General features: G+C 66.6%; 55 protein-coding genes (2 of these 55 running past the window's edge). 35 read left to right on the top strand and 20 right to left on the bottom strand.

The features are described from left to right. The 4 genes from JHL17_RS07860 to JHL17_RS07875 form a co-directional block, all read left to right on the top strand. Nucleotides 1-848, top strand: partial view of a sensor histidine kinase gene (locus JHL17_RS07860; protein ID WP_200191769.1) — the 3' portion only. The gene continues 508 nt to the left of window position 1, outside the view; the window shows 848 of its 1,356 coding nt (coding positions 509-1,356); its start codon lies beyond the left edge, outside the window; its stop codon occupies nucleotides 846-848. Next, entirely contained in the window at nucleotides 845-1,855 is a 1,011-nt protein-coding gene (locus JHL17_RS07865) for an NADH-quinone oxidoreductase subunit B family protein (RefSeq protein ID WP_200191771.1), read from the top strand. Before JHL17_RS07860 ends, JHL17_RS07865 begins: the two co-directional genes overlap by 4 nt. Nucleotides 1,856-1,859: 4 nt before the next feature. Further along, nucleotides 1,860-3,323 carry a nickel-dependent hydrogenase large subunit gene (locus JHL17_RS07870; protein WP_200191772.1) on the top strand — a complete coding sequence of 488 codons (1,464 nt, stop codon included), beginning with the start codon at nucleotides 1,860-1,862 and terminating at the stop codon, nucleotides 3,321-3,323. Between the two features lie 353 nt (nucleotides 3,324-3,676). After that, nucleotides 3,677-4,168, top strand: coding sequence for a hypothetical protein (locus tag JHL17_RS07875; RefSeq protein WP_200191774.1), 492 nt, complete (start codon nucleotides 3,677-3,679; stop codon nucleotides 4,166-4,168). A 140-nt stretch (nucleotides 4,169-4,308) separates the two neighbouring features. Here the strand turns inward: JHL17_RS07875 and JHL17_RS07880 are convergent, their stop codons facing one another. From JHL17_RS07880 to JHL17_RS07890, 3 genes are all read right to left on the bottom strand, one after another. Beyond that, nucleotides 4,309-4,779 carry a hypothetical protein gene (locus JHL17_RS07880; RefSeq protein ID WP_200191776.1) on the bottom strand — a complete coding sequence of 157 codons (471 nt, stop codon included), beginning with the start codon at nucleotides 4,777-4,779 and terminating at the stop codon, nucleotides 4,309-4,311. Nucleotides 4,780-4,784: 5 nt separating this feature from the next. Beyond that, nucleotides 4,785-5,402, bottom strand: a complete 618-nt coding sequence (locus tag JHL17_RS07885) for a BRO-N domain-containing protein (RefSeq protein ID WP_200192007.1) — start codon at nucleotides 5,400-5,402, stop codon at nucleotides 4,785-4,787. Nucleotides 5,403-5,499: 97 nt separating this feature from the next. Further along, nucleotides 5,500-5,682: a hypothetical protein gene (locus JHL17_RS07890; RefSeq protein ID WP_200191777.1), complete on the bottom strand. Its 183-nt coding sequence runs from the start codon at nucleotides 5,680-5,682 to the stop codon at nucleotides 5,500-5,502. Between the two features lie 126 nt (nucleotides 5,683-5,808). Between JHL17_RS07890 and JHL17_RS07895 the strand changes: the two genes are divergently transcribed. From JHL17_RS07895 to JHL17_RS07960, 14 genes are all read left to right on the top strand, one after another. Continuing rightward, a complete protein-coding gene (locus JHL17_RS07895; RefSeq protein ID WP_200191779.1) occupies nucleotides 5,809-6,267 on the top strand; it encodes a hypothetical protein in 459 nt (152 codons plus the stop codon). A 294-nt stretch (nucleotides 6,268-6,561) separates the two neighbouring features. Then, nucleotides 6,562-7,017, top strand: coding sequence for a DUF4145 domain-containing protein (locus JHL17_RS07900; RefSeq protein ID WP_247893405.1), 456 nt, complete (start codon nucleotides 6,562-6,564; stop codon nucleotides 7,015-7,017). 980 nt (nucleotides 7,018-7,997) lie between these two features. Further along, nucleotides 7,998-8,648 (top strand): HyaD/HybD family hydrogenase maturation endopeptidase, encoded by a 651-nt coding sequence (locus tag JHL17_RS07905; protein WP_200191783.1) that lies wholly within the window; start codon nucleotides 7,998-8,000, stop codon nucleotides 8,646-8,648. Between the two features lie 16 nt (nucleotides 8,649-8,664). Further along, nucleotides 8,665-8,976, top strand: a complete 312-nt coding sequence (gene hypC / locus JHL17_RS07910) for a HypC/HybG/HupF family hydrogenase formation chaperone (protein ID WP_200191785.1) — start codon at nucleotides 8,665-8,667, stop codon at nucleotides 8,974-8,976. A gap of 4 nt (nucleotides 8,977-8,980) precedes the next feature. Further along, on the top strand, nucleotides 8,981-9,433 hold the full coding sequence (locus JHL17_RS07915) for a thioredoxin domain-containing protein (RefSeq protein WP_200191787.1): 453 nt from the start codon (nucleotides 8,981-8,983) through the stop codon (nucleotides 9,431-9,433). Beyond that, complete coding sequence (locus JHL17_RS07920; RefSeq protein WP_200191789.1) at nucleotides 9,430-10,308, top strand: hydrogenase expression/formation protein; 879 nt, start codon at nucleotides 9,430-9,432, stop codon at nucleotides 10,306-10,308. Before JHL17_RS07915 ends, JHL17_RS07920 begins: the two co-directional genes overlap by 4 nt. Then, complete coding sequence (locus JHL17_RS07925) at nucleotides 10,305-11,153, top strand: [NiFe]-hydrogenase assembly chaperone HybE (RefSeq protein ID WP_200191791.1); 849 nt, start codon at nucleotides 10,305-10,307, stop codon at nucleotides 11,151-11,153. The genes JHL17_RS07920 and JHL17_RS07925 overlap by 4 nt, the downstream gene beginning before the upstream one ends. Then, complete coding sequence (gene hypA, locus JHL17_RS07930) at nucleotides 11,146-11,487, top strand: hydrogenase maturation nickel metallochaperone HypA (protein ID WP_200191793.1); 342 nt, start codon at nucleotides 11,146-11,148, stop codon at nucleotides 11,485-11,487. The genes JHL17_RS07925 and hypA overlap by 8 nt, the downstream gene beginning before the upstream one ends. Nucleotides 11,488-11,531: 44 nt before the next feature. After that, nucleotides 11,532-13,019: a sigma-54-dependent transcriptional regulator gene (locus JHL17_RS07935; RefSeq protein WP_200191795.1), complete on the top strand. Its 1,488-nt coding sequence runs from the start codon at nucleotides 11,532-11,534 to the stop codon at nucleotides 13,017-13,019. A 203-nt stretch (nucleotides 13,020-13,222) separates the two neighbouring features. Next, nucleotides 13,223-13,771: a HupE/UreJ family protein gene (locus tag JHL17_RS07940; protein ID WP_200191797.1), complete on the top strand. Its 549-nt coding sequence runs from the start codon at nucleotides 13,223-13,225 to the stop codon at nucleotides 13,769-13,771. A 192-nt stretch (nucleotides 13,772-13,963) separates the two neighbouring features. Further along, on the top strand, nucleotides 13,964-15,037 hold the full coding sequence (locus JHL17_RS07945; RefSeq protein WP_200191799.1) for a hydrogenase small subunit: 1,074 nt from the start codon (nucleotides 13,964-13,966) through the stop codon (nucleotides 15,035-15,037). 2 nt (nucleotides 15,038-15,039) lie between these two features. Next, nucleotides 15,040-16,854 carry a nickel-dependent hydrogenase large subunit gene (locus tag JHL17_RS07950; protein WP_200191801.1) on the top strand — a complete coding sequence of 605 codons (1,815 nt, stop codon included), beginning with the start codon at nucleotides 15,040-15,042 and terminating at the stop codon, nucleotides 16,852-16,854. A 25-nt stretch (nucleotides 16,855-16,879) separates the two neighbouring features. Next, a complete protein-coding gene (gene cybH, locus JHL17_RS07955; protein ID WP_200191803.1) occupies nucleotides 16,880-17,674 on the top strand; it encodes a Ni/Fe-hydrogenase, b-type cytochrome subunit in 795 nt (264 codons plus the stop codon). A gap of 201 nt (nucleotides 17,675-17,875) precedes the next feature. Next, nucleotides 17,876-18,238 (top strand): hypothetical protein, encoded by a 363-nt coding sequence (locus JHL17_RS07960; protein WP_200191805.1) that lies wholly within the window; start codon nucleotides 17,876-17,878, stop codon nucleotides 18,236-18,238. Here JHL17_RS07960 and hypF read toward each other — a convergent pair. Then, complete coding sequence (hypF, locus tag JHL17_RS07965) at nucleotides 18,208-20,460, bottom strand: carbamoyltransferase HypF (protein WP_200191807.1); 2,253 nt, start codon at nucleotides 20,458-20,460, stop codon at nucleotides 18,208-18,210. The two genes, JHL17_RS07960 and hypF, sit on opposite strands and share 31 nt — an antisense overlap. A 138-nt stretch (nucleotides 20,461-20,598) precedes the next feature. Between hypF and JHL17_RS07970 the strand changes: the two genes are divergently transcribed. The 6 genes from JHL17_RS07970 to JHL17_RS07995 all read left to right on the top strand — a co-directional run bounded on the left by JHL17_RS07970 (nucleotide 20,599) and on the right by JHL17_RS07995 (nucleotide 26,304). Continuing rightward, nucleotides 20,599-20,832: a hypothetical protein gene (locus JHL17_RS07970; protein WP_200191808.1), complete on the top strand. Its 234-nt coding sequence runs from the start codon at nucleotides 20,599-20,601 to the stop codon at nucleotides 20,830-20,832. Between the two features lie 315 nt (nucleotides 20,833-21,147). Beyond that, complete coding sequence (locus JHL17_RS07975; RefSeq protein ID WP_200191810.1) at nucleotides 21,148-22,635, top strand: SulP family inorganic anion transporter; 1,488 nt, start codon at nucleotides 21,148-21,150, stop codon at nucleotides 22,633-22,635. Nucleotides 22,636-22,828: 193 nt separating this feature from the next. Continuing rightward, complete coding sequence (locus JHL17_RS07980) at nucleotides 22,829-23,887, top strand: type III polyketide synthase (protein ID WP_200191812.1); 1,059 nt, start codon at nucleotides 22,829-22,831, stop codon at nucleotides 23,885-23,887. Nucleotides 23,888-23,889: 2 nt separating this feature from the next. Then, nucleotides 23,890-24,471, top strand: a complete 582-nt coding sequence (locus tag JHL17_RS07985) for an isoprenylcysteine carboxyl methyltransferase family protein (RefSeq protein ID WP_200191814.1) — start codon at nucleotides 23,890-23,892, stop codon at nucleotides 24,469-24,471. Between the two features lie 38 nt (nucleotides 24,472-24,509). Beyond that, complete coding sequence (locus tag JHL17_RS07990; RefSeq protein ID WP_200191816.1) at nucleotides 24,510-25,529, top strand: SDR family oxidoreductase; 1,020 nt, start codon at nucleotides 24,510-24,512, stop codon at nucleotides 25,527-25,529. A 436-nt stretch (nucleotides 25,530-25,965) separates the two neighbouring features. Beyond that, the gene (locus tag JHL17_RS07995) at nucleotides 25,966-26,304 is read left to right on the top strand and encodes an endonuclease domain-containing protein (RefSeq protein ID WP_200191818.1); all 339 of its coding nucleotides are present in this window, start codon (nucleotides 25,966-25,968) and stop codon (nucleotides 26,302-26,304) included. A 52-nt stretch (nucleotides 26,305-26,356) separates the two neighbouring features. Here the strand turns inward: JHL17_RS07995 and nirK are convergent, their stop codons facing one another. From nirK to JHL17_RS08025, 6 genes are all read right to left on the bottom strand, one after another. Continuing rightward, entirely contained in the window at nucleotides 26,357-27,424 is a 1,068-nt protein-coding gene (gene nirK / locus JHL17_RS08000) for a copper-containing nitrite reductase (RefSeq protein WP_200191820.1), read from the bottom strand. A 146-nt stretch (nucleotides 27,425-27,570) separates the two neighbouring features. Beyond that, nucleotides 27,571-28,125 (bottom strand): molybdopterin adenylyltransferase, encoded by a 555-nt coding sequence (gene mog / locus JHL17_RS08005; RefSeq protein WP_200191822.1) that lies wholly within the window; start codon nucleotides 28,123-28,125, stop codon nucleotides 27,571-27,573. Between the two features lie 19 nt (nucleotides 28,126-28,144). After that, nucleotides 28,145-30,061, bottom strand: coding sequence for a nitric oxide reductase activation protein NorD (locus tag JHL17_RS08010; protein ID WP_200191824.1), 1,917 nt, complete (start codon nucleotides 30,059-30,061; stop codon nucleotides 28,145-28,147). 363 nt (nucleotides 30,062-30,424) lie between these two features. After that, complete coding sequence (locus tag JHL17_RS08015) at nucleotides 30,425-31,228, bottom strand: AAA family ATPase (RefSeq protein WP_200191826.1); 804 nt, start codon at nucleotides 31,226-31,228, stop codon at nucleotides 30,425-30,427. A gap of 76 nt (nucleotides 31,229-31,304) precedes the next feature. After that, entirely contained in the window at nucleotides 31,305-32,654 is a 1,350-nt protein-coding gene (locus tag JHL17_RS08020; RefSeq protein WP_200191828.1) for a cbb3-type cytochrome c oxidase subunit I, read from the bottom strand. 13 nt (nucleotides 32,655-32,667) lie between these two features. Continuing rightward, nucleotides 32,668-33,120 carry a c-type cytochrome gene (locus JHL17_RS08025; protein ID WP_200191830.1) on the bottom strand — a complete coding sequence of 151 codons (453 nt, stop codon included), beginning with the start codon at nucleotides 33,118-33,120 and terminating at the stop codon, nucleotides 32,668-32,670. 295 nt (nucleotides 33,121-33,415) lie between these two features. On the opposite strand from JHL17_RS08025, the gene JHL17_RS08030 reads away from it, so the two are divergent. The 4 genes from JHL17_RS08030 (at nucleotide 33,416) to JHL17_RS08045 (ending at nucleotide 35,094) form a co-directional block, all read left to right on the top strand. Then, nucleotides 33,416-33,985, top strand: a complete 570-nt coding sequence (locus JHL17_RS08030) for a cytochrome c oxidase subunit 3 (protein ID WP_247893384.1) — start codon at nucleotides 33,416-33,418, stop codon at nucleotides 33,983-33,985. An 11-nt stretch (nucleotides 33,986-33,996) separates the two neighbouring features. Beyond that, nucleotides 33,997-34,299 (top strand): cytochrome C oxidase subunit IV family protein, encoded by a 303-nt coding sequence (locus tag JHL17_RS08035; RefSeq protein ID WP_345773770.1) that lies wholly within the window; start codon nucleotides 33,997-33,999, stop codon nucleotides 34,297-34,299. 21 nt (nucleotides 34,300-34,320) lie between these two features. Next, nucleotides 34,321-34,476, top strand: coding sequence for a hypothetical protein (locus JHL17_RS08040; protein ID WP_200191834.1), 156 nt, complete (start codon nucleotides 34,321-34,323; stop codon nucleotides 34,474-34,476). A 90-nt stretch (nucleotides 34,477-34,566) separates the two neighbouring features. Next, nucleotides 34,567-35,094, top strand: a complete 528-nt coding sequence (locus tag JHL17_RS08045; RefSeq protein WP_200191836.1) for a P-loop NTPase family protein — start codon at nucleotides 34,567-34,569, stop codon at nucleotides 35,092-35,094. A gap of 34 nt (nucleotides 35,095-35,128) precedes the next feature. Here the strand turns inward: JHL17_RS08045 and JHL17_RS08050 are convergent, their stop codons facing one another. Genes JHL17_RS08050 through kynU form a run of 3 tightly spaced genes read right to left on the bottom strand, consistent with a single transcriptional unit; the run spans nucleotide 35,129 to nucleotide 38,000 of the window. Continuing rightward, the gene (locus JHL17_RS08050; protein WP_200191838.1) at nucleotides 35,129-35,962 is read right to left on the bottom strand and encodes an alpha/beta hydrolase family protein; all 834 of its coding nucleotides are present in this window, start codon (nucleotides 35,960-35,962) and stop codon (nucleotides 35,129-35,131) included. Beyond that, a complete protein-coding gene (gene kynA / locus JHL17_RS08055; RefSeq protein WP_200191840.1) occupies nucleotides 35,959-36,810 on the bottom strand; it encodes a tryptophan 2,3-dioxygenase in 852 nt (283 codons plus the stop codon). The genes JHL17_RS08050 and kynA overlap by 4 nt, the downstream gene beginning before the upstream one ends. Further along, nucleotides 36,807-38,000, bottom strand: coding sequence for a kynureninase (gene kynU / locus JHL17_RS08060; protein WP_200191842.1), 1,194 nt, complete (start codon nucleotides 37,998-38,000; stop codon nucleotides 36,807-36,809). Before kynU ends, kynA begins: the two co-directional genes overlap by 4 nt. A 191-nt stretch (nucleotides 38,001-38,191) precedes the next feature. On the opposite strand from kynU, the gene JHL17_RS08065 reads away from it, so the two are divergent. Both JHL17_RS08065 and JHL17_RS08070 read left to right on the top strand, forming a co-directional pair. Continuing rightward, nucleotides 38,192-39,364 (top strand): amino acid aminotransferase, encoded by a 1,173-nt coding sequence (locus JHL17_RS08065; RefSeq protein WP_200191844.1) that lies wholly within the window; start codon nucleotides 38,192-38,194, stop codon nucleotides 39,362-39,364. Between the two features lie 30 nt (nucleotides 39,365-39,394). Beyond that, nucleotides 39,395-40,024 carry a YitT family protein gene (locus JHL17_RS08070; protein ID WP_200191846.1) on the top strand — a complete coding sequence of 210 codons (630 nt, stop codon included), beginning with the start codon at nucleotides 39,395-39,397 and terminating at the stop codon, nucleotides 40,022-40,024. Between the two features lie 23 nt (nucleotides 40,025-40,047). Here the strand turns inward: JHL17_RS08070 and JHL17_RS08075 are convergent, their stop codons facing one another. Together JHL17_RS08075 and JHL17_RS08080 are read right to left on the bottom strand one after the other, a co-directional pair. Beyond that, a complete protein-coding gene (locus JHL17_RS08075) occupies nucleotides 40,048-40,521 on the bottom strand; it encodes a YchJ family protein (protein WP_200191848.1) in 474 nt (157 codons plus the stop codon). Nucleotides 40,522-40,556: 35 nt separating this feature from the next. Beyond that, complete coding sequence (locus JHL17_RS08080) at nucleotides 40,557-41,198, bottom strand: TetR/AcrR family transcriptional regulator C-terminal domain-containing protein (protein WP_200191850.1); 642 nt, start codon at nucleotides 41,196-41,198, stop codon at nucleotides 40,557-40,559. Between the two features lie 144 nt (nucleotides 41,199-41,342). Between JHL17_RS08080 and JHL17_RS08085 the strand changes: the two genes are divergently transcribed. After that, a complete protein-coding gene (locus tag JHL17_RS08085; RefSeq protein WP_247893385.1) occupies nucleotides 41,343-42,407 on the top strand; it encodes an efflux RND transporter periplasmic adaptor subunit in 1,065 nt (354 codons plus the stop codon). Continuing rightward, a complete protein-coding gene (locus JHL17_RS08090; protein ID WP_200191854.1) occupies nucleotides 42,404-45,526 on the top strand; it encodes an efflux RND transporter permease subunit in 3,123 nt (1,040 codons plus the stop codon). Before JHL17_RS08085 ends, JHL17_RS08090 begins: the two co-directional genes overlap by 4 nt. A gap of 176 nt (nucleotides 45,527-45,702) precedes the next feature. On the opposite strand, the gene JHL17_RS08095 is transcribed toward JHL17_RS08090, so the two are convergent. From JHL17_RS08095 to JHL17_RS08115, 5 genes are all read right to left on the bottom strand, one after another. Then, the gene (locus JHL17_RS08095) at nucleotides 45,703-46,857 is read right to left on the bottom strand and encodes an acyltransferase family protein (protein ID WP_200191856.1); all 1,155 of its coding nucleotides are present in this window, start codon (nucleotides 46,855-46,857) and stop codon (nucleotides 45,703-45,705) included. Between the two features lie 233 nt (nucleotides 46,858-47,090). Next, on the bottom strand, nucleotides 47,091-48,581 hold the full coding sequence (locus JHL17_RS08100) for a sodium:proton antiporter (protein ID WP_200191858.1): 1,491 nt from the start codon (nucleotides 48,579-48,581) through the stop codon (nucleotides 47,091-47,093). 127 nt (nucleotides 48,582-48,708) lie between these two features. Beyond that, nucleotides 48,709-49,086, bottom strand: a complete 378-nt coding sequence (locus JHL17_RS08105) for a DUF1850 domain-containing protein (protein ID WP_200191860.1) — start codon at nucleotides 49,084-49,086, stop codon at nucleotides 48,709-48,711. A 12-nt stretch (nucleotides 49,087-49,098) separates the two neighbouring features. Continuing rightward, the gene (locus tag JHL17_RS08110) at nucleotides 49,099-51,189 is read right to left on the bottom strand and encodes a TRAP transporter fused permease subunit (protein WP_200191862.1); all 2,091 of its coding nucleotides are present in this window, start codon (nucleotides 51,187-51,189) and stop codon (nucleotides 49,099-49,101) included. Nucleotides 51,190-51,214: 25 nt separating this feature from the next. Beyond that, complete coding sequence (locus JHL17_RS08115; RefSeq protein ID WP_200191864.1) at nucleotides 51,215-52,174, bottom strand: TAXI family TRAP transporter solute-binding subunit; 960 nt, start codon at nucleotides 52,172-52,174, stop codon at nucleotides 51,215-51,217. A 361-nt stretch (nucleotides 52,175-52,535) separates the two neighbouring features. On the opposite strand from JHL17_RS08115, the gene JHL17_RS08120 reads away from it, so the two are divergent. The 3 genes from JHL17_RS08120 to JHL17_RS08130 all read left to right on the top strand — a co-directional run. After that, nucleotides 52,536-53,036: a (2Fe-2S)-binding protein gene (locus JHL17_RS08120; protein WP_200191865.1), complete on the top strand. Its 501-nt coding sequence runs from the start codon at nucleotides 52,536-52,538 to the stop codon at nucleotides 53,034-53,036. Between the two features lie 67 nt (nucleotides 53,037-53,103). Beyond that, on the top strand, nucleotides 53,104-55,494 hold the full coding sequence (locus JHL17_RS08125; RefSeq protein WP_200191867.1) for a xanthine dehydrogenase family protein molybdopterin-binding subunit: 2,391 nt from the start codon (nucleotides 53,104-53,106) through the stop codon (nucleotides 55,492-55,494). A gap of 28 nt (nucleotides 55,495-55,522) precedes the next feature. Beyond that, nucleotides 55,523-56,156, top strand: the 5' portion of a protein-coding gene (locus JHL17_RS08130; protein ID WP_200191869.1) for an FAD binding domain-containing protein. Its footprint extends 158 nt past the window's final position; the window shows 634 of its 792 coding nt (coding positions 1-634); its start codon is at nucleotides 55,523-55,525; its stop codon lies beyond the right edge, outside the window.

Consider the following 56,156-nt stretch of genomic DNA (forward strand, 5'->3'; position numbering starts at 1 on the left):
TGCGTCGTGCCTATCGCGACCTCGCCGCCGCCCATGAGGGGCTGAAGCAGACCCAGCAGCAGCTCGTCCATTCGGAGAAGATGGCCTCGCTCGGCCGGCTGGTCGCCGGCGTGGCGCATGAGCTGAACAACCCGATCTCCTTCGTCTACGGCAACGCCCATGCCATGCGCCGCTACGTCGACCGGCTGACCGCCTATCTCGACCGCGTGCATGACGGGGGCGAAGCGGACGAGCTGACCGCGCTGCGCAAGGAGTTGCGCATCGATCGCGCGCGTGCCGACGCGGCGGCGACGCTGGACGGCATGCTGGAGGGAACGGAGCGGGTGCGCGACATCGTGGCGGAGCTTCGCCGCTTCTCCTCGGAACAGAAGCACGCCTCGGAACGCTTTGATCTGACGGCGCTTCTGCGCTCCGCCATCACCTGGGTCGCCAAGGCGCAGATGCCGGACCTGACCGTCGTCTTCGACCTGCCCGACACGCTGGAGGTCGCCGGCCATTCCGGCCATCTGCATCAGGTCGCCATGAATCTGGTTCAGAACGCCATCGACGCCATGGCCGGTGCCGCGGTCAAGCGGCTGGAACTGCAGGGACGGGAGGCGGCGGGAACGGTGACCGTCACCATCCGCGACACCGGCCACGGCATTCCCGACGCGATCCTCGGCCGCGTCTTCGATCCCTTCTTCACCACCAAGCCGGTCGGCAAGGGCACCGGCCTCGGCCTGTCGATCAGCTACCAGCTGGCGCGCGACCATGGCGGCGAACTGGCCGTCGCGAACCATCCCGATGGCGGGGCGCTGTTCACCCTGACCTTGCCGGCCGCCGGACAGCGGGAAGGAACTGTGCCATGAGGGAGCGTCCGTTCTCGGTGCTCTGGCTGCAATCGGGCGGCTGCGGCGGCTGCACCATGTCGCTGCTCTGCGCCGAATCCCCGGACCTGATGACGCTGCTGGAGACCGCCGGCATCCGCCTGCTCTGGCACCCCAGCCTGTCGGAGGAGACGGGGGCGGAGGCGGTGGGCCTGTTCGAGCGCATCCTGGCGGGGGAGGAGCCGCTGGACGTCCTGTGCGTGGAGGGATCGCTCCTGCGCGGGCCGAACGGCACCGGGCGCTTCCATGTGCTGGCGGGGACCGGCCGGCCGACCATCGACTGGGTGCGCGATCTGGCCGCCGCCGCCGGCACCGTGGTGGCGGTCGGTACCTGCGCCGCCTATGGCGGCATCACCGCGGGCGGCGAGAACATCGCCGACGCCTGCGGCCTGCAATATGAGGGCACGCGGCGCGGCGGCGCGCTGGACGGAGCGTTCCGGGCGCGGGGCGGTCTGCCGGTGGTGAATGTCGCCGGCTGCCCGACCCATCCCAATTGGGTGACCGAGACGCTGATGCTGCTGGCCGAGAACGCCCTGGCGGCCGAGGATCTCGACGTCTACCAGCGCCCGCGCTTCTATGCCGACCATCTGGTCCATCATGGCTGCCCGCGCAACGAGTATTACGAATACAAGGCGAGCGCCGAGAAGCCGTCGGATCTCGGCTGCCTGATGGAGCATATGGGCTGTCTCGGCACACAGGCGCATGCCGACTGCAACACCCGCCTGTGGAACGGCGAGGGGTCGTGCACCCGCGGCGGCTATGCCTGCATCAACTGCACGGCACCGGACTTCGAAGAACCGGGACACGCCTTCCAGCAGACGCCGAAATTCGCCGGCATCCCGATCGGCCTGCCCACCGACATGCCGAAGGCCTGGTTCGTGGCCCTGGCCTCCCTCGCCAAGGCGGCGACGCCCGAGCGGGTGCGCCGCAACGCCGCCGCCGACCGCATCGTCGTCGCCCCCACCGTCCGCCCCACCCGGAAAGGCTGAGCCGGTGAGCGAAGAACCCAAACGCCGGCTGGTCGTCGGCCCCTTCAACCGCGTGGAAGGCGATCTCGAGGTCCGGCTCGAAATCTCCGGCACGAGCGTCTCGGCGGCCTATGTGAATTCGCCGCTGTTCCGTGGCTTCGAGCGCATCCTGGAGGGACGCGACCCGATGGATGCGCTGGTGGTGGCGCCGCGCATCTGCGGCATCTGTTCGGTCTCGCAGAGCCATGCGGCGGCGCTGGCGCTGGGCGGCGCGATGGGGGTGGAGGTGCCGCGCAACGGGCTGCTGGCGACCAACCTGATGACGGCGACCGAGAATGTCGCCGACCATCTGACCCATTTCCACCTGTTCTTCATGCCCGACTTCGCCCGCCCCGCCTATGAAGGGCGCCCCTGGTTCGATCGGGCGGCGGCCCGCTTCAAGGCGGCCCAAGGCAGCGCGGTGCGCGCCGCCACCGCGGCGCGGGCGGAGCTGTTCCATGTGCTGGGCATCCTGGGGGGGAAATGGCCGCACACGCTGACGCTCCAGCCCGGCGGCGTCACCCGCGCGGTGGATGCCCGCGACCGCGTGCGTCTGCTCGCCACGATCCGCAGCTTCCGCCGCTTCCTGGAGGACAGCCTGTTCGGCGCACCGCTGGACCGTGTGCTGGCGCTCGCCGCAGCGGAAGATCTGGAGCGTTGGCGTGTTTCCGGCCCCGCCGGGGATTTCCGCCTGTTCCTGGAGATCGCCGCGGATCTGGACCTCGCCCATCTCGGCCGCGCCCATGGCCGCTTCCTCAGCCACGGCGCCTATGCCGGGCCGGATGGGGGGCATCTCTATCGCCGCGGCGTGTTCGCCGATGGACGGGAGGTTCTCTTCGACCCCGATCAGGTGACGGAGCATCACCGCTTCAGTCGCATGGCCGGGCAGGACCGCCCCCACCCGCCCTTCGCCGGCTCCACGGTGCCGGACGGGCTGGACGAGACCGGTTACAGCTGGTGCAAGGCGCCGCGCTTGGCCGGATTGCCCTACGAGACCGGCGCCATCGCCCGGCAGTTGGTAGACGGCCATCCCTTGATCCGGGCGCTGGTGGCCCAGGATGGCGGATCGGTGCGCAGCCGCGTGGTGGCCCGTCTGTTGGAACTAGCCCGGACCACCGATGCGATGGAAGCCTGGCTGCGCGCCATCGACCCTGCCGCCCCCTGGTGCGTGGCGGCGGAGATGCCGGACACCGCCCAGGCGGTTGGATTGACGGAAGCGGCGCGCGGCGCGCTCGGCCATTGGCTGCGGGTGGAGCGTGGACGGATTGCCGGCTACCAGATCATCGCGCCGACGACCTGGAACTTCTCACCGCGGGACTTGGATGGAGTGCCGGGGCCGCTGGAACAGGCACTGGTCGGTGCCCCGGTGCAGGAGGGCGAGCGCACGCCGCTGTCGGTCCAGCATATCGTACGGTCTTTCGATCCCTGCATGGTCTGTACGGTGCATTGAAAATTTTTGACGTAATATCAATGGCTTATTTTCTGATTATCAAAATTCATCAAAATTCGCGCAACAGCACTTGATTGGATGTTCTCCTTCAGTGTTCTTCTAAATAGGAACGTATGGGGAACAAAATGGCCGACGCTCCCGATGTGCCGCCTTCCCCATGGTCGCGAGTGGGGGAACCGGTCCCGGATATGCACCTCCTCATCAGCATCGGGACGCGCTGATGAAGCACAGCGGCCTCCTCACCAACCGGTGGGCCTGGGCTTGACCGATCGCCTATCTTGGGGACTAATGCATCAACTCCCCGAAACATCTTGAGCAATCCTATTGATTCAACCCAATATAGAGGAAGCCACATGCCTGACAGTGAGATCGGCGATCTTGGCAATAAATCCAGCGTTCTAAATGACGAAAGCCCAGCAAAAGGTAAAGAATCTGATCTTCCCACTATAAATGACGAAGCATCAGAAATAAACAATTTTGCCAGAACTGCATTTTCAAGCTTAGTCCAATGGTATTGTTTCTTTTTTACTTTCAGCTTTGCTGCTCTCGGTTTCTACCTTCCGCTTATCGAGAAAGATTTTATCAAAAAAAGCTCGACTGGTTACGTAGTTCCTTTATCTTTCATTCTAATGAACTCAATATCTTTGGTAGCCTTGCGCATCCTTCATTTTTATATCCTAGATGTAAAAAATAGATCATTGAAAATTCAAGAATACGTTGGCGGAAATTATAGATCTCCATTTCCATATCGCGTATGGAACACAATACTAATTCTCATGAGTACATCATTCTTTGTTTCTATATTCTTGTGGTTTTACCTTATTTATCTAAGGTATATTCCTTAAGGTAAAACTTCTATTATCATAACTTGCAAGACAATTCGCCTCGACCTGGCTCCCCCATTTTGCCATGATACGCCTCTGCCCTGGTGGAGATTGGACAAAAAGAAAGCCCGCCAGTGAGGCAGGCCAGGGGAAAGGGATTCTCAGGCCGCAGAGGTCAGGATCGGGATCCTGCAGGCGTTCGTGGCCGTATCCGCCATCCTCCACAGCATCTCGTCGCGCCAATCGGTCTCCAATTCCTCGATCATCTCGGCATCCGCCGGCTCTCCATAAATGGCAGCCCGGAACGATGAGCGATATTCAACCCGCGCAGCGAAGAGGAACCGCAGTTGAACCGCGAATCCTTTGAGCGTGAGGGCTTGGAGCCGTCTGATCCGGGCGGCGTGACCGTCGATGACCTCCCAATACGGCTCGAAGTCTTCATCCGAGCCGTCCGGGTTGTCGGCGAAAGCCTGATCGTGCGCCCGGTGCGCGGAGACGTAGTCATTCCAGGCCGCCAGCAGCTCGGCGTCCGGGTGTGGGGTGGCGACAAGAAGCGCCAAGGCGGCCAGCTGGAGGCAAGCCGAGGCCGTCCCCGCCAGGATCGCCCGGCGGGTGGGATGAGAGGTTGGCATGGGCGTTACTCCTCGCCCTGCTCGTCCTTGTCGGACGGATCTGGATCGTTTTTCGGTTCGTCCTCCTGGCCGAGATCGAACTCCCCCTGGTCGAAGGCGCTGGACATATCGACGGGGATCCCGAGCTTGCCATAGAAGGCCGGGGCGTTCTTGGCGATCGCGCGCGGCCCACCTGCTCGGCCGACGAGTTGGAGCGCCTGATTGGCGGCCATCACTGACCGGGTCACGGCATTCCGCTCGTTCATCTTCACCCGACGGTCGGCGAGTCGGACCTTGCTCTCCTTCTCGTCGGTCTTGTAGCCGCCCGTCTTACGCAGGCTGGGCAACACCTCCTGCGTTACCCATTTCCGAAAGCGGATAGCGGCTGGTTTGCGAGAGCGGAAAACCAAGGCGTAGAGCTCGGACTCGGAGACGATCAACACCTCCTGATCACCCCCAAGGGTGTGCGTGATGTGCACCCCCTTTTCGTCTTCTTCGAGGTTCCGCACTGCGGATGCCGGCTGAGCAAGGCCCAGCACCCGACAGACGTCGGAGGCGACGAACCAAGGCGCGTCATCACGGATTATGACGCAAACGAGGATTTCCCCTTCGAACAGGAAAGGGGTAATATACATTCCGTTCATGATGTTCACCTCATGACACTGATCGGCCCCTGGCAGGGCCGGTTGAATTCCGCCAACGGCGACGATGGTCCTGGCAGACCGCGTCGCCGTTGGCATTTCAGGCGCCCGCATCGGCCGGCGCCTTCGTCGATACGGCGTCGAGTCCGGCGTTGACTAGCAAGCAAATGGCATCGCTCTCCGATTCGAACTCATTCCTGAACTGGTACTTCTTCACCTGGGCCACCAAGTCGTGCTCCAGCAGCACGACCTTGCGAGCCCATTTTTCCGTATCGATCGCCACATTCGCCTCCATAGCGGGGCTAGCGGTTAAAAGGTACACTGTACCATAAATGGCGTCAATGCTGGTTTGTGGTACACTGTTGTCTCTCCATCTGATATTGAGACATCCATGGCACGACCGCGCACCATGGCTGGACGCAAGATGGTCTCGCTCCCATCAGAGCTTTGGGAGCGAGTAGAGGACTATCGATTCAGTCAGCGCATCCGCAGTGAAGCCGAGGCGATTCGGAAGCTGATTGAGCACGGCCTTTCCGCTTCAGAAGCCTCCGATCTCGGCCCCTCACCCCGCGAGATAGAAGAGCAAGCCGAGATCGAACGCCGGGGCGGCGCTGGGTGGATAGCCCATGAGGGCATGCTGGCTGGTCTCAATGGCAGCGACCCAAACGGCTGCGCCTACACCACTCCGCTGGCGCGCGAGGTCTGGCTGAAGGGCTACATCAAGGGACAGGCGGACCGACTCAGACTCAGCACCAGCGAGCAGGAGGCCCAAGCCGTAGAGCTTCGGACGTGGATCGCAGGCGCCCTTCACGACGCCGGAAAGGGTGGCGCAGCCTTCCAAAACATGCTGAAGCCCACCAAGAAGTGACCCAAACGCAGAAAGGCCGCCCTGAGGCAGCCCGGAACATTTTGCACCTATAAATATTATAGAAAATGCTGAAAGGAAAAAATTGTGGCACATCTCTCCCTCAGTTGCCCTTTTTGCGATCGCAACAATACCGGCTTCCACTCTCTTTATGAAGTTCCTGACCCAGATTTGCTCCCGGGCCTTGGTTTCCAAACAATTCTTAGATGCAATGCCTGTCAAAGAATAGTGATTGGATTATTCGAGAGAAGCCCAGAGGAAAACCGAAAAAGCCCGACTGCCTCCCCTCACGGTGTCATGCACGATCCAACGCGAAGCGGATACTCTTTGACTCGTGTACTTCCCTGTGCCTCTTCTCCATCTTGCCCAAATCACGTTCCGGACAACATTCGCGTATTCTATATCGAGGCCGCCGAATGCCTTTCTAGACGAGCTTACAACGCCGCAGCCCCTCTCTTCCGAAAGGTTCTGGAGATCACCGTGAAGCGGATGGATCCAGAATGTCCGGCCGGAACCAATCTCAAGAACCGCATCGACAGGCTGCCAGCAGAAACTGGCGTCACGCCCTCCATGAAGAGTTGGGCGCATGAAATCCGACTGATCGGGAACGAAGCCGTTCACGAGGATGAGCCAGTACAGGAGAAGGATGCCAAGGATATCCAGGCGTTCACCGAGCTGTTCCTGACCTACGCTTTTACCCTGCCAGGAATGCTGGAGGAGCGGCGGAAGGCCACGGAAGGCGGGGGAGCGTAAACCCTTCCATTTCGCCAACATCGCGCCACCGTGGCGCGCTTTTGGTCGGATCGGAAAGAGATTGCCGGCAATCGGACAGAACTGTCCGACACAACCAGTTTTGAGAAGATGCGATCTCGGCTAGCTTCTCCGGGCGGTCGGGGCGATGGGCAGGCCACCGCCCGCGCCGCTCTACCGGAGGGCAAGAGGATGGAGAAAATCCTCACTCTCCTGATCCTGCTGTTGCAGGTGCTCAAGCTGCTGCTTGAACACCTGAACCGCTGATCGGGCGGGCGTGTCGGGGGTCGCATCCTCGGCACGCCTTCCCCGAAAATAGTCCTTCAGGGACTATTTATCAAAGCGATTCGCTGCATGCGGCGGAATCCCGCCCTCTTCTACCGCGCGCGACGGTGGTAGGGCGGATGGTCATTTTTCCGATTGCAGAACCGTTACAAGGCCCACCCTCTTCATGACCTGGCTGTTGAAGCTCTCGGTCGGCAGGTGCATAGCCTGTACGATGCATTTGGGGGAGCTTGTTTGGAAAAAAATACCAACCGATACCGTTGAAGCCCAGTCCTATACAGACGGTCAGGACGCGATGAACGCCGCATAGGACATGACGCCGACGAACATCATCAGGGAAACCATGCGTGCCATTTTAATCTCCAGGTGGGCGGGGGATGATCCGCCCCGTTGAGAGAGATCTAATCCCACCCGGAGCTGGGATAAACGCCCGGATCCTGATTTCACCGTTCGACCGTTGCGAACAATCCTCCCCATCCAACTTGCGGCAAGCTTCCAGCCATGGTGGCAAGTTGGTTGCCACTTACCCTGCATGCTGTAATGTTGATATCCACAATCGCTGCTATGTCGAGCGATGGGTGTGGAAATCTCCAGCCTGATCAAGGGCTTGCCTGAACCGCCGATCCTGGCATGGAACTTGTACGAACGATGGTCCGGCGGCAGGTCGCCGCACCACGGGATAATGCTGGGGTACGGGCATGGAGTTGGCGGGGGACGGAAGCGGTCGCGATGCGGCGCGGATCCTGGTGTTGGGCATCGGCAACATCCTGTGGGCCGACGAGGGGTTCGGCGTCCGCACGGTGGAGCGTCTGGCGGCCGATTGGCGGTTTCCCGAGCACGTCACCCTGATGGATGGCGGAACCCAGGGCCTCTACCTCCTGCCGCACCTGGAAAACGCCGACGCTCTGATCGTCGTCGACGCCATCGATTACGGCCTGCCACCCGGCACGCGCCGTGTCTTTCATGGCGATGACGTGCCGGCCTTCCTGGGCGCCAAGAAGATGAGCCTGCACCAGACCGGCTTCCAGGAGGTGCTGGCAAGCGCGATGTTGGTCGGCCGCTGCCCGCCGACGCTGATCCTGGTCGGCGTCCAGCCGGAATGCCTGGAGGATTACGGCGGCGGCCTGACCGACACCGTCGCTTCCCAGGTCACCCCCACCATCGACATCATTCTGGGTCTTCTGCGCGACAGGTTCGGCGTGGAGGGCACGCGCCGCGACGCCGCTGCCGACATCGCCGCGCCCGCCATCGCCCGCGACGCCTACGAAGGCGGGCGCCCCAGCGCCGAGGAGGCCTGCCGCATCGGCGATTCCCGCATCCTGGCGGCGTTGTCCGCCAGCGAAGTTTGAGCGGGAGCGACCAGGCATGTGCATCGGCATTCCCCTGCGCCTGACCGGCGTCGACGGCGTTGCGGGACGGGCCGGGGATGGGTCGCTCATCGACCTGTCCCTGGTGCCGGAGGCAACCGCCGGTGACTGGGTGCTCGGCTTCCTCGGCGCGGCACGCCGTCTGCTGGCCCCGGAGGAGGCGACCCAGATCCTGGACGCGCTGGCGGCGATGGCCGCGGCGCTGGACGGGGAGCAGCTCGACGGCGCCTTCGCCGACCTGACCGACCGTGAACCGACCCTTCCCCCCCATCTGGAGGCGGCCCTTGCGGCCGGCCTGACGGAGGCCTGACGCCATGACCGACCTTGCCGCCCCTCCCGCCAAACCGCGCCTGCCCCTGCCGCCGCTGGTCGATCTGCTGACCGAAATGCACAATTACCGGCGGCTCGACAAGGCCGACGACCGGCCCTGGCTGGACGATGCGGCGAAAAGCTGGGTGGTTTTCCTCCCTGGCCACGGCAAGGGCAATGCGGAGACCGCCGATGTCGCCGTCATCCTGCCGGAACTGGTCCGCGCGCTGCATCCGCGCCTGACCCCGGCGGTGGCGGGGGAGGCGGCGGAGCGCGCGATCCTGGCGCTGACCGGCATGATGAGCCTGCCGGCCCTGGTCTTCCTGCGCGGCGACCGGCTGCTGGGCAGCATCGCGCGCGTGCGCGACTGGGACGATTATCTGCAGCGGATCGGCGAGATCCTAGAATCGGGTGTGGAATCGGGTTTGGACTGCGGTTTGGAAGGCGGTGTGGCATGAGTTCCCTGTTCGGCATGACCCACCCGCCGGTCGACTTCGGCCCCGGCAGCCAGCCCGATGCCGGCGAGGAGGGGCTGGAGTATCTGCCGATGCCGTCGGGCATGCGCGTCTATGAGCCGCATCTGCCCGAGGTCGCCGATCCCGCCTGCGCGGCGGCGGCCCGTGCCGTCCTGGTCCGCGTCCACGAGGCGCTGGCCCACTGGTCTCCCGGCCCGGCCTCGGAGGAAATCCGCGTTCCGGTCGACGATCTCGACGCTCCGGTGCTGGCCCTGGTCGACGAGGCGCTTGGCGAGGGCGAGGTCGCCGTCAAGGTGGAGCGGGCCGGCGACCGGCTGGAGATTCAGGAGGCGTCGCTGGCCGGCGTCTGGCGCGTGCGTGCCATTGGAGAAAGCGCGACGCGCCAAAGCCTGCTGGTCGGCGGCTTCCCGCGGGTGGCGCTGAACCGTGCCTTCATTGCCACGGCGCCGATTGCCGCCGGACCGCCGCCGGCAGGCCTGATGAACGGGATGCCGATCCTGACCGAACTGCTGGACCGCAGCGCCGCATGGCGCCGCGGCGACGCGCCCCATGCGGTGAATTTCAGCCTGCTTCCCCACACGCCGGAGGATCTGGCCTTCATCGAACAGCGGCTGGGCGTCGGCGCCACCACGATCCTGTCGCGCGGCTATGGCAATTGCCGCGTCACCGCCACGGCGACGCCGAATGTCTGGTGGGTGCGCTACTACAATTCGGTCGACACGCTGATCCTCGACACGGTGGAGATCGTCGACGTGCCGGCGGTGGTCTGCGCCGCGGCGGAAGACATCGCCGACAGCGCCGAGCGGCTGGCCGAGATCCTCGACGCGCTGGCCACCGATCTGGAGCGGGTGCGATGAGCGCCGCCTCCTCCCGTTTCGAAGGCTCCTATCTCGGCGACGCCACGCGCATCGGTGCGGCGACGCGGATGGAATGCAAGATCTGCTGGCATGTCTACGATCCGGCCGAGGGCTGCGAGCAGTGGCAGGTCCCGCCCGGCACCGCCTTCGCCGCCCTGCCCGACCATTGGCGCTGCCCGGTCTGCGACGGCGCCCGCGACCAGTTCATGGCTCTGGATGGGGAACCGGTGATCACGGAGACCGCTGCCTCACCAACACCTGCCGGGCACGAGACCGGTCCCGCCCTGCCGAGCGAGGCCATCGGGCGTCTGGAAGCGGCCTTCCGCGAGATCCACACCGCGCAGATGCGCGGCATGCCCATCGTCAACGATGCGCTGGCGGTGAAGGCCGTCGGCTTCCGCCGTCACGACGAGCGCTGGCTGGGCGCCCTGGTCACCCCCTGGTTCCTGAACCTCGTGCTGTTGCCCGGCGGGGAGGACGACTGGTCGGGGCTGGTGCCGGGAGCGAAGGAATTGATCGAATTCCCCTCCGGCCGCTACGAATTCGTCCACGCCAACCGCAAGGGCGTCGGCGCCTACAAGGCGTGCTCGCTCTTTTCGCCGATGTTCGAGTTCGCCTCGATGCTCCAGGCGACGGAAACGGCGTCGGCGGCCCTGGTCTCCCTCTTCGATCCCTCCATCCGCGAAGACGGTGCCCAGACCGCCGAAATCCGCCGCCGGCGGGAGGCGGAACTCGCTCCGCCTCCCGATGCCGCTTCGCCCCCGGCCGAACCGGTGCGCCCGACGCGCCGCACGCTGTTGGGAATGGGAGCCGGAGATCGAACCGGAGATCCGGGCGATGCATGAGATGGCGCTCTGCGAGAGCCTGCTCCAGGCGATGGAAGAGGCCGGGCGGACCAACGGCTTCGGCCGGGTGAGCAGGGTCCGGCTGGAGATCGGCCGCTTCGCCGGGGTGGAAGTCGAGGCTTTGCGCTTCGGTTTCGACGTGGTGACGCGGGGGTCCCTGGCCGATGGGGCGGAGCTGGTGGTGCTGGAGGTGCCGGGCCGCGGCTGGTGCTTCGACTGCAACGACACGGTGGATCTGGACGACCGGCTGTCTCCCTGCCCACACTGCGGCGGCAATCGACTGCATCCCAACGGCGGCACCGAGATGACGATCAAGGATCTCGAAGTCGAATGAGGCCGGCCCGATGAAGAAGGCCCGATGAGCAAGGACACCGTGCGATGACCGATCCCGCCCGTCCCGGCATCCTGGTGGTGGACGACGAGCCGCGCTCCGTCGAGGTCATCGCCCGCCTGCTGGACGAGGAGTTCGAGGTCTTCACCGCGCTGTCGGCGGAGGAGGGCCTGCGCCTGCTGGAAACCGAATGGATCCAGGCGGTCTTCTCCGACCAGCGGATGCCCCAGGTCAGCGGCGTGGAGTTCCTGACCCAGGTGCGCGGACGCTGGCCGGACGTGGTGCGTATCGTCATCACCGGTTACATCGATCCCGAGGACATCATCGGCGCCATCAACACCGCCGGCATCCACCAGTTCATCACCAAACCCTGGCACCCCGACCACCTGCTGCTGACCGCCCGCAACGCCACGAAACTGTACCAGCTTCAGCGCGAACACGACCGGCTGACCAACGAGCTGAAGCTGCTGCCGCCGCTGGCCGAGACCCGCGTGGCGACCAAGCGGGAGCGGGTGCGGCAGTCCTACCGCTTCGACGGCCTGATCCGGGCGCAGGGCAGCCCGGTGGAGGAGGTCTGCCGACAGGCGGAGCGGGTGGCCGGCTTCAACGTCCCGGTCCTGGTGCTGGGCGAGACCGGCACCGGCAAGGAACTGCTGGCCCGCGCCATCCATTACGGCAGTCCGCGGTCCGACCAGCCCTTCTACTGCGAGAATTGCGGCGCCATCCCCGACGAGCTTCTGGAAAGCGAGCTGTTCGGCCACAAAAAGGGGGCCTTCACCGGCGCGCACAGCACCCGCGTCGGCCTGCTGGGGCAGGCCGACGGCGGCACCATCTTCCTGGACGAGATCGGCGACATCAGCCCGGCCTTCCAGGTCCGGCTTCTACGCTTCCTCCAGGAGGGCGAGATCCGGCCGGTCGGCTCCAACGAGACGCGGCGGGTCGATGTCCGTGTCGTCGCCGCCACCCACCGCGACCTGACCGCGGAGGTGAAGTCCGGCCGCTTCCGCGAGGATCTCTATTACCGGCTTAGCACCATGACGCTGACCATGCCGCCGCTGCGCGACCGGCCGGACGACATCGCGGTGCTGGCCCACCACATTCTGGACCGGCTGTCCACCGCCCATGGCAAGAAGGTCGCCGGCTTCGCCCCCGACACGCTGGCCTGCCTGGAGGCCTATGGCTGGCCCGGCAACGTGCGCGAGCTGCAGAACGAGATCATGCGCATGCTGGTGCTGTGCGAGGGCGGGACGCTGGGCGCCGAGCTGCTGTCCGATGCCGTGCTGCGCGGCGCGGCGCTGAACACCCGCCCGGCCTCGCCGGAGGACGGGCCGCTGCCGCCGCTCGACCTGATCGGCCAGGGCGGACCGCTGAAGTCGCGCATCGAGCGGCTGGAGGCCGGCATCCTGATGGAAACGCTGGTCCGCTGCCGCTGGAACAAGAGCAAGGCCGCCGATGAGCTGGGCCTGTCCCGCATGGGCCTGCGCGCCAAGCTGGAACGCTACGGCATCGAGCGCGGTCCGGCGCAGCGGCATTGAGCAGTCCAATTGCCCTCTCCCGCCCCGGGAGAGGGAAGGGGCCCAAGCGGAGCTTGGGAAGGGTGAGGGGCGATCCAAGGATTAGAATCCATGTCCGGAATACCCCTCACCCTCCCCACTTCGTGGGTCCCCTCCCTCTCCCGGGACGGGAGAGGGCATCCTTCGATCACCCAAACCACAAGAACCCCGAGGAGCCGTTCGAAATGTCGAAGATCACCCGCCTTGCCGCCATCTCCGCGGCCATCGCGCTCGCCGCCACCCCGGCGCTGGCCCATCCCGGCCATCTCGCCGGGGCCGGTTTCCTCGACGGGGTCGCGCATCCGCTGGGCGGGCTCGACCACCTGATCGCCATGGTCACCGTCGGCGTCTATGGCGCCACCATCGGCGGACGCGCCGTTCTGGCGGTACCGGGAGCGTTCCTGGCCGCCATGCTGGCCGGCGGGCTGTTCGCGCTGGCCGGCGGCGAGTTGCCGCTGGTCGAGCCGGCCATCTACGCCTCCACCGTCGTGCTGGCGCTGCTGTGCGTCATGCCGATGTCGCGCAACGGCGTGATCGGCGTGCTGTTCGCCGGCGGCTTCGGCCTGTTCCACGGCTTTGCCCACGGGGCGGAGATGCCGGCCGACGCCGCGGCGCTCGGCTATGCCGCCGGCTTCCTCGCCAGCACCGCCGGCCTGCACGCCGCCGGAATCGCCATCGGGCTGGGGCTTCACCGCCTGATCGGCCGCGCCGAGCAGGACAGCCGGACGGCCTGACGCCACCGGCAACTCTCCTTCCACCCCGGCCGCCGTTTCGGCCGGGGAGTTGCCACCGGTAGAGACGCCTGCCCCCATGTGACCGTTGGATTGCCAAATGTTCGTACTACGGCACGATTGTTGCCTATGCCCGCGGGAGAAGCGCACCGGCCCCTCGCACGCCGGTGCGGCCCGACGGGAGAAAACAAACCGATGGCAACGCTGGAAACCTTCTACGAGGTGATGCGGCGGCAGGGGATCACACGCCGTTCGTTCCTGAAATATTGCTCGCTGACCGCCGCGGCCCTCGGGCTGGGGCCGGAGATGGTGCCGCAGATCGCGCATGCCATGGAAACCAAGCCGCGCACTCCGGTGCTGTGGCTGCATGGGCTGGAATGCACCTGCTGCTCCGAATCCTTCATCCGCTCGGCGCACCCGCTGGTCAAGGATGTGGTGCTGTCGATGATCTCGCTGGACTACGACGACACGCTGATGGCGTCGGCCGGCCATCATGCCGAGGCGATCCTCGACGAGGTGATGGAGAAGTACAAGGGCAACTACATCCTGGCGGTGGAAGGCAATCCGCCGCTGAACCAGGACGGCATGTCCTGCATCATCGGCGGCAAGCCCTTCACCGACCAGCTGCGCAAGGTCGCCAGGGACGCCAAGGCGATCATCTCCTGGGGGTCCTGCGCGTCCTTCGGCTGCGTCCAGGCGGCGCGCCCCAACCCGACCCGCGCCACCCCGGTGCATGAGGTCATCACCGACAAGCCGATCATCAAGGTCCCCGGCTGCCCGCCGATCGCCGAGGTGATGACCGGCGTCATCACCTACATGCTGACCTTCGACCGCATCCCGGAGTTGGACCGCCAGGGCCGGCCGAAGATGTTCTACAGCCAGCGCATCCACGACAAATGCTATCGCCGGCCGCATTTCGACGCCGGCCAGTTCGTCGAATCCTTCGACGACGAGGGCGCCCGCAAGGGCTATTGCCTCTACAAGGTCGGCTGCAAGGGCCCGACCACCTACAACGCCTGCTCCACCGTGCGCTGGAACGAGGGCACCAGCTTCCCCATCCAGTCCGGCCACGGCTGCATCGGCTGCTCGGAGGACGGCTTCTGGGACAAGGGGTCCTGGTACGCCCGCCAATCCGACATCCTCCAGTTCGGGATCGAGGCCAACGCCGACCAGATCGGCACCACCGCCGCCATCGGCGTCGGCAGCATCATCGCCGCCCACGCGGCGGTCAGCGCCCTGAAGCGCGCACAGCACAAGGGAGACGTCTGACCATGGGCATCGTCCAGACCCCGAACGGCTTTTCGCTCGACAGCGGCGGCAAGCGCATCGTCGTCGATCCGGTCACCCGCATCGAAGGGCACATGCGCTGCGAGGTGAACGTCGACAGCAACAACGTCATCCGCAACGCGGTGTCCACCGGAACGATGTGGCGCGGGCTGGAGGTCATCCTGAAGGGCCGCGACCCGCGCGATGCCTGGGCCTTCGTAGAACGCATCTGCGGCGTCTGCACCGGCTGCCACGCCCTGACCTCGGTCCGCGCGGTGGAGGATGCGCTGCAGATCCGCATCCCGAAGAACGCCCACCTGATCCGCGAGATCATGGCGAAGACGCTGCAGATCCACGACCACATCGTCCATTTCTACCACCTGCACGCGCTGGACTGGGTCAATCCGGTCAACGCGCTGAAGGCCGACCCGCAGGCGACCTCGGCGTTGCAGCAGGCGGTGTCGCCGCGCCACGCCAAGTCCAGCCCCGGCTACTTCCGCGACGTGCAGACCCGGCTGAAGAAATTCGTGGAGAGCGGCCAGCTCGGCATCTTCAAGAACGGCTATTGGGACAACCCGGCCTACAAGCTGTCGCCGGAAGCCGACCTGATGGCGGTGACCCATTACCTGGAGGCGCTGGATCTCCAGAAGGACATCGTCAAGATCCACACCATCCTCGGCGGCAAGAACCCGCACCCGAACTACATGGTCGGCGGCGTTCCCTGCGCCATCAACATGGAGGGCACCGGGTCGTCGGGCGCGCCGCTCAACATGGAGCGGCTGAACTTCATCCGCGCCCGCATCCAGGAAGCCACGGCCTTCGTCGAGAACGTCTATCTGCCGGACGTGCTCGCCATCGCCAGCTTCTACAAGGATTGGCTCTATGGCGGCGGGCTGTCGGCGACCAACGTCATGGACTACGGCGATTACGAGAAGGTGCCGTACGACCATTCGACCTGCCAGCTGCCGGGCGGCGTCATCCTGAACGGCAACTGGAACGAGGTCCATCCCATCGACCCGCGCGACCCGGCCCAGGTGCAGGAATTCGTCGCCCACAGCTGGTACCATTACGAGGACGAGAGCAAGGGCCTGCACCCGTGGGACGGCGTCACCGAGGCCAAGTTCGAACTGGGCGCCAACACCAAGGGCACCCGCACCGACATCAAGGAGCTCGACGAGGCCGCCAAGTATTCCTGGATCAAGGCGCCGCGCTGGCGCGGCCATGCGGTGGAGGTCGGCCCCCTGCCCCGCTACATCCTGGCCTATGCCCAGGGCGTCGGCTATGTGAAGGACCAGATCACCGAATCCCTCGGCGCCTTCAACAAGCTGGCCGGGACGAGCTTCACGCCGCAGCAGGCGCTGCCGACCACCATCGGCCGCACGCTGGCCCGCGCGCTGGAATGCCAGTACTGCTGCACCATGATGATGGACGACTGGAACGCCCTGATCGCCAACATCAAGGCCGGCGACACCGCCACCGCCAATGTCGAGAAATGGGACCCGAAGACCTGGCCGAAGGAGGCCAAGGGCGTCGGCACCGTCGCGGCGCCGCGCGGCGGGCTCGGCCACTGGATCAGGATCAAGGACGGCAAGATCGACAATTACCAGTGCGTCGTGCCGACCACCTGGAACGGCAGCCCGCGCGATCCCAAGGGCAACATCGGCGCCTTCGAGGCCTCGCTGCTGAACACGCCGATGGAGCGCCCGGACGAGCCGGTGGAGATCCTGCGCACCCTGCACAGCTTCGATCCCTGCCTCGCCTGCTCCACCCACGTCATGGCGCCCGACGGCGCCGAACTGGCCCGCGTCACCGTGCGCTGACCGGCAACCGAGGAGGATTTACGTCATGGCTCCTCTCGACGATGCGAAGCCGGTCGCGACACCGGAGGAGGAAGGAACGGCCGCTCCGGCGGCCGGGCGCTTCCTGAAGGCAATCTATGTCTACGAGGTGCCGGTGCGGGTCTGGCACTGGGTCAACGCGCTGGCGATCACGGTGCTGTCGGTCACCGGCTACCTGATCGCCAACCCGCTGCCGAGCCAGCCCGGCGAAGCCAGCGCCAATTTCCTGATGGGATACATCCGCTTCGTCCATTTCGCGGCGGCCTACATCTTCGCTATCGGCTTCATCGGCCGGCTGTACTGGGCCTTGGTAGGCAACCACCATGCCAAGCAGCTGTTCCGCTTCCCCTTCTGGGACCGCCACTGGTGGGGCGAGTTGTTCCTGGAGGCCCGCTGGTACCTGTTCCTGGAACGCAAGCCGAAGCTGTATGTCGGCCACAACCCGCTGGCGCAATTCTCGATGTTTTGGGCGATCGCGGTCGGCAGCGTCTTCATGATCGTCACCGGCTTCGCCCTCTACAGCGAAGGCGCGGGCCAGGGCAGCTGGCAGGACAAGCTGTTCGGCTGGGTCATCCCCCTGTTCGGCCAAAGCATGGATGTCCACACCTGGCACCATCTCGGCATGTGGGCGATCCTGCTGTTCGTGATCGTCCATGTCTATGCCGCGGTGCGCGAGGACATCATGTCCCGCCAGTCGATCATCTCCACCATGATCAGCGGCGTGCGCACCTTCAAGGACGCCGAGGCCCCGGCCGACGAGGAGCATGAGCGGCCGGCAAAGCGCGGCGTGCGGGTGGGGTGAGTGCCCGCCAACGGCAAATTCGGTGTTCCCGCCCCCTTCCCGTGTGAGCGGGGAGGGAGCCAGGGAACTTGCCCGAAAAGCACGTTGCATCCCTTGAAAACCTTGATTTGTTCCGCATGCGTTCCCATATCGGGGAGGTTCCGAAACAACCGGGAATCCCAGATCAGCGCCGCTCCCGTCCGGGTGCGGCCGGAGGACGCCATGCCCTATTTTCCGACCATTGAACTGACCCCGCAGGTGAGGATGCTGCTGGCCCGCGGAGCGCTGACGCTGAACCCCGGCCAGTGGGTGCGTGGCGAGAAGGGGCGCGGGCGGTTCCTGCGCACCGATCCGCGCAGCGGCACAACCTATGTCAGCTGGCTGCGGCCGGGCGACGACTGGGAAACCGCCTCTCAGCGCTTTCACCGGGCTTGCCGCAAGGGCTACATCGGCAAGTATCGCGGCCTGTACGAGTTCGACAAGGCCGACCGCGCCACCGACGCCCCGACCCGCCGCCAGAAGGTCAAGGCACCGGTCCAGATGCCGTTGTTCGGCTACAGGGCGAAGGATGCCGTCCACGCCTGACCGAGGCTGAGCCCGCCGTCATTGGCGGGAGCCAGCCGAGGCAGCAGCGCCTCCACCCCGGCGGTACGAAAACCGGCGACCAGTTCCTCGGCCAGCACCGCGTTCATCAGGCAGCCGCCGGACAGCACCAGCCGGCCAAGGTCGTGGACACGCAACACCGGCAGCGTCCAGTCCACCAGCGCCGCTGCCAGCGTGCCGTGGAACAGGTCCGCCCCCTCCGCCGCATCGGCGACCGTCAGCAGGGCTTCCAGCAGGGGCGTGAGGTCCAACTTGCTCCCTTCGACCCGCCAGGCGCCGTCCGCCACGCGCGGGCGCCGTACCAGGGATTCCAGCGCCATCGGCGCTTCACCTTCGAATCCCGCCGTGGTGCGGACACCCAGCAACCCACAGGCGGCGTCGAACCAGCGTCCGCAGGAACTGGTCGGCGGCGCGTTGATGCCGCGCTCGATCATCCGCCGCACACCCTCGACCGGGCCTTGGCCGGCAAAGCGCGGGACGATCTCGTCGGCACGCCCCATGCGGACCAGCGCGGCGGCGGCCATCCGCCAGGGCTGGCGCGCGGCGACGTCGCCGCCGGGCTGGGCCAGCGGCGCCAGGCTGCCCAGGCGTTCGGCGCGCAGGCCGTCGACCAGCAGCATCTCCCCACCCCAGGATCCGCCGCCCTCCCCCAGACCGAACCCATCCAGCGCCAATCCCAGCGCCGGTCCCTCCACCCGGTGTTCGGCCATCACGGCGGCGACATGGGCGTGGTGGTGCTGGACCGCGACGGTCGGAAGGCCGGTCCGTTCGGCGAAGCGGGTGGATTGGAAATCCGGGTGCCTGTCATGGGCGACGGCCACCGGCTCCACACCCAATATGTGCAGCAGATGGGCGACGGTCTCCTCCAGGAAGCCGAGCGTCGCGGCGTTGTCGAGGTCGCCGATATGCTGGGACAGGAAGGCCTCGTCGCCGCGGGTGACGCAGACCGTCGCCTTCAGATGACCGCCGACCGCCAGGATCGGCGGGACGGGACGGGCCAGCCGGACCGGCTCCGGCACATGGCCACGGCCGCGGCGCAGGAAAGCCGGTGCGCCGGCCAGCTTGCGGACGACGCTGTCGTCGGCGCGGATGACGATGTCGCGGTCATGGTCGACGATCATGTCGGCGATGCCGGCCAGCCGCTCCCGCGCCTCCTCGTTGCCGATGGCGAGCGGCTCCCCGCCGGGGTTGGCGGAGGTCATCACCAGCATCAGGTCCTGCGGCTCGCGCAGCCAGCCGGTGCCGTCGGGCCGCCCGGCCGCTTCATGGAACAGCAGGTAGTGCAGCGGCGTGTAGGGCAGCATGACGCCGAGCCAAGCGAGGCCGGGGGCGATGCCGGGCGCCAGCTCGGGCCCCGAACCCGGCGCATCCTCCCGCCGCCGCAGCAGCACGATGGGGCGCGCCACGCCCTCCAGCAGCTTGCGCTCGTCCGGGTCCATCCGGACATGCCGGGTGGCGGAGTCCGCATTGGCGACCATCAGGGCGAAAGGCTTGCCGTTGCGCTGCTTGACCCGCCGCAGCCGCTCCACCGCATCCGCCCGCATGGCGTCGCAGGCCAGATGGAAGCCGCCCAGCCCCTTGATGGCGACGAGCCTGCCGTCCCGCAGCGCGGCCAGGATGTCCTCGGGCCGGTGCGACAGGCGGGGACCGCAGGCCGGGCAGGCCGTCGGCTGGGCGTGGAACCGGCGGTCGGTCGGCTCCCCATACTCCGCCAGGCAGTCGTGGCAGAGCGGGAAGCCGGCCATCGCCGTCTGTGGCCGATCATAGGGAAGCCGGTGCGTGATGGTGTAGCGCGGGCCGCAATGGGTGCAGTTCAGGAAGGCATAGCGGTAGCGGCGGTCGGCCGGATCGAACAATTCGGCGAGGCAGGCCGGGCAGACTGCGGCGTCCGGTCCGATGCCGGTGGCGATGGCGCCCGCGGCCAAGCTGCGGCGGATGGCGAAGATGTCCTCCCCGGGGATCGGGTCGACGGCTTCGCAATCGACGGCGTCGATGCGGGCCAGCGGCGGCGCTTCCCCGGTCAGGGCGGTGCGGAAGGCGGCGGTGGCGGTGCCCTGCACTTCGATCAGCACGCCCTGCGGGTCGTTCAGAACCCAGCCGGTCAGGCCGAAACGGCGGGCGAGCGCATGGACATGCGGGCGGAATCCCACGCCCTGCACCCGCCCGCGCACGCGGATCCGCAATCTTTCGCCGTCGTGGGACATGAAAACCTGTTGATTGACCGTCGGCTGCGCCGCCCCCTCATCCTAACCTTCTCCCCAGGGGGGAGAAGGGATTTCGCAACGTTTCCGGCGACAGCCGGTTGACGGGAGGACACGCGGAACCGCAACGGAGACGCCGTCATGAGCGCAAGCAAGCACGAGAAGACCGAAAAGCCGACCGATGCCGACCTGAAGAACAACCCGCAGATCGGCGGGTCGAAGGGGGCCCGCGCCGCCGGCATGACGCCGGACGATCTCGATCTGGCCCAGGGCGAAAGCACCTTCGAAGGCGACGTGGAGAACCAGACCAACGACAAGGGCGGGGTCGACAAGCCCTTCCGCGACGGCCCGCCATTGCGGCCGCGGCAAGCCTGACATAGCGAACCCGGAAATCCACAAGGGGCGGTGCTCGCAAGGGCGCCGCCCCTTTCATATCTGCATCGAGACAGCATCGGCAGAGTTGCCGCGCCCGCGGCGATCTGTTACATCTGGCCGATGCTGCACCGCGTCACGCCGCCTTGACGGTTACCCACCGCGACTGACCTGAAGCCCGACGGCCTCTTTCACGGCCGGTCGTCGCTTCGCAGCGATTCCATCTTTCCAACGCCAATTCCCGAGATGACGATGCACCGCCCGGCTTGCGCCGGACCCCGGCGATTGCCGTCATCGTGCTTCGAGCTTGCGAGATCCATGACCATCGATTTGCAACGGCTCCGTCAGGAGTGGTTCGGCAACACGCGCCGTGACCTGCTGTCCGGGCTTGTCGTCGCCCTCGCCCTGATTCCAGAGGCGATCGCCTTCTCCATCATCGCCGGGGTCGATCCGAAGATCGGTCTCTATGCCTCCTTCGCCATCGCCATGACGATCGCCATCGTCGGCGGCCGGCCGGGCATGATCTCCGCCGCCACGGCCGCCACGGCGGTGCTGATGGTCACGCTGGTCAAGGAACACGGCCTGCAATATCTGCTGGCCGCCACCGTGCTGGCCGGATTGCTGCAGATCGGCGCCGGGCTTCTGCAGCTGGGAGCCCTGATGCGCTTCGTGTCGAAATCGGTGATGACCGGCTTCGTCAATGCGCTCGCCACCCTGATCTTCCTGGCCCAGGTACCGGAGTTGATCGGCGTGCCGCCCATCACCTATGGGCTGGTCGCCGCCGGATTGGCGATCATCTACCTTCTGCCCCGCCTGACCAAGGCGGTGCCGTCGGCCCTGGTCAGCATCCTGGTGCTGACCGCGGTCACCATCGGCTTCGGGATCGATGTGCGGACCGTCGGCGACATGGGCGAGTTGCCCAACACCCTGCCCGTCTTCCTGCTGCCCGACATTCCCTTCACCCTGGAGACGCTGCGCATCATCCTGCCCTATTCGGCCGGCATCGCCGTGGTCGGACTTCTGGAATCGCTGATGACCGCGGCCATCGTCGACGACATGACCGACACTGGCAGCGACAAGAACCGCGAATGCGTCGGCCAGGGCATCGCCAACATGGTCTCCGGCTTCCTGGGCGGAATGGCGGGCTGCGCGATGATCGGCCAGTCGGTCATCAACGTGAAGTCGGGCGGCCGGGGGCGGCTGTCGACCTTCTGCGCCGGACTGTTCCTGCTGTTCCTGATCGTCGTGCTGGGCGATTGGGTGAAGCGGATCCCGATGGCCGCCCTGGTGGCGGTGATGATCATGGTGTCGGTCGGCACCTTCGACTGGCGTTCGCTGAAGACGCTCGCAACGCACCCGCGCAGTTCCAGCGCGGTCATGCTGGCGACGGTCGCCGGCGTGGTCTTCACCCACAATCTTGCCGTCGGCGTGCTGATCGGCGTGCTGCTGTCCGGCATCTTCTTCGCCGGCAAGGTCGCCCGGCTGTTCCGCGTCACCTCCACGCTGTCGGAAGACGGCCGCACCCGCAGCTATCTGGTGGAGGGGCAGCTGTTCTTCGCGTCGGCGGACGATTTCTCTGCCGCCTTCGATGTCCGGGAAGACTTGGATGCGATCGTCATCGACGTTTCCCGCGCCCATATCTGGGACCTCTCCAGCGTCGCGGCGCTCGACGGCATCGTGCTGAAGTTCCGCCGTGCGGGAATGGAGGTGCGTCTGGCCGGGATGAACGCGGCCAGCGAGACCATCGTCGACCGGCTGGCCATCCATGACAAGCCGGGGAGCGAAGAGCGCGTGGCAGCACATTGACGGGCGGCCACCGGCGGTTGCCTGCCGCCGGAGATCACTCTTGTCATGGTGGGCCGGCCCGCCCCGAAAGGCGATAGCCGTTCGAGGCTACGGGCATCGGCGCAACAGGCATGCGATCCTCCTGTTGGCTGGGATGGCGGGAGTGCCGCCCCGCCCCCTCGCCCCGACCCGGCGGCAGCATGCAGGAGACAGGATGTCACCCGATCCGCAGCTGTTGGCGGTCGCCACGGCATTGCCGCCCCACCGCTTCGAACAGGCGGAGACGCTGGCGGTCGCCCGGACGGTGTTCGCCCACCGCCTGCGCGATTTCGACCGGCTGGCGCCCGTCTTCGCCAACACCGGGATCCGCACCCGCCATGCCGCCTGCCCGCTGTCCTGGTATCTGGCTCCCCATGGCTGGGCCGAGCGTGCGGCCGTGTTCGAGCGGGTGGCGCTGGACCTGCTGGAAGACGCCGCGAACAAGACACTGAGCGACGCCGGGCTGCGCCCGTCGGATGTCGACGCCATCGTCTGCGCCACCACCACCGGCATCGCCACGCCGAGCCTCGAGGCGCTGCTGCTCGACCGCATGGGGTTCCGGCCCGACACGGTGCGGCTTCCGGTCTTCGGGCTGGGCTGCGCCGGCGGCGCGCTGGGTCTGGCGCGGGCGGGCATGATGGCGCGCGCGATGCCGGGCCGCACCGTGCTGTTCCTGGTGGTCGAGCTTTGCACCTTGTCGCATCGCCCGGAAGAGGCTTCCCCCACCAATGTGGTGGCGAGCGCATTGTTCGCCGACGGTGCCGCCGCCGCGCTGCTGCGCGCATCTGCGGCGGATGACCGCGCTCCGGGTCCGCGTTTCGTCGACAGTGCGGAACACACCTGGCCGGGCACCCGGCGGATCATGGGATGGCGGGTCGAGGACGAGGGATTCGGCGTGGTGTTCAGCCAGGACATCCCCCGCCTGATCCGCGGAAGGCTTGCTCCGGTCGTGGACGGTTTCCTGACCGGCCGCGGCATGACCCGCGCCGACCTGGGAGGGGTGATCTGCCACCCCGGCGGCGCCAAGGTCCTGCAGGCGCTGACGGAGGTGCTGGCGCCCGTCACCGCCGGCATGGACGACTCCTGGGCAGTGCTGGGCGACTGCGGCAACATGTCGGCAGCCAGCGTGATGTTCGTGCTGGAGCGGCGGCGGCGGAGCGGTGCTACCGGGCCGCACCTGATGCTGGCGCTCGGCCCCGGCTTCACCGCCGGCCTGACCCTGCTGGATCTGTGACGATGGATGCGTTCGGCTGGCCGCAGATCATCCTGCTGGCGGTGACGGCTCATCGGCTTCTGGAATTGGTGGTCGCCCGCCGCAACACCGCCCATCTGCTGGCCGACGGTGCGCGGGAAGTCGGGGCCACACATTACCCGTTGTTCGTCGCCTTGCATGCCGGCTGGCTTCTGGCCCTGTTCCTGCTGGTGCCGGCGGGCGCGCCGGTGAATGGCTGGCTGTTGGCGTTGTTCCTGCTGCTCCAGGCCGGGCGGGTGTGGGTGATCGCCACGCTCGGCCGTTTTTGGACGACGCGGATCATCACGCTCGATGGCGCACCGCTGGTCCGCCGCGGTCCCTTCCGCTGGGTCCGGCATCCCAATTATTTGGTGGTGGCGGGGGAGCTTGCCGTCCTGCCCCTGGTCTTCGGCGAGGTCCGGATCGCGCTTGCCGCCACGCTGCTGAACATCCCGCTGACCCTGCACCGCATCCGGGTGGAAGAGCAGGCCTTGAGCGGGCGCGGCGGAACAGACGGCGGTGCGGGGAGTTGGACAGGATGGAGCCGCCGCCGCCTGCCGTCGGCCGCAAAGCGGCCACGGCCGTGACCGCTTCCTGAAGCGCAATAAGAACAGGAATCCTCGCCATGCAGCCCATCACCGCCCTTCCCCCATCTCCCGTCGTCTGCATCACCGGCGCATCCGCGGGGGTCGGCCGCGCCACGGCGCTGGCCTTCGCCGCCTACCGGCAGGCCTCGATCGGCCTGATCGCCCGTTCGTCCGATGGGCTGGAAGAGGTGAAGGCCGAGGTCGAACGGCTCGGCGGGCGGGCGCTGGTGCTGCCGCTCGATGTCGCCGATCCGGATGCGCTGGAGACCGCCGCCGACCGGGTGGAGGACGCCTTCGGTCCCATCGACGTCTGGATCAACGTGGCGATGGTGACCGTCTTCGGCCCGGTCCACGCCGTGACGCCGGACGAACTGAAGCGGGTGACCGAGGTGACCTATCTCGGCTCCGCCTACGGCATCCAGACCGCTTTGCGCCGGATGCGGCTGCGCGACGGCGGCACGATCCTGCAGATCGGGTCGGCATTGGCCTACCGGTCGATCCCGCTGCAGTCGGCCTATTGCGGAGCCAAGCATGCGATCACCGGCTTCATCGACAGCCTGCATTCCGAACTGATCCACGAGGGCAGCCCGATCAAGCTGACCACCGTGCATTTGCCGGCGGTCAACACCCCGCAATTCGACTGGGCGCGCAGCCACATGCCGCGCCGGGCACGGCCGATGGGCACCATCTTCCAGCCGGAGGACATCGCCCGTGCCATTCTGCACGCCGCCGAACATCCCCGTCGCGAATATTGGCTGGGCGGTTCCGCCATGCAGGCGATCCTGGGCAATTGCCTGGCTCCGGGCCTTGCCGACCGCTACCTCGCCGCCACCGCCGTGGAGGGCCAGATGACGGAGGAACGCGAGATCCCCGGCCGGCCCGACAACCTCTACCATCCGGTCGATGGCCTCCACCGCGCCCGCGGACGTTTCGGCCTGCCGCACAACGCCCTGCGCCTGACGGCGCCTGGCGGCGCCGCCCGTGGCATCGCGGTGGCGGCAGGACTGATCCTGGCAGGCGGTCTGGGCTTTGCCATGAGCCGGATGGCGCACCGGTAAATGTCACAGCGGGGTGGTCGGGAATAATCCTTGCACCCCCTGGCGAGGCGCCTATATAGGGTGTCGTACATCAACAACAGAAAGGAGGTGATCTCGTGTCTCATTGTCCGTCTCACTCGTCGTCGAGCGCCAAGGCCGAGGTCTCTTTCTTCGTGGAAGCGATTTCGGTCCGCTAAGGACTGCGCCGTGGTGTCGACGACACACGGATAGACAATGGAAGGGCTGCCGGAAACGGCGGCCCTTCTTTGTTTTCGAGCGTTTTACCTCTAGGAACAAGCCCCTCTCCCCTTGCGGGAGAGGGGTTGGGGTGAGGGGGCGCAAACCGAAATTTCCTCCGGCTTTCAGCCGGCCACTCCCCTCATCCCAACCCTTCTCCCGCAAGGGGAGAAGGGCTTCTTGCGTTGCGTCGTTGCTCAACTCCCGACAAAATTCACAGATGAATGGCATCGCCAACGCCCGCCAACTGCGAGCCACAATGACCGACGCAGAGCGGAGGCTCTGGTCGCGCCTCCGCAACAGGCAGTTGGCAGGAGCAAAATTCCGCCGGCAATTTCCCATAGGTCCATTCGTGGCAGATTTCGCCTGCACAGAATGCAAGCTGATCGTAGAGGCCGATGGTGGGCAGCATGCAGACAACTTAGCAGACGAGCGCCGCACCGCTTGGCTTGCCAAACATGGCTGGCACGTACTGCGCTTCTGGAATCCCGATATCCTGACCCGTACCGACGATGTCCTGGCTACGATATTGGCAGCCTTGGAACAGTCAGATATCTAGAAAAGCCCCCCTCCTCTCCCAGGAAAAGGGCTTTCCGCATCCCCCTGCACCCTCAATGCTGCATCTCGCCCATCTTCTTGCGGCTGTCGCCGCTCTTGTCGAGGATGATGCTGTCGTCGGGCTTGCCGTCGACCTCCAGGATGCCGATCAGGCCCTTGGTGGCGCGGCTGAGCGCGTGGTCGACGAGAGCGTATTTGCCGGGATAGTCGACCTTGAATTCCACCATGGTGGCTCCGCCGGGGGCGACGGTGACGGTCTGGATGCCCTTGGACGGCTCGCTTTCCAGGCCACCCAGATTGTAGACCTTGTCGAAGATCTCGCCGATGACGTGGAAGGAGGAGGTCAGGTTCGGGCCGCCGACGCCGAAGAACAGGCGGACCGTATCGCCGACCTTGGCCTTCAGCGGCTTGTCCTTGGTCAGCGCGCCGACGGCGCCGTTGAACACCAGATAGCTGGGCCGTTCATTGACGAGACCGTCATAGTCGTCCTCGGCGTTCGCCAGATTCTTGGCCTTGGTGGCGTAGACTTCCTGCTGCATCACGTAGAACTCGTGATCGACCGGTGCCAGCCCGGCTTCCGGCTCCACCACGATCAGGCCGTACATGCCCTTGGAAATGTGATGGGCGACCATCGGCGTCGCGCAGTGATAGACGAAGACACCGGGCGTCAGTGCCTTGAAACTGAAGGACTTGGTCTGACCCGGTTCCACCTGGGTGATCTGTCCGCCACCGAGGAAGCCGGTGGCGGCGTGGAAATCGACGGAATGGTTCATCGTCGATTCCGGCGCGTTGGAAATGGAAACATCCACCGTGTCGCCGACCCGCACCCGCACCATCGGTCCCGGGACCGTGTTGTTGAAAGTCCAGTAGGTATAGCTGGTGCCGTCGTCGAGCGTGGAGTCGACCTCGGTCGTCGTCAGCGAAACCGTGTGGGTCTTCGGCGCCCGCTTGCCGGTCTTTTCCGGTGCCGGAACGGCGGCGGGATCCTGGACGACGCTGAGCGTGGGCTGCTTGACCTTCGGGTCGGCGTACAGCGTGTCCGCCGCTGAAGCGGCGCCGATTCCGGACAGGACCATCAATGCGGCGGCACTGACGGCGGCGAGGGAAAGCTTGGTCTTCATGGCGTCATCTCGGTGGCTTGTTTCTTGTGAGGCAATATTCCTCCCGCTTCCGCCACTTATGCTTGACCGCCGTCAAGTGTAAGAGCCGCTGGCATTTATGTCGCAGCTCTCGTTTTCTTCCTTACGATTTACGATCTGTTCGAGAATCAGGACTTTGGACGGAATGCAACGCAGACCGCCGGATCGGTGTCGATGCGGCCAGCACCGGTCAGGTCCAGGCAATAGGGGATCGCGGGAAACACCGCCATCAGGCAGTCATGGATGGCCGACGGCTTGCCCGGAAGGTTGATGATCAGGCTGCGGCCGCGGATGCCGGCGGTCTGGCGCGACAGGATGGCGGTCGGCACGACCCGCAGGCTGACTGATCGCATCAACTCGCCGAAGCCCGGCATCATCTTGTCGCAGACCCGCTCCGTTGCCTCCGGCGTCACGTCGCGCGGGGCCGGACCGGTGCCGCCGGTGGTCACCACCAGATCGCAGCCGGCGACGTCGCACAATTCGACCAGAGTGGCGGCGATCAGGTCCAGCTCGTCCGGGATGACCCGCGCTTCCGCCATCCAGGGCGAGGCGACGATCCGCCTCAGTTCCGCAACGATCGCCGGGCCGCCCTTGTCCTCGTAGATGCCGCAGCTGGCGCGGTCGGAGATGGTGACGATCCCGATCTTCACCGGTTCGGTCGGCGGCAGGCTGGCGTCGGTCATGGTCGATGATCCCTTTCGGTCAGGCGGCGCAGGCGACTTGCCGGTAGAGCGCCGGCAGCGCCTTGGTCAGATGTGAGACCTGCGGGAATATGGCATAGGCACCGCGTCCGAACAGATAGGGCACGTAATCGCGGGCCTGCGCATCGACGGTGATGGCGAAGACCGCCAGCCCATCGCGCCGCGCCTCGCGGATCGCCTGCCGCGTGTCCTCGATGCCGTAGCGCCCTTCGTAATGGTCGACGTCGTTCGGCTTGCCGTCGGTCAGCAGGACCAATAGCCGGTGGCGGTTCGGCCGCTCGGCGAGCTGGGCGGTGACGTGGCGGATCGCCGCACCCATGCGGGTGTAATATCCGGGCTTCAGCGCACCGATGCGGCGGGTGACGGTGGCGTTCAGCGGCTCATCGAAGCCCTTCAGCGTCTGTACCCGCACCCAGTCGCGTCGGCGCGAGGTGAAGGAATAGAGCGCATGATCGTCGCCGCAGGCGGTCAGGCCGTGGGTCAGCGCCAGCAGTGCCTCCTTCTCGACATCCAGAACGCGGCGGCCCTCGATCCAGCCGTCGGTGGAGAGCGATCCGTCGACCAGAACCGCCACCGCCAGATCGCGGGCGGCGCTGCGAACCTGCTGATGCACGCGGTCGCTGCCGCAGCCGCCGGCCTGGAGATCGGCCCGGCTGCGCACCAGGGCGGCCAGATCCAGGTCGTCGCCGTCGGCCTGGCCGGTGAACAGAATACGCCGCGGGCGCAAGGCCTCGAACTGACGGCGAACCTGCCGGATGCGACGCTGGGCCGCGGCGTCCGGCTGCCAGGAGCAGCCATCGGCCGGTGCGGTTTCGGCAACCACGCGGCAATGGTGGGGGAGATGGACCTGCCGGCCGTGATCCCATTCCGGATAGGTCAGGCTCGCGACCAGCGGCGTGTCGTCGATGACCGGCGCGCCCAGGTCGAGGTCGAGCTTCAGCGTGGTCGATGCCTTGCGCTGGTGCGCGCCCACCGCGATCTCGTCGAGGTCGTCGGCGGCCTTGCGGGCATTCTCGGCATCGTCGTCGTCGACCGCGCGCGGGATGTTCAGCGCTTCGGCGATGCTCAGCATCTTTTCGAAGCGGTTGAGGATCAGCGGGTCGTTGCGCTGGATCTGGTCGGTCTGGCGACGGGTCGCGGCGCGGCGGCGCTGGTCGCCTTCCGCCGCCTTTCCGCCCTCGCCGGGGCTGTCGACCGCGGCGGAGGCTCCACGCCCGGCGGATGGCGCGACGAGGCCCCACAGCGGCACCGGCAGCAGGCGGGCGTAGCCATAGGGAGCGGTGAACTCCGACAGCGGAACCGTGGGCGCGAGCATGCGTGCACCCTCGCCGGTGACGGCCCCCATGCCGAGCAGCGCCGCCGCGGCGCGTTCCACATCGGCCTCCACCGGCGGAAGACGGCGAACGGGTCGTGTCAAGGCGACCGCACGGGCCAGTTCCTCATGCATGCGGCAAAGGCCCGGCCATCGCGTGAGCACCCGTACCGTCGTGGCCGCCGCGCTGCGCAGGGCCTGCAGATCGGCCTGCAGCGGGTCCGCGGGGACCGGTTGGGCTTCGGCATGGGCGAAGAAGGCGGCCAGCCATTCATACAGCCGCTCGTTCAGCGCCGGATCGGGAAACAGGTCGATGACCGTCGGCAACTGAAGCACGTTGCCGTCGAGCGACGCCCGCTCCACCCGCTCCGCCCCCAGTCCGATGCGGTCGAGCAGCGGCAACCGGTGGCCCGAAGCCGCCGCGCTTCCGGCCGCAAGCCTGACGCCCCGGTCGCCGCCCAGCGCCCGGAAGAACACCGCCAGCCGCGGGCGCATCGCCTCCAGCGTCACCGCGGCCTGCGCATGATGCGGATAGCTCGACCGCCCGCCGATCAGGCGGTGCCACAAACGGCCGACGGTCTCTTCCGGTTCGAAGAACTCCAGCATCGCGCCAAACTCCCAAATACTGCCCCAAAACCGCGGCCCCTGTCGGCCGTCATTCCCGCGAAGGAGCCTGTGAAGAAATCGAACTTATATGAGACAGCCCTGATCTGGCAGGCGTGCACATCTCCCACTCGTCATCCCCGCGGAGGCGGGGAACCAGGATTTCCAACACAAGTGCTTGTGAAGACTGGATTCCCGCCTTCGCGGGAATGACGGCCGAGGGAAGCGCAGGATGCGATCCAACGCGACGTGGTTCGAATTTGGGGCTTCTCTCAGCGAGTCACCGATTTCTTCACAGACTCCTTCGCGGGGATGACGGCCGCAATGGTGGCGGTCCGGTTCCGTCATACATCCTGCCGACCGGACCTACCCCAACGTGACCTCGGCGACACGCAGCAGGGCGGCGCGGATGTCCGGGTCGTCGGTCAGCGGTTCGATCAGGGCGGCACGGATGGCGCGTTCGGGCTTCATGCCGGAGCGGATCAGCGTGGCGCAATAGATCAGGAGGCGGGTGGACACCCCCTCCTCCAGATCCTGGCCCTTCAGCGCGCGCAGGGCATTCGCGAGACGGACCAGGGGAGCGACGCGGCTTTCGGCCAAGCCGCTCTCCGTCGCGACGATCGGAATTTCGCGCTCGGGCGCGGGGAAGTCGAATTCGACGGCCAGGAAGCGCTGCCGGGTGCTGGGCTTCAGCGCCTTCAGCACATTCTGGTAGCCGGGATTGTAGGACACCACCAGCATGAAGCCCGGCGGCGCCTCCAGCGTCTCGCCGGTGCGCTCCAACGGCAGGATGCGGCGGTCGTCGGTCAGCGGGTGCAAAACGACGGTGACGTCCTTGCGCGCCTCCACCACCTCGTCCAGGTAGCAGATGGCGCCTTCGCGGACGGCGCGGGTCAGCGGCCCGTCGGCCCAGACGGTGTCGCCACCCTTCAGCAGGTAGCGGCCGGTCAGGTCGGCGGCGGTCAAATCGTCATGGCAGGACACGGTGTAGAGCGGCCGGCCCAGCCGCGCCGCCATGTGGGCAACGAAGCGGGTCTTGCCGCAGCCGGTCGGCCCCTTTAGCAGAAGCGGCAGGCGATGAGTGTAGGCATGCTCGAACAGCGCGCACTCGTCGGCGGTCGGCTGGTAGAACGGCAGGGACGGCAGGAGGGGGACGGCGCTGTCGGGCATCGCGAGGGAACTCCGTAAAAGAGACGGCCCCTGCGCCGACCGGACATCCGGTGGGTCGCAGGGGCCGGAGGGAACGTCACTCGGCCGGCTGGTAGCTGGACGGGATCGAGGCGGGCCGCTCCTCGCGCGCCGGGCCGAAGATGGCGTAGAGGTAGAGCGCGACGCCCACCGCCACGGCGAAACCGGCGCCGAGCCGCATCCAGTAGAACAGCGCGATCTGTTCCTGGACCTCCATGTAGCTCATCCCCAGGACCCGCTGCAGATGGGTCTGCACCACGCCGGCGACGGTCAGGGCGAAGGTCATGAAGGCCATGCCGCCGCTCATCAGCCAGAAGCTCCACATGTTGAGGATCTGGTTGTAGGGCTGCCGGCCGCGGAGATAGGGCATGGCATAGGTGATGATGGCGAGGTTGATCATCGCATAGGCGCCGTAGAAGGCGAGGTGCCCATGCGCCGCGGTCACCTGGGTGCCGTGGGTGTAGTAGTTGATCGGGGCCAGCGTGTGCAGGAAGCCCCACAGCCCGGCGCCGAAGAAGGCGAAGACCGCGCAGCCCAGCGACCACAGCATCGCCGCCTTGTTCGGGTGACGGCGGCCGCTCTTCCACACCATCATGAAGGCGAAGACGACCATGGTGAAGAAGGGAGCGACTTCCAGCGTGGAGAACAGCGAGCCGATCCACTGCCAGTAACCGGGCGTGCCGATCCAGTAGTAATGGTGGCCGGTGCCGAGGATGCCGCTGAACAGGGCGAGGCCGACCATGGCGTACAGCCACTTCTCGACCACCTCGCGGTCGACGCCAGTCATTTTGATCATCAGGAAGGCGAGGATGGAGGCCAGGACCAATTCCCACACGCCCTCGACCCACAGATGGACGACGTACCACCAGTACATCTTGTCCAGCGACAGGTTGGCCGGATTGTAGAAGGAGAACAGGAAGAAGAGCGCGATGCCCCACATGCCCACCAGCAGGATGTTGGTGATGACCGTGCGGCGGCCCTTCAGCACCGTCATGGTGATGTTGTAGAGGAACATCAGCGCCACGACGACGATGGCGGCCTTGATCCACAGGGGCTGTTCCAGGAACTCGCGCCCTTCATGGATGCGGAAGACATAGCCGACGACGGCGGCCAGCGCGCCGAAGACGAACAGGCCGAGCTGGATCAGCGCCAGCTTCGGACTGTACAGCTCGGTCTCCGCCTCCTCGGGAACGAGGTAGTAGGCGGCGCCGAAGAAGCCGATCAGCAGCCAGACGATCAGCGAGTTGGTATGGATCATCCGGATGATGTTGAAGGGCAGCAGCTCCGACAACGTGTTGGGCAGGACATAGACGGTGCCGGCCAGGAGACCCACCAGGATCTGCACGCCGAACAACCCCATGGCCGCCGCGAAGTAATAGATGGCGACTTTTTGCGATTCGTATTTCATGACGAAAATCTCCTCAGCCCGACAGCTTGGGCGGCCAGTTCTGGGTATTGATCCGGCTGGTCCATTCCAGGAATGCGGCAAGTTCCTCGACCTCGTGGTCGGTCAGGTTGAACTGCGGCATCTGACGCCGGCCTTCGATCCCGGACGGCTGCGCCGCCATCCAGGCCTTCAGCGCCATCACGGCGCCTTCCGGATCCTTGTCGCCGCCATAGCGCAGCCAGACATTGCCCAGCTCGGGGGCGAAATAGGCGCCCTCGCCCAGCAGCGTGTGGCAGTTGATGCAGGCATTCTTCTCCCACACATGCTTGCCGCGGGCGACCGCATCGGTCAGCGCTTTCTTATCGGTGCTGGTGTTGACGATGTAGTTGTGGCTGAGCGCGGTCAGCGCGACGAAGGTCGCGAAGAAGAACAGCGATCCGCCGTAGAAGATGTTGCGCGCGGCCGCCTTGGTGAAGCGTTCGGTCATCGCTCGGGATCCCTGGAAAACTCGATCTGTCGGTCGAGAGGGGGTCGGTTCGGGAGGCGGTGGGGACGCGAAGCCGCAGTCTGGAGGCAGAGATCCGGAAGCCGGGCGTCGCAGCGTCTTACCGCCACGGGTCGGACGAATAATTGACCGTGACGAAAGGTCTCTCCTTGACCACGGTCAAGTCGACCGCCGGGTCGTCGGCATATCGTTCGCACACATGACGACAAGGTCTGAATGGTGGGAATTGGAAATGGCCGATGTTGAGATGACAGGCCTGGAAACTGCGGGTCGGGACATGGCGGATCCGGAAGATCGGGCGGGCGGCCTCGCCGCCCTGCCCGGCAACCTGATGATGTGGATCCTGATCTTCAGCGAACTGGCGGTGTTCGGCGCCGCCTTCCTGGGCTTCGCCGTCGCCCGCGTGCTGGATCCGGCCACTTTCGCGGCGGGGCAGGCCCACCTGAACGGCACCGCCGGGGCGCTGAACACCATGGTGCTGGTGACCAGCGGCTATCTCGCCGCCCGCGGCGTCGCCGCCGGCCGGCGGGGTGCGGTGCCGCAGGCACGCCGGGCGATGCTGGCGGCGGCGGCGGTCGGATCGGTGTTCCTGGCGGTGAAGGCGGTGGAATATTCGGCGACGCTGGGCGCCGGGCTGACCATCGACAGCGATACCTTCTTCACCCTCTATTTCCTGCTGACCGGCTTCCACGCCCTGCATGTGGTGCTGGGCATCGTCATCCTGCTGCTGGTCGGCCGCTCCGGCCCCGATACGCTGGTCGAGAATCTGGAGACCGGAGCGGCCTTCTGGCACATGGTCGATCTGGTCTGGGTGATCCTCTATCCGCTCGTCTACCTGATCCGCTGAGGAGAACGCCCGTGGCATGCTTGAAGAAAATCGACCGGCTCACGCTGTCCTGGCTGGTGCTGATGGGCCTGACGACGGTCACCCTGCTGTTCGCCCGCCACGGCGATGCAGGGCGCAGCGTCGGCATCGCCGGTGTGGCGCTGCTGCTGGCGCTCGCCGTGACGAAGGGACGGGAAATCCTTCTGCATTACCTGGAACTGGATCATGCCGGACCGGGCTGGCGGCTGGCGATGACCGGGTGGCTGGTGCTGCTGTGCGGAGCCATCCTGCTGGTCACCGCAGCCGGCGCGCTCGGCTGGGTCGGTCCGCGCTGACGGCGATGAGGATTTGACGCCATGACCGAAGCCAAGCTGGGCCTGATCCTGACCAGCATCGCCGTGATCACGGTCGCGGTGGCGCTGTATCGACAGCAGGCCCTGGGGCGCAACGGGCTGGTGACGGTGATCGCCGCCACCGCCGCCGTTTTCGCCGCGATGTTCTTCACCCAGTGAGCAGAACCCCTGACCGGCTCCCCTGGACCTGACCGCCGGATTGCGTAAGATCGGCGACTTGGAAGGGTATCGAGCGGACAAGCGGCACCGATGCAACTCGCGGCTCTCGGCCAGCGCATCTGTATCCTGGGACCGTCCAACAGCGGCAAATCCACGCTCGCATGCGCGATCGCACGGAAACTGGACCTGACGGCCGTTCACCTCGATCGGCTCTACCACCGCCCCGGCACCGATTGGGAGCCACGCCCGACGGATGAGTTCGTCGCCTTGCACGATGCCGCCATCGCCGGCGACCGCTGGGTGATGGATGGCAATTACTCGATCTGCATGCCGCAGCGTTTCGCACGGGCGACGGGGCTGATCCTGCTGGACATCTCCACGCCGGCCAGCCTGCTACGGTATTTCCGCCGGACATGGTTCGAGCGCGACAGGCTCGGGGGATTGGACGGCGGACGCGACAGCGTGAAATGGGGGATGATCCACCACATCGCCGCGGTCACTCCCCGGAACCGGAACCGCAACCTTGCCCGTTTCGATCAAACCGACCTGCCGAAGGTCCGCCTGTCTTCGATCCGCGCGATCAAGGAATGTTACCGGCAATGGGACCTGGAGAGATAAGGCTCACATCCGTCCAGGTCCCACATGACGCCCATCACGCGCCGAGCAGCGCGGCGACCAAGTCGGAGTCCGGATCGGCCAGATCGTCGATGACGTCGAAGTGATGCCGCCCCTCCGCCAACCGCAGCGCGGTGGCGGCGCCAAGCCCGAGCCAGATGTTGGCAAGCAACTCCGTCTGGCGGACGAACTCCGGCCGCTCGGCGGCCCCCACCCAGCAGGTGATGCGGGTACCCGATTGCGGCCTCAGCAAGGCCGGGCTTTCCGCCGCGGCTTCCGCCTCGTCCAACCCCAGCTTGGCGTTCATGCCGGTGTTCAGCAACGGACGAAGGTCATGCAGGCCGCTGATGGAGACGACATGCTCCACCCGCTCCCGCACTTCCGGCGACAGCGGGGCGTCCGCGCAGACGAGCCGGCTGACCAGATGGCCGCCGGCGGAATGGCCGGTCAGGCGGAGGGGGCCGGGCTGGGATGCCGCGACCGCACCGACCGCCTGCCCCATCTGCCGGGTGATGCCGGCGATGCGGTTGTCCGGACACAGGGTATAGCTGGGCATGGCGACCGCCCAGCCACACGCGAGCGGTCCGGCCGCCAGATGCGACCAGCGTCCCTTGTCGAAGGCCATCCAATAGCCGCCATGGACAAAGACCACCGTTCCCTTGGCCGCCCCGTCCGGCCGGAACAGGTCATAGCGCTCCCGCTCCCCCTCGCCATAGGACAGATCCAGTTCCGCCCGCCCTTCGGCGGAAAGTTCCGTCCGGAAGGCGGCGGCCTGCTCCGCCCAGCGGGCGGGATAGGCGTCGCCGCCGGGGATGTAGGCGCCGTTGCTGTAGGCGTCGTCCCAATCCACGATCTTGCGCAAGTCGCTCACAGCACCGTCCTCACCCGCCAGAGTTCCGGGAAAAGCTCCACCGCCAGCATGCTGCGCAGGTAGGACACGCCACCGGTGCCGCCGGTGCCGCGCTTGAAGCCGATCACCCGTTCCACCGTCGTCACATGGTTGAAGCGCCAGCGGCGGAAGTAATCCTCGAAATCCACCAGCTTCTCGGCCAGTTCGTAGAGCGGCCAATGCGCCTCGGGGGACTGGTAGATGATCCGCCAGGCCTCGGTCACGCCATCGTGGGGCTGGTGGGTCTGCGAGACGTCGCGGTCCAGCACCTCCGCCGGGACGGGAATGCCGTTGCGGGCGAGAAGCCGCAGCGCCTCGTCATACAGGCTGGGACGGGACAGCTCCTGTTCCAGCAGGGCATGGATTTCCGGACGGTGGGCATGGGGCTTCAGCATCGCCGGGTTGCGGTTGCCCAGCAGGAACTCGATCTCCCGGTACTGGTAGGACTGGAAGCCGGAGGACTGGCCCAGATCGTCGCGGAAGCGGGTGTATTCGCTGGGCGTCATCGTGCGCAGCACGTCCCAGGCCGAGTTCAACTGTTCGAAGATGCGGGCGACGCGGGCCAGCATCTTGAAGGCGGGCGATAGCCGGTCCTCGCGGATCGCCTCGCGGGCGGCGCGGATCTCGTAGACGGCGAGCCGCATCCACAGCTCCGACGTCTGATGCTGGATGATGAACAGCATCTCGTCATGGGCGGTCGAGCGCGGGATCTGCGCCCCCAGGATACGGTCCAGTTGCAGATAATCGCCGTAGGACATCCGCCCGTCGAAGGCCATCTGGGCGCCTTCGGCCGCAGGATCGTAAGGTTTGTTCATGTCGCGCCCGCTCATGTGACGATCGCCTTCTTATGGTATTCCGGCCGGTCCCAGAGCCCGCCGTCCATCACTTGGCGAAGCACGGCGACGGCGCCGCGCACCTCCGCCTCGCCGATGTAGAGCGGGGTGAAGCCGAAACGCAGCACGTCCGGTGCCCGGAAATCACCGATCACCCCACGGTCGATCAGCGCCTGCATGATGGCGTAGCCTTGGCGATGGCGGAACGACACCTGGCTGCCGCGCCGGTCGGCCTCGCGCGGCGAGGCCAGTTCCAGCATCGGGCATTGCGCCTCGACCAGCTCGATGAACAGGTCGCACAAGGCGATCGAGCTGCGCCGGACGTCGGCCATGTCGACTTCGTCCCAGACATCCAGCGCGGCGTCGAGTGCCGCCAGCGCGATCACCGGCGGGGTGCCGACCCGCATCCGCTCCACCCCCGCACCGGGACGATAGGCGGGATCGAAGGCGAAGGGCGCCTCATGCCCCATCCAGCCGGACAGGGCCGGCCGCGCAGTTTCCGCGTGCCGTGGGGCGACATAGATGAAGGCCGGGGCGCCCGGACCGCCGTTCAGATACTTGTAGGTGCAGCCGACTGCGAAATCGGCGTCGGCACCGGCGAGATCCACCGGCAACGCACCGGCGGAATGGGCGAGGTCCCACACCGTCACGACACCCGCCGCATGGGCCCTGGCGGTCAGCGCCGCCATGTCGTGCAGGCGCCCGGTCCGGTAATCGACCTGGGTCAGCATCAGCACGGCGACATCCTCACCGATGGCGGCCTCGACCTCTTCCGGCGCCACCACCGTCAGGGCATGGCCGCGGCCCAGCGTTTCGATCAGCCCTTCCGCCATGTAAAGGTCGGTGGGGAAGTTGCCGCTGTCGGACAGGATCACGCGGCGATCGGGCCGCATCGCCAAAGCGGCGGCCAAAGCCTGGTAGACCTTGATCGACAGGGTGTCGCCGACCACGATGCTGTCGGCGGACGCGCCGATCAAGCGGGCGATGCGGTCACCGAGTTTACGCGGCTGAACCATCCAGCCGGCACTGTTCCAGCCCCGGATCAGCTGCATGCCCCATTCGTCGGCCAGGGTGCGGGCCACCCGCTCCTCGGCGGCGATCGGCAGCGGCCCCAGCGAATTGCCGTCGAGATAGATCACCCCCTCCGGCATGCGGAATCGGGCACGCGTCCTTTGAAAATCGGTCATCGATCTGACTGCTCCTTCCCGATGAAGGATGCCCCGCAAATGCTGACATTGTAAATTGTCGCGATGCTTACGCGGATCTGGCGGGATCAATTCTCCATTGTCCCGGAGGCGGTGAAAGTGGAGGATCGCAGCGGCTGGACATCCCAGCCGGCATCAATGTTTTTCCATCACCAAGGACCGGACGAACCGCCATGTTCAATGCGCTCTCCCGCCAGCCCGACGATGCCCTGCTCGCCCTGATCGGGCTCTACAAGCAGGATCCGCGGCCCGGCAAGGTCGATCTCGGCGTCGGGGTCTACCGGGACGAGGAGGGGCGCACCCCGGTCTTCCGCGCGGTCAAGGCAGCGGAACGGCTGCTGCTTGATGGCCAGGACAGCAAGTCCTATCTGGGGCTGGAAGGCGATGGGCTCTATCTGGAGCGGCTGTGGTCGCTGGTCGGCGGCGCCGCGGGAACCAGGGTCACCGCCGCCGGCGTGCAGACCCCCGGCGGGTCGGGCGCCCTGCGTCTGGCCGCCGACCTCGTCCTGCGCGGCGGATCGAAGCGCGTGCTGGTCGGCCAGCCGACCTGGCCCAACCATGTCGGCATCTTCGCCGCCGCCGGCCTGGAGGTGGTGAGCCATCCCTTCTTCGACACCGCAAGCCAGACCGTTCTGTTCGACCGCATGGTCGCGGCGTTCGAATCGGCGCAGCCCGGCGACGTCGCCCTGCTGCATGCCAGCTGCCACAACCCGACCGGCGCGCCGCTATCCCTCGACCAGTGGAAGGCGCTCGCGGCGGTGCTGGAGACGCGCGGCGTGCTGCCGCTGGTCGATCTCGCCTATCAGGGTTTCGGCCGCGGGCTCGACGAGGATGCGGAAGGGCTGCGCCACCTGATCGGCGCCGTGCCGGAAACGCTGGTCGCCGTGTCGTCATCCAAGTCCTTCGGTCTCTACCGCGAGCGCACCGGCGCCATCTTCGCGGTCGCCGCGGCCCCGGCGGCGGCCGACCTCGCCAAGTCCAACCTGATGGGGCTGGCCCGCACCAGCTATTCGATGCCGCCCGACCATGGCGCCGCCGTGGTCCGCACCATCCTCGGCGACGACGCCCTGACCGCCGACTGGAGGGCGGAGCTGGACGGCATGCGCGCCCGCATCACCGGCATCCGCCGCAAGCTGGCTGCCGGTCTGGCCGGCGCCTTCCCCGCCCTGACCGCGGTGGCGGATCAGGAGGGCATGTTCTCCCTGCTGCCGCTGGCCGAGGCCGAGGTGCTGCGCCTGCGCGCCGACCATGCCATCTACATGCCGACCTCCGGCCGCATCAACATCGCCGGCCTGAAGACGGCCGAGGTGGACGCGGTGGTGGCGAAGTTCACCGCCCTTCGCTGAGTCTTGGCGCTGATCCGGGAGCAGACGACGATGGCCGCGACCCTTCAGGCTCCGCCCGCGGCGGTGGAGCGTCACCAGCTCTATGAAGACGCGCTCGCCATGCTGATGGGCACGCTGTTCATCGCGCTGGGCATGTTGATCTATTCGAAGACGATGCTGCTGACCGGCAGCACCGCCGGGCTGGCGCTGCTGCTGAGCTACGTCACCAAGCTTCAGTTCGGCTTGATCTTCTTCACGATCAACCTGCCCTTCTACTGGCTGGCCTGGAAGCGGCTGGGCTGGAAATTCACCGCGCGCACCTTCATCGCCGTGGCCCTGGTCACCCTGTTCTCGCGCCTGACCGACCAGTGGGTGGGCTTCACCCATCTGGACCCGGTCTATGCCACGGTGGTGGGCAGCGGGCTGTGCGGCACCGGCCTGCTGATGCTGTTCCGCCACCGCACCGGACTTGGCGGCGTCAACATCCTGGCGATCTACCTGCAGGAGCGCCACGGCATCCGTGCCGGCTATTTCCAGCTCGGCGTCGATCTCGCCATCCTGGCCGGCGCCTTCTTCGTCCTGGCACCGGACCGGCTGCTGCTGTCGGTGCTGGGGGCGGGCATCGTCAACCTCACGCTGGCGATCAACCACAAGCCGGGACGCTATCTCGGCATCAGTTGAAGCAAGGCAGCTGCGGGCGTCGGTCAGCGCCCGCAGCAGGCCTTGTGCTTTTTCCCCGAGCCGCAGGGGCAGGGATCGTTGCGGCCGACCTTCACCACGCGACGCGGCGGGTCCTTCGGATTCAGGACGCTGTCGACATAGAGCCAACGGCCGTCCACCCGCCGGAAGCGCGACCGCTCGTGCAGCGGCCAGTCCTCCCCGTCGCGCTGGAAGGTCAGGAAGAACTCGACCATCCCCTCGTCGCCGTTCTCTTCCGCCTTCATGACGGTCAGCGGCCCCCACTCGCAGTCCTGCGCCACCCGTTCCACATCGGCGCGGCTGAAGGTGGCACGGGTTTCCGGAACGCAGCTCCGCTCGATATGGTCAACGTCATGGCGGACGAAGGCGGTGTAGCGCGACCGCATCAGCGCTTCGGCGGTCGGGGCGGGCTGCCCCGCCAGGATCGGGCCGCAGCATTCGGCGAAAACGCGGCCGGAACCGCAGGGGCAGGCGGACATAGACGACTCATCCATCTCGAAGAAAGCAGGTCCGGTCAGGGTGTAGCAGGCGCCACGCCGCGCAGGAACAGGTCAACCGCCTTATCGACGAAGGTGCGCCGCTCCTCCTCCGTCGGTTCCGGACAAAGGCCCAGCACCAGTTGGCAATAGGCGCCGCCCTGCATGGCGGCCAGGAACTGCCGGGCGACGAAGGCGGGATCGTCGGTGGCGATCAGGCCACGCTCGGTCAGCCGGGTGAACAGGGCGATGAAATTGGCGATGCCCTGCTCCGGCCCTGCCTGGAAATAGAGCTTGGCGGCATCCGGCATCCGCGTCGCCTCCCCCACCACACCCTGATGGACGCGGATCGCCGCGTCCGACCACAGCAGGTCGACGAAGCGGCGGCCGACCTGGACCAGGACGTCGCGCAGCGGCATGCCGTCGAACATCTCCGGTTGGAAGCGCAGGCCGCGCCGTTCGCACTCGGCGGAGATCACGGCGGTGTACAGCTCTTCCTTCGACGGAAAGCGGGTGTAGAGCGTGGTCTTGGACACCCGCGCCTGCTGCGCCACCTGATCCATCGACGTTGCGGCATAGCCAAGCTCCAGGAACACCTCCCGCGCGGCGGCGACGATCTGTTCCGCCTTCGCATCATAAGAGGCGGGAGGCAGCGGCGCTTTTTGTTCCGATGACTGCACTGAACTGTACCGTTCACTCTTGACGGGGGTTGGTCGGCGGAGTAGGACGGTAGCAGTACGATACAGTCCAGTCCAGTGGGGAGACGTGGTATGGCCCGATTCCGCGAACGACGGTTTGCGTCCACCGTCGGTGTGAGCGCCGCCATGCTGACGGTAGCGGGCCTGCTGGCCGGTTGCAACGAAACGCACTCCGCCTCCACCCCGGCGGAAGGCGAAATCCGGCCGGTCCGCGTCGCCACCGTCGCGATGGAGCCGCTGGTCGACAGCGTGCGTTACCCGGCGGTGATCCGCCCGCGGGTGGAGGCGGATGTCGGCTTCCGCGTCGGCGGCAAGGTGACCGCCCGGCTGGTGGAGGTCGGCACCCGCGTCGAACCCGGCATGCCGCTGGCCCGCCTCGACCCCGCCGACCTGCAGCTGCAGATCCGCGCCGCCCAGGCACAGCTGGCCTCCGCCCGGGCCGATGCGTCGAACGCGCGCAGCGACTTCCAGCGCTATGCCAGCCTGCGCCAGGGCGAATGGACGACGCGGCAGGAATACGATCGCCGCAAGACGACGCTGGACAAGGCGGACTCCAAGGTGCGCGAGGTAGAGGCGCAACTCCGCGTGCTGAACAATTCCGCCCAATATGCCACCCTGCTTGCGGACGAGGCCGGCATCGTCACCGCCACGCTGGTCGAACCGGGACAGGTGGTCGCAGCCGGCCAGACCGCCCTGCGGGTCGCCCGGCTGGGTGCCGTGGAGGCGGTCGCCAACATCCCCGAACAGAGCGTCGCCGCCCTGCCCCGTCACAAGCTGGTGGTGGAGCTGTGGTCGCAACCGGGCCGGAGCATCGCCGGCAGCCTGCGCGAGGTCTCGCCCAGTGCCGATGCCGACACCCGGACCTTCCAGGCGAAGATCGCGCTGGCCGATCCGCCGCCCGCCGTCCAGCTCGGCATGACCGCCACCGTCATCGCCGTGGCTGACCATGGCACGCCCATCGCTCGGCTGCCCCTGAGCGCGCTGACCCAGCGCGAGCAGAAGCCGGCGGTCTGGGTGCTGTCGGCGCCGGACGACCGGCTGGAACTGCGTCCCGTCGCCGTCGCCGCCTATGCCGGCGACCTCGCCTTGATCGGCGGCGGGCTGAAGGACGGCGAGCGCGTCGTCACCGCCGGCGTCCACAAGCTCGACGCCGGCCAGAAGGTGCGCGTCTGGACGGAGCCGGCGCGATGAACCACTCCCGCATGAACCTGTCGGCCTGGGCGCTGGCCCACCGCACGCTGGTGCTGTTCATGATGCTCGCCAGCGTGCTGGCCGGCGCGCTCGCCTACAAGACCCTGGGCCGGGCGGAGGATCCGTCCTTCACCTTCAAGGTGATGGTGGTGAGCACCCAATGGCCGGGCGCCACGGCGCGCGAGGTCGAACAGTTCGTCACCGACCGCATCGAGAAGAAGCTGGAGGAGGTGCCCTACTACGACGTCGCCCGCAGCTATTCCAAGCCGGGTGAATCGGTGATCTTCGTCCAGCTCAAGGATTCCACCCCGCCGAAGCTGGTGGCGGATTTGTGGTATCAAGTGCGCAAGAAGGTCGGCGACATCCGCCAGACGCTGCCGGACGGCGTGATCGGCCCCTTCTTCAATGACGAATTCGGCGACGTCTATTCCGGAATCTATGCTTTCATGGGCGAGGATTTCACCCCGGCCCAGCTGAAGAAGGTGGCGGAACAGGCGCGCGCCCGCCTGCTGAAGCTGCCGGGCGTCGAGAAGATCGACCTGATCGCCCCGCAGGAGGAGCGCGTCTATGTCGAGATCTCCAGCCAGCGGCTCGCCAGCTTCGGCCTGCCGGTGGAGTCGGTGATCCAGGCGCTCCAGCGCGAGAACGCCATCGCCGCATCGGGCGACGTCGATACCGGATCGCAGCGGGTCTATGTCCGCCTCGATCTCGGCCTCGACACCGCCGCCGCGGTGCGGGCGATCCCGGTGGAAAGCGGCGGCCGGCTGCTGACCATCGGCGACGTGGCCGAGGTCAAGCGGGGCTATGTCGAGCCGCGCCGCTACACCTTGCGCTACAACGGCCGCGATGCGGTCGGGATCGGCATCGTGATGGCGAAGGGCGGCAACGTCCTGAATCTCGGCGAGCAGCTCGACGCCGCGATGGAGAAGGTCCGCGCGGAGCTGCCGGTCGGGCTGGAGGTGGCGCAGGTCGCCGACCAGCCGAAGGTCGTCGAACATTCGGTCGGCGAGTTCATGGAATCGTTGGCCGAGGCGCTGGGCATCGTCATCCTGGTCAGCCTCGTCAGCCTGGGCTGGCGCACCGGCATCGTCGTGGCGCTGGCGGTGCCGCTGGTGCTGGCGATGACGCTGGTGGCGATGCAGATTCTCCACATCGACCTGCAGCGCATCTCGCTGGGCGCGCTCATCATCGCGCTCGGCCTGCTGGTCGACGACGCCATCATCGCGGTGGAGATGATGGTGGTGAAGATGGAACAGGGCTGGGACCGGCTGAAGGCCGGCGCCTTCGCCTACACCTCCACCGCCTTCCCGATGCTGAGCGGCACCATCGTCACCGCCGCCGGCTTCGTGCCGGTCGGTTTCGCGGCGTCGGCGGCCGGCGAATACACCAACTCGATCTTCTGGGTGGTGGCGCTGTCGCTGCTGCTGTCCTGGGTGGTGGCGGTGATCTTCACCCCCTATCTCGGCTGGCTGCTGCTGCCCAAGCCCAAGCATGTGGTGCCGGACGGGCACGAGCTGGACATCTACGACACCCGCGCCTACCGCATCCTGCGCGGCATGATCGAGGCCTGCGTGCGGGCGCGCTGGGTCACCATCGGCGTGACCGTGGCGACCTTCGTCACCGCGCTCGTCGGCTTCGGCCATGTCCAGCAGCAGTTCTTCCCGTCGGCCAGCCGGCCGGAACTGCTGATCGACCTCCGCCTCGCCGAAGGCTCCTCCTTCGAGGCGACTTCGGCCGAGGTGAAGCGGATGGAGGCGGTGCTGGCCAAGGACCCGGACGTCGATTACTGGGTCGCCTACACCGGCGGCGGGTCGCCGCGCTTCTACCTGCCGCTCGACCAGCAGCTGGAGACCGCCAACTTCGCCCAGTTCATGGTGATGACCAAGGGGCTGGAGGAGCGCGAGCATTTCATGCAGCGGCTGGAACCGAGGCTGGAGGCCGACTTCCCCGCCGCCCGCGTCCGCATCGGCCGGCTGGAGAACGGCCCGCCGGTCGGCTATCCGGTGCAGTTCCGCGTCACCGGCGAGGACCCGGCGACCATCCGCAGGATCGCCTATCAGGTGCGCGATACCATGCGCGCCCACCCCAACACCGCCAACGTCCATCTGGACTGGGACGAGCTGTCCAAGCGCGTCCGGCTGGAGGTGGACACCGCCAAGGCCCGCGCGCTCGGCGTGTCGAAGCAGGATCTGTCCAACGCCCTGGAGCTGCTGTTGAACGGCATGCCGGTCACCCAGTACCGCGAAGGCACGGAACTGATCGGCGTGCTGCTGCGCACCACGCCGGAAGAGCGGATGGATCTCTCCCGCCTGGGCGAGCTGAACATCCGCACCGGCCGCGGCACCACCGTCCCGCTGAGCCAGGTCGCCACCGTCCGGTACGAATTGGAAGAGCCGGTGCTGTGGCGCCGGGCGCGCGAAACGACGATGACCATCAAGGGCGACGTCACCGGCGGCCTGCAGGCCCCCGTGGTCAGCACCCAGTTGAACGGCCAGCTCGACTCCCTGCGCGCCACCCTGCCCGACGGCTACGCCATCACCATGGGCGGCGCCATCGAGGAGAGCGCCAAGGGCCAGGACTCGATCAACGCCATGATGCCGGTGATGCTGCTGATCATGGTCACCACGCTGATGCTGCAATTGCAGAGCTTCTCGCGCGTGTTCCTGGTCCTGCTGACGGCGCCCCTGGGACTGATCGGCGTCACCGCCTCGCTTCTGCTGTTCAACCTGCCCTTCGGCTTCGTCGCCATGCTGGGCGTCATCGCGCTGGCCGGCATCATCATGCGCAACTCGGTCATCCTGGTCGACCAGATCGAACAGGACATCCGCAGCGGCCGGTCGCGCTGGGACAGCATCGTCGAGGCGACGGTCCGCCGTGCCCGCCCCATCGCGCTGACCGCCGCGGCGGCGATCCTCGCCATGATCCCGCTGACGCAGAGCGTCTTCTGGGGTCCGATGGCGGTCGCCATCATGGGCGGCCTGGCGGGCGCCACCGTGCTGACGATCTTCTTCCTGCCGGCGCTCTACGCCGCCTGGTTCCGCGTGCCGCGGCCGCAGGCGGAGGACGTGGAAAATGAGGGGATGGGCGGCGCTCTGCCGAAACCGGCACTGGGAGACTGACGACCTGCTCTTTCGCTCAAGCTTGACCACGGTCAAGGGGCAGACCCCCGCCCCATGACAGGGTGGCGCCACAATCGATCTCCCGATTGCATCATCATTGCTGATGATCCTCTTTCGTACTGTACCTTTACGCCCGGCGGCACCGTTCGCCGGGCGTATTTTTTATCAGAACACCGTCAGCCGGCCCGGCGGCCAGCCGTGACCAGCATCGGCCGGCCGAAGGCCGGGCCATCCCGCAACAGGCGCCGTCCGCCGATCTCGATCCGGCGATAGGCCGGGCCGGCCAGCAGCAGGCAGGTCGTCACCATCGCCACCAGCAGCGCCATCGACCAGCTGCCCGGCAGCTCCTTGCGATCGTAGATGCCGAATCCCAACCCGAGAAGACGGGTGGTCGCATATTCGACGAAGCCATGGATCAGGTAGAGCGAATAGGACACGTCGCCGAGCCAGACCAGCGGCCGGACATTCAGCATCCCTGCCGCCCGCCCGCGGTTGGCGACCGCCGCCAGGATCAGCAGGGCGAACAGCGGCACCGCCAGCAGATCGGGGCCACCGGTATGCAAGAGCATGACGATCGCCAGCACGATCCCGGCGATCGTCAGGTCGCTGGACATCACCGATGCGGCAAGCCCGCTGCGGAAAGCGCTGTAAAGCAGGGTGCCCAGCAGGAACTCCGGCAGGCAGCGCAGAAGGGCCTGCGGCCCGTCCCACTGATTCAGGTTGTCCTGCGTCACCCAGGCCAGCGCACCGAGCGTCGCCAGGGCAGCGCCCGCCAGCAGGACCTGCGTCCGCCCGCCTGCACGCCAGACCCAGGGCAGCGCGAAGGGGAAGACCAGATAGGCCATGAATTCCAGGCTGATCGACCATGCCGGATAATTCCAGCTCAACATGCTGGCATAGAGGCCCTGGAGCATGAACAGGTTGGCGACCAGCGCACCGACCGATTCCGCCCCCTTCAGCGGGATCGCCGGGAAGCTGCCGGTGGCGGCATACTCCACCGCGCGGGTGCCCAGCGCCGTCGCCACGAACAGCAGCAGGACCGCCAGATGCAGCGGGTAGAGCCGGGCGATGCGCGCCCGGAGGAAACTCCAGTATTTGTCGCCGACCGACCGGCTGAAGGTGCCGTGATAGACATGGGTCAGCACGAATCCGCTCAGCATGAAGAACAGGTCGACGGCCAGATAGCCCTTCTGCACCAGATGCGTGTAGCTGTCGGGGTGCAGGTTCGGGAAATACTGGACGCTGTAATGGTACAACACCACCCACAAGGCCGCGATGCCGCGCAGCGGGGTCAGGGAGTGAAGGTGGCCGGGGTTGGTCTGCGTGCTCATGATGCAGGCTCCGGCCGTTCAGACCGATGGGACCTGCCCGCGCGCGGCCATCGGCCGCCCTGCCATGAATCCCGCACCGATGTTCCAACCGAGACCAATGAAAGCCACGTCACCCTCCAGCCGTTACGCCGCGCAAGACCCGTCCGATCGCGGACGGAAAGGCGGCCCCATCGCGGGTTAACGGTGGAGGTGACGATTGGTTTCGTAAGGCGGCTGTTACAGAATAGGGACCGTCACAGGAAGAAGACCAGCGTGGTCAGGCCCAGCAGCGGCACCAGGATGCCGCAGGACCAGGCCATATAGCCGAAGAAGCTGGGCATGGCGACGCCACGTTCTTCCGCGATCGCCTTGACCATGAAGTTGGGAGCATTGCCGATATAGCTGTTGGCGCCCATGAACACCGCCCCGGCGGAGATTGCGGTCAGCGTCAGCGACAGGTCGGTCATCAGCGTGTGCGCATCGCCACCGGCCGTGTTGAAGAAGATCAGGTAGGTCGGCGCGTTGTCGAGGAAGCTGGACAGAATGCCGGCCGCCCAGAAATAGGCGGCCGGGTTCGGCTTTCCGCCCTCGTTCACTGCCGAGATGATGGCGCCCAGCGCGCCGTCGGTGCCGGCCCGCAGGATGGCGATGGCCGGGATGATGGTCAGGAAGATGGCGGCGAACAGCTTCGCCACCTCCAGGATCGGACCCCAGCTGAAGCCGTTCAGGCGGCGGCTCTGCTTGCTGGTCAAGGCCAGCGACAGGCCGGTGATGCCCAGCAGCAGCAGGTTCGAGACGATGGTCTCCAGCGGCACCGTCACATGGTAGAGCGTGACGCCGGTTCCCGGATGCCAGACGCCGCTGAGCAGCACCGCCCCGACGATGGCGATCAGCAGCAGCAGGTTGACGCTGCCCTCGATGCGGATCGGCTCGCGTTCATGAACCCCCTCGATCAGCGGGTGCTTGCCGGGATCGCGGGTGTGCAGGACGAGGTCGAGCACGAAATAGATCACCAGCAGCAGGACCGACAGGAAGGCCATCGGTGCGAACAGGTGGACGGTCGGCCAGAAGAAATCGACCCCTTTCAGGAAGCCCAGGAACAGGGGCGGATCGCCCAGCGGCGTCAGCGACCCGCCGACGTTCGACACCAGGAAGATGAAGAAGACGACCGTATGGACCTTGTGGCGCCGATGTTCGTTCGCACGCAGCAGCGGACGGATCAGCAGCATCGAGGCACCGGTGGTGCCCATCAGGCTGGCCAGAAAGGTGCCCAGCGCCAGCCCGACCGTGTTGGCCATCGGCGTCCCCACCAGCGACCCGGTCAGCCGCACCCCGCCGGCGACCGTGAACAGCGCGGTCAGCAGAACGATGAAGGGGACATACTCCAGCAGCAGCGTATGCAGCAGCTCGTAGGTGGCGAGGCCGACCCCGAAGGTCGCGGCGAAGGGCACCAGGAAGGCCAGCGCCCAGGCGGCCGAGATCTTGCCGAAATGATGGTGCCAGACCATCGGCGCCAGAAGCGGGAACAGCGCGATCGACAGCAGGATGCCCGCGAAAGGCAACACCCACGCAGCGCCCAGCAGCCGGCCATCCAGATGCGGCACGCCGCCATGGGCGACCTCCGCAGCCACCTCGGCCGCTTGAACCCCGTGCGAACCCAGCAGCAGGCCGCCAAAGGCAAGCGCCGCGCCAAGGAGGGTCGGAAGGAGGGTCGGTCGGCGGAGGTGCGTGAGGGAATTGATCATCGGTCCGGATGGTAGGCTGACGAAAGGAACGGGAGTATGCGGACTGGGACAGCGCAAGCCAAGCCGGAAGGGGAGCCGGCCACGCGAACTTTCGTAGGCGGGAACCATGGGGGAAGGCCGGCGAGCCCTACCGGCAGGCCCGCATCACCACCGCCCGGTCCGTCACCCCGGTCCAGTCCGACAGCGGCCGGCAGTCGCCCCCGGCGCACAGCCGGTGCTCGCCGGTGAAGCCGGAGGCCGCCAGCGTGACCTCGTCCTGCGGCGGCAGGCGCGGCGTCCAGACCATCCAGCCGTCGGCGGTCAGCCGGGCATCCGGTTCGGGTTCCATCCCGGCTCCGGTCCCGCGGATGCGCGCTTCGACCGGGCGCAGCCTGCCGGCCTCGACCGCCCAGAGCTCCCGCCATTCCGTCTTCTCGATGGAATGGGTCCAGGACAGGGTGAAGTCCGCCCCCGGCAACGACGCCAGCAGCGCGCCGCCGAGGGCGAACAGGCAGAGACCGCCCATCCCACGCCCACTTCACGCAGGGGCGGCGGACGGAACGCTGCGGCGGCGGTGCTGCCACAACAGGAACAGGCCGGTCATGACGAAGGCGGCCTCATCGGTCAGCGGCAGCGCCAGCACGAACAGGAAGGCGGCCGCTGCGGCATAGAGCCGGGCGAGCAGCGGCAGCGGCGTCCAGAAGAAGCCGATGGTGGCGGCCCCCCACAGGGCGATGGCGACGCAGGCCTTGATGAACACATAGGCGACCGCCAGCCAATTCCCGGTCTGCAGCACCAGGGCCGGGTCGTAGACCGCCATGAAGGGCACGACATAGCCGGCCATCGCCACCCGCGTCGCGATCCAGCCGATCTCCATATGGTCGGCCTTGCAGATCGACGAGGCGGCCAGGGCCGCCAGGGCGACCGGCGGGGTCAGGTCGGCCATGATGCCGAAATAGAAGACGAACATGTGGCTGACCATCAGCGGCACGCCCATGGTCAGCAGGGCCGGCGCCGCGATGGACGCGGTGATGATGTAGTTGGCCGTCGTCGGCAGGCCGGTACCCAGCACGATGCAGGCGATCATGGTCAGCACCAGCGCCGCCAGCAGGTTGCCGCCCGACCAGTCGACGATGGTGGAGGCGAAGCTGGAGGCCAATCCCGTCAGCGTCATCATGCCGATCAGCACGCCGACCAGCGCGCAGGCGACGCCGACGCCGACCGCGTTCTTGGCACCGTCGGCGATGCTGTTCACCACCAGCACCAGCGTCTGCCGGCCGCCCTTGAACAGCAGGCAGGGAATGATCAGCAGGATAACCATGGTGAAGGCCAGATGCTCGGTCCGGAATCCCAGCTTCCACAGGCCGGCGGCGACCAGCCCCACCGCCACCCAGAAGGCGACGCGCAGCGCCATCGACCCGACGGTGCCGACGATGGTGGTGCCAAGGATCAGCGCCGCGGTCGCCGCGATGCCGATCACGCCGGCGAACAGCGGCGTGAAGCCGGAGAACAGCAGGTAGATCAGCGCCGCCAGCGGCAGGATCAGGTACCAGCCCTCGACCACGGCCCCGAGCGCGCTGGGGCACTGGTCCTTGGGCAGGCCGACGAGGTTGCGCATGCCCGCTTCCAGATGGACCATCCAGAAGGCACTGCCGAAATAGAGGATCGCCGGGATCGCCGCGGCGATCGCCACCTCGCTGTAGGGCACGCCGATGGTCTCCGCCATGATGAAGGCGGCAGCCCCCATCACCGGCGGCATCAGCTGCCCGCCCATGCTGGCGGTGGCCTCCACCGCGCCGGCGAAGGCGGGACGGTAGCCAAATCGCATCATCAGCGGGATGGTGAACTGGCCGGTGGTCAGCACGTTGGCGACGCCCGACCCGTTGATGGTGCCCATCAGGCCGGAGGAAATCACCGCCACCTTGGCCGGTCCGCCCTTGGCATGGCCGACGAGGCCGAGCGACACGTCGTTGAACAGCTTGATCATGCCGGCGCGCTCCAGGAAGGCGCCGAACAGGATGAACAGGAAGATGTAGCTGGCCGACACGAAGGTCGGCGTGCCGTAAAGCCCCTCCGTCGACAGATACAGGTTGTCGATCACCTGATCGATGTCATAGCCGCGGTGGGCGAGCCCGAAGGGAAGATGGCGGCCGAACAGGGCATAGGGAATGAAGACGCCGCACATGATCGGCAACGCCAGCCCCATGATTCGCCGCGCCGCCTCGAACACCAGCGCCACCGCGATGGTGCCGACGACCAGATCGGTGGTGCTGGGATCGCCCGCCCGCTGGATCAGATCGACCTCGAACACGTAATGGTAGAGGCCGACGGCAAAGGCGGTCAGGCCCAGCAGCCAGTCGTACCAGGGAACCCGCCTGCGCTCCGCCGTCTGGCGGAAGCCGAACAGGGTGAAGGTCATCAGCAGCAGGAACCCGACATGGACCGCCCGCACCACCATGGTGGAGACCGGGTTGAAGGCGGCGGTCCAGATCTGGAAGGCGGAAAAGGCGACGGCGATGGCGAAGACCGCCCGCCCGTCGAACCCTTCGAATGCGGCCACGGTCGCCGGATTTTCCCGGTCGATGGCCTGGCGGATCTCGGAGTCCGCCTGATTTTTCTGTGCGTTCACCACGGCTTCTCCGCCCGTCGGATTCTTACATCAGCCCCTTTTCCTTGAAGTATTTGATGGCGCCCGGATGCAGGGGCACCGGCGATTGCGTCGCGGTCTGGTCGAGCCTGATCTGCTTGGCGGCGACATGGGCGGCGGCCAGGGCGTCGAGATTCTCGAACAGCGTCTTGGTCATCGCATAGGCGGCATCGTCCGACACGCCGGAATGGCTGACCAGCAGGTTGCGGACCGCGGCGGTCGGCACCGCTTCGGTCTGGCCGGGATAGGTGCCGGCCGGAATCGTCTCGGTGATGTAGGCGGGATCGCCGACCTTCTGCACCAGATCGGCCGGGATGCTGACCACGGTGATTTCCTGGGACGAGGACAGATCCTTGATCGCCGCCACGCCGAGGCCGGCCGAGATCAGCGTCGCGTCCAGCTGGCGGTTCTTGATCAGGTCGACCGATTCGCCGAAGGGCAGATACTCGGTCTTGGCGAAATCCTTGTAGGTCAGGCCGGCGGCGCCGAAGATGGCCCGTGCGTTCAGTTCCGTCCCCGATTTCGGCGCGCCGACCGACACCCGCTTGCCCTTCAGGTCGGCCAGCGTCTTGATTCCCGACTCCTTGGCGGCGACCACCTGGATATAGTTGGGATAGATGGCGGCGATGGTGCGGAGCTTGTCCAGCTTCTGCTTGAAGCCGACCTCCTCGTTGCCCTTCCAGGCGTCGCTCAGCGAATCGCCCAGGGTGAAGCCGATCTCGCCGCGGCCGGCCTGCAGGAGGTTGAGGTTTTCCACCGACGCCTTGGTCGCCTGCGCCGTCACCTTCGCTCCCGGCAGGGCCTTGCCGTACACATTCGACAGCGCCACCCCCAGCGGGTAATAGACGCCGCTGGTGCCGCCGGTCAGAACGGTGATGAAGGTCTCCGCCTTGGCCGGAAGTGCCGCGAGGCCAAGGCCGATGCCGAGACCGGCGGCCGTGCACAGCGCCAGGACGTGACGCTTCATGGATGGGCGATTCATAGCGGCTCTCCCCAGTGTCGTTGCTGCGCCCGGATCGTTGCCGGGCTGCTTTATTCGTTGGCCCGCAGCTTGCGGCCAGCCCCAAGCCACTGTAACGCGGCACAAAATTGCGCACCAGTACGTACAATCCGATATAGCGACGGTTGCCATACCATTCTTTCGGCCAAGGCATGCACAGGCTCCTTGACCTCGACGGGCAGACACCCCCTATCCTTGTGGCTCAAGGCCGCCGGCCGAAGCGGACATCCCCATGGCCCCGGCATACGGTGCGTCACACGAAAGTGATAAGTCCCAACTGCACGCCAAGCGACTGCAAGCCAGACTTCAGCCAGCGGGAGGAAAACCGATGTCCTGTACCGTTTCGATGACCGTCAACGGCAAGACGGTCTCGCGCGAGGTGGAGGAGCGCACGCTGCTCGTCACCTTCCTGCGCGAGCATCTGGGCCTGACGGGCACCCATGTCGGCTGCGACACCAGCCAATGCGGCGCCTGCGTCGTCCATGTCGACGGCCGGTCGGTGAAGTCCTGCACCGCGCTGGCCGTCCAGGCCGACGGTGCGGATGTCACGACGATCGAAGGGCTGGCGGCAGCCGACGGCACGCTGCATCCGATGCAGGCCGCTTTCCGCGAGCATCATGGCCTGCAGTGCGGCTTCTGTACGCCGGGCATGGTGATGAGCGCGGTCGATCTGGTCCGCGAGAACCCGAATCCGACCGAGGCCGAGATCCGCGAGGGGCTGGAAGGCAACATCTGCCGCTGCACCGGCTACCACAACATCGTCAAGGCGGTGAAGGCGGGTGCGGACGCGATGGCGGGAGCGCAGGCAACGCCGGTCGCGGCTGAATAAGGGCGACAAGCCCGGAATAGAGCAGGCTTTTCCGCATCTTCAGCGTTCCTGTGGGAGGAAACACGAGATGGCGAACCCCAATGGCATCGGCGCCTCGGTGCGCCGGCGCGAAGACCAGCGTTTTCTGACCGGCCGCGGCAACTACACCGACGATTTCAAGCGCCTGAACATGACCCATGCGGTGCATGTGCGCTCGCCCTACGCCCATGCCCGCATCCTCGGCATCGACTTCGCCGACGCGGCGGCGATGCCGGGGGTGGTCGCCGTGCTGACCGGCGCCGACATGGAGGCCGACAAGGTCGGCAGCCTGCCCTGCGGCTGGCAGATCCATTCCAAGGACGGCTCGCCGATGAAGGAGCCGCCGCATTATCCGCTGGCGCGCGACCGTGTGCGCTACGTCGGCGACGCGGTGGCGGTGGTCATCGCCGAAACGCGCGAGCAGGCGCGCGACGCCGCCGAGATGGTGGTGGTCGATTACGAGGAACTGCCGGCGGTGGGGTCCTCCACCCGCGCCATCGACGGCGGTGCCCCGCTGGTCCATGACGACGCGCCGGACAACGTCTGCTTCGACTGGCATCTCGGCGACAAGGCGGCGGTGGATGCCGCCTTCGCCAACGCCGCCCATGTCGCCAGGATCGATCTGGTCAACCAGCGACTGGTCCCGAACGCGATGGAACCGCGGGCGGCGATGGGTGAATACGACCAGTCGAGCGGCGAATACACGCTGACCACCACCAGCCAGAACCCGCACGTCACCCGCCTGCTGATGGGCGCTTTCGTGCTGGGCATTCCGGAACACAAGCTGCGGGTGATGGCGCCCGACGTCGGCGGCGGCTTCGGATCGAAGATCTTCCATTACGGCGAGGAGGCCGTCGTCACCTGGGCGGCGCGCAGGGTCGGACGGCCGGTGAAATGGACCGCCGACCGCTCGGAAAGCTTCCTGACCGATGCCCATGGCCGCGACCATGTCAGCCATGCCGAGCTGGCGATGGACGCCGACGGCAATTTCCTGGCGCTGCGTGTCTCGACGCTGGCCAATCTCGGCGCCTATCTGTCGACCTTCGCGCCGTCGATCCCGACCTACCTCTACGCCACCCTGCTGGCCGGCCAGTACAAGACCCCGGCGATCTATGCCGAGGTCAAGGCGGTCTTCACCAACACCTCCCCCGTCGATGCCTATCGCGGCGCCGGCCGGCCGGAAGCCTGCTATCTGATCGAACGGCTGGTGGACGTCGCCGCCGGCGTGGTCGGCATGGACAAGACCGAGATCCGCCGCCGCAACTTCGTGCCGAAAGAGGCGATGCCCTATCAGACGCCGGTGGCCCTGCAATACGACACCGGCGACTTCGCCAAGAACCTGGACATCGCCCTGCCGCTGGTCGACTACCCCGGCTTCCAGCGGCGCCGGGCCGAATCGAAGGCCCGCGGCAAGCTGCGCGGCATCGGCTTCGCCACCTATATCGAGGCCTGCGGCATTGCGCCCAGCAATGTCGCCGGGGCGCTCGGCGCTCGCGCAGGACTTTATGAATGCGCGGAAGTCCGTTTCCATCCAACGGGTTCGGTGACGGTCTTCACCGGTTCCCATAGCCACGGCCAAGGCCATGAAACCACCTTCGCCCAGATCGTGGCGGAGCGCTTCGGCATTCCGATCGAGAATGTCGAGATCGTCCATGGCGACACCAACAAGATTCCCTTCGGCATGGGCACCTACGGCTCGCGCTCGCTCGCGGTCGGCGGCTCGGCCCTGGTGAAGGCGATGGACAAGGTGGAGCGCAAGGCGAGAAAGATCGCCGCCCATATGCTGGAGGCGGCCGAGACCGACATCGAGGTGAAGGACGGCCGCTTCACCGTCGCCGGCACCGACAAGAGCCTGGGCATCGGCGACATCGCCCTGCAGGCCTATGTCCCGCACAATTTCCCGCTGGACGAGCTGGAGCCGGGGCTGGACGAGCAGGCCTTCTACGATCCCAAGAACTTCACCTATCCCAACGGCTGCCACGTCTGCGAGCTGGAGATCGACCCCGACACCGGCGTCACCACGATCGTCAACTTCGCCGCTGTGGACGATTTCGGCAACGTCATCAACCCGTTGATCGTCGAGGGGCAGGTGCATGGCGGCCTCGTCCAGGGTATCGGGCAGGCGCTGTACGAAAACTGCGTCTATGACGAGGAGTCGGGACAGCTCGTCACCGGATCCTACATGGACTATTGCATGCCGCGGGCGGACGATGTCCCATCCTTCACCGTGCGGTACCATGAGGACCAACCCTGCACCCACAACCCGCTGGGCGTGAAGGGCTGCGGCGAGGCCGGGACCATCGGCGCCGCCGCGGCAGTCATGAACGCGGTGGTGGACGCACTGTCGGACTACGGCGTCACCCACATGGACATGCCGGCGACGCCGGAGAAGGTCTGGCGGGTGATCCGCGACGCAACCCCCGCCATGGCGGCGGAATAAGACGGCCGAAGAAGAAGGAGGCTAGAGAATGTACGCGTTCACGTACCAACGGCCGACATCGCTTGCCGACGCGGCGACCGCCATCCAGGCGGACGAGGCCAAGCTGCTGGGCGGCGGCCAGACCCTGCTGCCGACGCTGAAACAGCGCCTCGCCCGACCGACCGACCTGATCGACCTCGGCGCCATTCCGGACCTCAAGGGCATCCGCGAGGCTGATGGCGGGCTGGAGATCGGCGCCTTCACCCGCCATGCCGAAGTCGCCCATTCCGACCTCGTCAAGCGGGTGATCCCGGCGCTGGCGAGCCTCGCCGAGGGCATCGGCGACCGGCAGGTCCGCAACATGGGCACGATGGGCGGCTCCATCGCCAACGCCGATCCGTCGGCCGACTACCCGTCGGCCGTGGTGGCGCTCAAGGCGACAGTAACCACCGACCGCCGGACCATCGCCGGCGACGATTTCTTCACCGGCATGTTCGAGACCGCGCTGGAACCGGGCGAGATCGTCAAGGCGGTGCGCTTCTCCCGGCCCGACAAGGCGGCTTACGCCAAGTTCCGCAACCCGGCCAGCCGCTACGCCATCGTCGGCGTGTTCGTCGCCCGGTTCGGCGCCGAGGTGCGGGTGGCGGTGACCGGCGCCGCCGGTTCCGTCTTCCGCGCCACCG

It is taken from the genome of Azospirillum endophyticum (assembly GCF_016595245.1).
GTDB lineage: Bacteria > Pseudomonadota > Alphaproteobacteria > Azospirillales > Azospirillaceae > Azospirillum > Azospirillum endophyticum.

Coding starts and splice junctions, on each gene's coding strand:
- JHL17_RS07865 (WP_200191771.1), top strand. CDS start 845: ATGAGGGAGCGTCCGTTCTCGGTGCTCTGGCTGCAATCGGGCGGCTGC.
- JHL17_RS07875 (WP_200191774.1), top strand. CDS start 3,677: ATGCCTGACAGTGAGATCGGCGATCTTGGCAATAAATCCAGCGTTCTA.
- JHL17_RS07880 (WP_200191776.1), bottom strand. CDS start 4,779: ATGCCAACCTCTCATCCCACCCGCCGGGCGATCCTGGCGGGGACGGCC.
- JHL17_RS07885 (WP_200192007.1), bottom strand. CDS start 5,402: ATGAACGGAATGTATATTACCCCTTTCCTGTTCGAAGGGGAAATCCTC.
- JHL17_RS07895 (WP_200191779.1), top strand. CDS start 5,809: ATGGCTGGACGCAAGATGGTCTCGCTCCCATCAGAGCTTTGGGAGCGA.
- JHL17_RS07900 (WP_247893405.1), top strand. CDS start 6,562: ATGCACGATCCAACGCGAAGCGGATACTCTTTGACTCGTGTACTTCCC.
- JHL17_RS07905 (WP_200191783.1), top strand. CDS start 7,998: ATGGAGTTGGCGGGGGACGGAAGCGGTCGCGATGCGGCGCGGATCCTG.
- hypC (WP_200191785.1), top strand. CDS start 8,665: ATGTGCATCGGCATTCCCCTGCGCCTGACCGGCGTCGACGGCGTTGCG.
- JHL17_RS07915 (WP_200191787.1), top strand. CDS start 8,981: ATGACCGACCTTGCCGCCCCTCCCGCCAAACCGCGCCTGCCCCTGCCG.
- JHL17_RS07920 (WP_200191789.1), top strand. CDS start 9,430: ATGAGTTCCCTGTTCGGCATGACCCACCCGCCGGTCGACTTCGGCCCC.
- JHL17_RS07925 (WP_200191791.1), top strand. CDS start 10,305: ATGAGCGCCGCCTCCTCCCGTTTCGAAGGCTCCTATCTCGGCGACGCC.
- hypA (WP_200191793.1), top strand. CDS start 11,146: ATGCATGAGATGGCGCTCTGCGAGAGCCTGCTCCAGGCGATGGAAGAG.
- JHL17_RS07935 (WP_200191795.1), top strand. CDS start 11,532: ATGACCGATCCCGCCCGTCCCGGCATCCTGGTGGTGGACGACGAGCCG.
- JHL17_RS07940 (WP_200191797.1), top strand. CDS start 13,223: ATGTCGAAGATCACCCGCCTTGCCGCCATCTCCGCGGCCATCGCGCTC.
- JHL17_RS07945 (WP_200191799.1), top strand. CDS start 13,964: ATGGCAACGCTGGAAACCTTCTACGAGGTGATGCGGCGGCAGGGGATC.
- JHL17_RS07950 (WP_200191801.1), top strand. CDS start 15,040: ATGGGCATCGTCCAGACCCCGAACGGCTTTTCGCTCGACAGCGGCGGC.
- cybH (WP_200191803.1), top strand. CDS start 16,880: ATGGCTCCTCTCGACGATGCGAAGCCGGTCGCGACACCGGAGGAGGAA.
- JHL17_RS07960 (WP_200191805.1), top strand. CDS start 17,876: ATGCCCTATTTTCCGACCATTGAACTGACCCCGCAGGTGAGGATGCTG.
- hypF (WP_200191807.1), bottom strand. CDS start 20,460: ATGTCCCACGACGGCGAAAGATTGCGGATCCGCGTGCGCGGGCGGGTG.
- JHL17_RS07970 (WP_200191808.1), top strand. CDS start 20,599: ATGAGCGCAAGCAAGCACGAGAAGACCGAAAAGCCGACCGATGCCGAC.
- JHL17_RS07975 (WP_200191810.1), top strand. CDS start 21,148: ATGACCATCGATTTGCAACGGCTCCGTCAGGAGTGGTTCGGCAACACG.
- JHL17_RS07980 (WP_200191812.1), top strand. CDS start 22,829: ATGTCACCCGATCCGCAGCTGTTGGCGGTCGCCACGGCATTGCCGCCC.
- JHL17_RS07985 (WP_200191814.1), top strand. CDS start 23,890: ATGGATGCGTTCGGCTGGCCGCAGATCATCCTGCTGGCGGTGACGGCT.
- JHL17_RS07990 (WP_200191816.1), top strand. CDS start 24,510: ATGCAGCCCATCACCGCCCTTCCCCCATCTCCCGTCGTCTGCATCACC.
- JHL17_RS07995 (WP_200191818.1), top strand. CDS start 25,966: ATGAATGGCATCGCCAACGCCCGCCAACTGCGAGCCACAATGACCGAC.
- nirK (WP_200191820.1), bottom strand. CDS start 27,424: ATGAAGACCAAGCTTTCCCTCGCCGCCGTCAGTGCCGCCGCATTGATG.
- mog (WP_200191822.1), bottom strand. CDS start 28,125: ATGACCGACGCCAGCCTGCCGCCGACCGAACCGGTGAAGATCGGGATC.
- JHL17_RS08010 (WP_200191824.1), bottom strand. CDS start 30,061: ATGCTGGAGTTCTTCGAACCGGAAGAGACCGTCGGCCGTTTGTGGCAC.
- JHL17_RS08015 (WP_200191826.1), bottom strand. CDS start 31,228: ATGCCCGACAGCGCCGTCCCCCTCCTGCCGTCCCTGCCGTTCTACCAG.
- JHL17_RS08020 (WP_200191828.1), bottom strand. CDS start 32,654: ATGAAATACGAATCGCAAAAAGTCGCCATCTATTACTTCGCGGCGGCC.
- JHL17_RS08025 (WP_200191830.1), bottom strand. CDS start 33,120: ATGACCGAACGCTTCACCAAGGCGGCCGCGCGCAACATCTTCTACGGC.
- JHL17_RS08030 (WP_247893384.1), top strand. CDS start 33,416: ATGGCGGATCCGGAAGATCGGGCGGGCGGCCTCGCCGCCCTGCCCGGC.
- JHL17_RS08040 (WP_200191834.1), top strand. CDS start 34,321: ATGACCGAAGCCAAGCTGGGCCTGATCCTGACCAGCATCGCCGTGATC.
- JHL17_RS08045 (WP_200191836.1), top strand. CDS start 34,567: ATGCAACTCGCGGCTCTCGGCCAGCGCATCTGTATCCTGGGACCGTCC.
- kynA (WP_200191840.1), bottom strand. CDS start 36,810: ATGAGCGGGCGCGACATGAACAAACCTTACGATCCTGCGGCCGAAGGC.
- kynU (WP_200191842.1), bottom strand. CDS start 38,000: ATGACCGATTTTCAAAGGACGCGTGCCCGATTCCGCATGCCGGAGGGG.
- JHL17_RS08065 (WP_200191844.1), top strand. CDS start 38,192: ATGTTCAATGCGCTCTCCCGCCAGCCCGACGATGCCCTGCTCGCCCTG.
- JHL17_RS08070 (WP_200191846.1), top strand. CDS start 39,395: ATGGCCGCGACCCTTCAGGCTCCGCCCGCGGCGGTGGAGCGTCACCAG.
- JHL17_RS08075 (WP_200191848.1), bottom strand. CDS start 40,521: ATGTCCGCCTGCCCCTGCGGTTCCGGCCGCGTTTTCGCCGAATGCTGC.
- JHL17_RS08085 (WP_247893385.1), top strand. CDS start 41,343: ATGCTGACGGTAGCGGGCCTGCTGGCCGGTTGCAACGAAACGCACTCC.
- JHL17_RS08090 (WP_200191854.1), top strand. CDS start 42,404: ATGAACCACTCCCGCATGAACCTGTCGGCCTGGGCGCTGGCCCACCGC.
- JHL17_RS08095 (WP_200191856.1), bottom strand. CDS start 46,857: ATGAGCACGCAGACCAACCCCGGCCACCTTCACTCCCTGACCCCGCTG.
- JHL17_RS08100 (WP_200191858.1), bottom strand. CDS start 48,581: ATGATCAATTCCCTCACGCACCTCCGCCGACCGACCCTCCTTCCGACC.
- JHL17_RS08105 (WP_200191860.1), bottom strand. CDS start 49,086: ATGGGCGGTCTCTGCCTGTTCGCCCTCGGCGGCGCGCTGCTGGCGTCG.
- JHL17_RS08115 (WP_200191864.1), bottom strand. CDS start 52,174: ATGAAGCGTCACGTCCTGGCGCTGTGCACGGCCGCCGGTCTCGGCATC.
- JHL17_RS08120 (WP_200191865.1), top strand. CDS start 52,536: ATGTCCTGTACCGTTTCGATGACCGTCAACGGCAAGACGGTCTCGCGC.
- JHL17_RS08125 (WP_200191867.1), top strand. CDS start 53,104: ATGGCGAACCCCAATGGCATCGGCGCCTCGGTGCGCCGGCGCGAAGAC.